At 52.6% G+C, this 57,671-nt stretch carries 48 protein-coding genes (2 of these 48 cut by a window edge); 21 read left to right on the top strand and 27 right to left on the bottom strand.

Annotated features, from left to right (window positions below; genetic code table 11):
* Window positions 1-512, bottom strand: the 5' end (the start) of a protein-coding gene (locus tag ACS5NO_RS23495) for a FecR family protein (RefSeq protein ID WP_114407001.1). It extends 571 nt beyond the left edge of the window; only the first 512 of its 1,083 coding nucleotides appear in the window; its start codon is at window positions 510-512; its stop codon lies beyond the left edge, outside the window.
* A 91-nt stretch (window positions 513-603) separates the two neighbouring features.
* Window positions 604-1,212, bottom strand: coding sequence for an RNA polymerase sigma factor (locus ACS5NO_RS23500; protein ID WP_439417394.1), 609 nt, complete (start codon window positions 1,210-1,212; stop codon window positions 604-606).
* A 239-nt stretch (window positions 1,213-1,451) separates the two neighbouring features.
* On the opposite strand from ACS5NO_RS23500, the gene ACS5NO_RS23505 reads away from it, so the two are divergent.
* Window positions 1,452-2,180: a dioxygenase family protein gene (locus ACS5NO_RS23505; RefSeq protein ID WP_439417395.1), complete on the top strand. Its 729-nt coding sequence runs from the start codon at window positions 1,452-1,454 to the stop codon at window positions 2,178-2,180.
* 28 nt (window positions 2,181-2,208) lie between these two features.
* A complete protein-coding gene (locus tag ACS5NO_RS23510) occupies window positions 2,209-2,904 on the top strand; it encodes a pirin family protein (protein WP_439417396.1) in 696 nt (231 codons plus the stop codon).
* Between the two features lie 156 nt (window positions 2,905-3,060).
* On the opposite strand, the gene ACS5NO_RS23515 is transcribed toward ACS5NO_RS23510, so the two are convergent.
* From ACS5NO_RS23515 to ACS5NO_RS23525, 3 genes are all read right to left on the bottom strand, one after another.
* Complete coding sequence (locus tag ACS5NO_RS23515) at window positions 3,061-3,408, bottom strand: thioredoxin family protein (RefSeq protein ID WP_439417397.1); 348 nt, start codon at window positions 3,406-3,408, stop codon at window positions 3,061-3,063.
* A gap of 66 nt (window positions 3,409-3,474) precedes the next feature.
* Entirely contained in the window at window positions 3,475-4,026 is a 552-nt protein-coding gene (locus tag ACS5NO_RS23520; RefSeq protein WP_439417398.1) for an RNA polymerase sigma factor, read from the bottom strand.
* 87 nt (window positions 4,027-4,113) lie between these two features.
* On the bottom strand, window positions 4,114-4,938 hold the full coding sequence (locus ACS5NO_RS23525; RefSeq protein WP_439417399.1) for a serine O-acetyltransferase: 825 nt from the start codon (window positions 4,936-4,938) through the stop codon (window positions 4,114-4,116).
* A 294-nt stretch (window positions 4,939-5,232) separates the two neighbouring features.
* Here ACS5NO_RS23525 and ACS5NO_RS23530 point away from each other — a divergent pair, with 294 nt between their 5' ends.
* The 4 genes from ACS5NO_RS23530 to ACS5NO_RS23545 all read left to right on the top strand — a co-directional run bounded on the left by ACS5NO_RS23530 (window position 5,233) and on the right by ACS5NO_RS23545 (window position 9,127).
* Window positions 5,233-6,444, top strand: coding sequence for a PQQ-dependent sugar dehydrogenase (locus tag ACS5NO_RS23530; protein ID WP_439417400.1), 1,212 nt, complete (start codon window positions 5,233-5,235; stop codon window positions 6,442-6,444).
* Between the two features lie 104 nt (window positions 6,445-6,548).
* Window positions 6,549-7,034, top strand: coding sequence for a methylated-DNA--[protein]-cysteine S-methyltransferase (locus ACS5NO_RS23535; protein WP_439417401.1), 486 nt, complete (start codon window positions 6,549-6,551; stop codon window positions 7,032-7,034).
* Between the two features lie 103 nt (window positions 7,035-7,137).
* Window positions 7,138-8,016, top strand: coding sequence for an alpha/beta fold hydrolase (locus tag ACS5NO_RS23540; protein ID WP_439417402.1), 879 nt, complete (start codon window positions 7,138-7,140; stop codon window positions 8,014-8,016).
* A gap of 148 nt (window positions 8,017-8,164) precedes the next feature.
* Window positions 8,165-9,127 carry a threonine ammonia-lyase gene (locus tag ACS5NO_RS23545; RefSeq protein WP_439417403.1) on the top strand — a complete coding sequence of 321 codons (963 nt, stop codon included), beginning with the start codon at window positions 8,165-8,167 and terminating at the stop codon, window positions 9,125-9,127.
* A 21-nt stretch (window positions 9,128-9,148) separates the two neighbouring features.
* Here ACS5NO_RS23545 and ACS5NO_RS23550 read toward each other — a convergent pair whose 3' ends face one another.
* From ACS5NO_RS23550 to ACS5NO_RS23575, 6 genes are all read right to left on the bottom strand, one after another.
* Complete coding sequence (locus ACS5NO_RS23550) at window positions 9,149-9,538, bottom strand: response regulator (RefSeq protein WP_439417404.1); 390 nt, start codon at window positions 9,536-9,538, stop codon at window positions 9,149-9,151.
* 704 nt (window positions 9,539-10,242) lie between these two features.
* The gene (locus ACS5NO_RS23555; RefSeq protein ID WP_439417405.1) at window positions 10,243-13,401 is read right to left on the bottom strand and encodes an efflux RND transporter permease subunit; all 3,159 of its coding nucleotides are present in this window, start codon (window positions 13,399-13,401) and stop codon (window positions 10,243-10,245) included.
* 127 nt (window positions 13,402-13,528) lie between these two features.
* Window positions 13,529-14,578, bottom strand: a complete 1,050-nt coding sequence (locus ACS5NO_RS23560) for an efflux RND transporter periplasmic adaptor subunit (protein ID WP_439417720.1) — start codon at window positions 14,576-14,578, stop codon at window positions 13,529-13,531.
* A 40-nt stretch (window positions 14,579-14,618) separates the two neighbouring features.
* Window positions 14,619-15,872 carry a TolC family protein gene (locus ACS5NO_RS23565; RefSeq protein ID WP_439417406.1) on the bottom strand — a complete coding sequence of 418 codons (1,254 nt, stop codon included), beginning with the start codon at window positions 15,870-15,872 and terminating at the stop codon, window positions 14,619-14,621.
* 108 nt (window positions 15,873-15,980) lie between these two features.
* Complete coding sequence (locus ACS5NO_RS23570) at window positions 15,981-17,348, bottom strand: sensor histidine kinase (protein WP_439417407.1); 1,368 nt, start codon at window positions 17,346-17,348, stop codon at window positions 15,981-15,983.
* Window positions 17,349-17,352: 4 nt separating this feature from the next.
* Window positions 17,353-18,039 (bottom strand): response regulator transcription factor, encoded by a 687-nt coding sequence (locus ACS5NO_RS23575; protein ID WP_114407017.1) that lies wholly within the window; start codon window positions 18,037-18,039, stop codon window positions 17,353-17,355.
* Window positions 18,040-18,303: 264 nt separating this feature from the next.
* Between ACS5NO_RS23575 and ACS5NO_RS23580 the strand changes: the two genes are divergently transcribed.
* Window positions 18,304-19,341: a sugar phosphate isomerase/epimerase family protein gene (locus ACS5NO_RS23580; RefSeq protein ID WP_439417408.1), complete on the top strand. Its 1,038-nt coding sequence runs from the start codon at window positions 18,304-18,306 to the stop codon at window positions 19,339-19,341.
* 147 nt (window positions 19,342-19,488) lie between these two features.
* On the opposite strand, the gene ACS5NO_RS23585 is transcribed toward ACS5NO_RS23580, so the two are convergent.
* Window positions 19,489-20,445 (bottom strand): sugar phosphate isomerase/epimerase family protein, encoded by a 957-nt coding sequence (locus ACS5NO_RS23585; protein WP_439417409.1) that lies wholly within the window; start codon window positions 20,443-20,445, stop codon window positions 19,489-19,491.
* An 82-nt stretch (window positions 20,446-20,527) separates the two neighbouring features.
* Window positions 20,528-20,704 (bottom strand): hypothetical protein, encoded by a 177-nt coding sequence (locus tag ACS5NO_RS23590; RefSeq protein ID WP_439417410.1) that lies wholly within the window; start codon window positions 20,702-20,704, stop codon window positions 20,528-20,530.
* A gap of 268 nt (window positions 20,705-20,972) precedes the next feature.
* Here ACS5NO_RS23590 and ACS5NO_RS23595 point away from each other — a divergent pair, with 268 nt between their 5' ends.
* From ACS5NO_RS23595 to ACS5NO_RS23625, 7 genes are all read left to right on the top strand, one after another.
* Entirely contained in the window at window positions 20,973-21,962 is a 990-nt protein-coding gene (locus ACS5NO_RS23595; protein ID WP_439417411.1) for an alpha/beta hydrolase, read from the top strand.
* Window positions 21,963-22,056: 94 nt separating this feature from the next.
* Window positions 22,057-23,385 (top strand): PQQ-dependent sugar dehydrogenase, encoded by a 1,329-nt coding sequence (locus tag ACS5NO_RS23600; protein ID WP_439417412.1) that lies wholly within the window; start codon window positions 22,057-22,059, stop codon window positions 23,383-23,385.
* 172 nt (window positions 23,386-23,557) lie between these two features.
* Window positions 23,558-24,307, top strand: coding sequence for an SDR family NAD(P)-dependent oxidoreductase (locus tag ACS5NO_RS23605; protein ID WP_439417413.1), 750 nt, complete (start codon window positions 23,558-23,560; stop codon window positions 24,305-24,307).
* A 12-nt stretch (window positions 24,308-24,319) separates the two neighbouring features.
* A complete protein-coding gene (locus ACS5NO_RS23610) occupies window positions 24,320-25,255 on the top strand; it encodes an aldo/keto reductase (RefSeq protein WP_439417414.1) in 936 nt (311 codons plus the stop codon).
* Between the two features lie 165 nt (window positions 25,256-25,420).
* Entirely contained in the window at window positions 25,421-25,765 is a 345-nt protein-coding gene (locus tag ACS5NO_RS23615; protein WP_439417415.1) for a PadR family transcriptional regulator, read from the top strand.
* An 85-nt stretch (window positions 25,766-25,850) separates the two neighbouring features.
* A complete protein-coding gene (locus ACS5NO_RS23620; protein WP_439417416.1) occupies window positions 25,851-28,478 on the top strand; it encodes an ABC transporter permease in 2,628 nt (875 codons plus the stop codon).
* 227 nt (window positions 28,479-28,705) lie between these two features.
* Window positions 28,706-29,896, top strand: a complete 1,191-nt coding sequence (locus ACS5NO_RS23625) for a S8 family peptidase (protein WP_439417417.1) — start codon at window positions 28,706-28,708, stop codon at window positions 29,894-29,896.
* 50 nt (window positions 29,897-29,946) lie between these two features.
* Here ACS5NO_RS23625 and ACS5NO_RS23630 read toward each other — a convergent pair whose 3' ends face one another.
* Both ACS5NO_RS23630 and ACS5NO_RS23635 read right to left on the bottom strand, forming a co-directional pair.
* Window positions 29,947-33,105: an efflux RND transporter permease subunit gene (locus tag ACS5NO_RS23630; RefSeq protein ID WP_439417418.1), complete on the bottom strand. Its 3,159-nt coding sequence runs from the start codon at window positions 33,103-33,105 to the stop codon at window positions 29,947-29,949.
* A gap of 12 nt (window positions 33,106-33,117) precedes the next feature.
* Window positions 33,118-34,275 carry an efflux RND transporter periplasmic adaptor subunit gene (locus ACS5NO_RS23635; protein WP_138990787.1) on the bottom strand — a complete coding sequence of 386 codons (1,158 nt, stop codon included), beginning with the start codon at window positions 34,273-34,275 and terminating at the stop codon, window positions 33,118-33,120.
* Window positions 34,276-34,453: 178 nt separating this feature from the next.
* Here ACS5NO_RS23635 and ACS5NO_RS23640 point away from each other — a divergent pair, with 178 nt between their 5' ends.
* Window positions 34,454-34,789: a DUF1801 domain-containing protein gene (locus ACS5NO_RS23640; protein ID WP_439417419.1), complete on the top strand. Its 336-nt coding sequence runs from the start codon at window positions 34,454-34,456 to the stop codon at window positions 34,787-34,789.
* A 132-nt stretch (window positions 34,790-34,921) separates the two neighbouring features.
* Here the strand turns inward: ACS5NO_RS23640 and ACS5NO_RS23645 are convergent, their stop codons facing one another.
* From ACS5NO_RS23645 to lpxK, 5 genes are all read right to left on the bottom strand, one after another.
* Window positions 34,922-37,882 (bottom strand): PD-(D/E)XK nuclease family protein, encoded by a 2,961-nt coding sequence (locus tag ACS5NO_RS23645; RefSeq protein ID WP_439417420.1) that lies wholly within the window; start codon window positions 37,880-37,882, stop codon window positions 34,922-34,924.
* 94 nt (window positions 37,883-37,976) lie between these two features.
* The gene (locus ACS5NO_RS23650; RefSeq protein ID WP_439417721.1) at window positions 37,977-38,564 is read right to left on the bottom strand and encodes a MiaE family protein; all 588 of its coding nucleotides are present in this window, start codon (window positions 38,562-38,564) and stop codon (window positions 37,977-37,979) included.
* The gene (locus tag ACS5NO_RS23655; protein ID WP_439417421.1) at window positions 38,564-39,511 is read right to left on the bottom strand and encodes a DUF1835 domain-containing protein; all 948 of its coding nucleotides are present in this window, start codon (window positions 39,509-39,511) and stop codon (window positions 38,564-38,566) included. The genes ACS5NO_RS23650 and ACS5NO_RS23655 overlap by 1 nt, the downstream gene beginning before the upstream one ends.
* Before the next feature lie 9 nt (window positions 39,512-39,520).
* Window positions 39,521-41,542 (bottom strand): putative porin, encoded by a 2,022-nt coding sequence (locus ACS5NO_RS23660; protein ID WP_439417422.1) that lies wholly within the window; start codon window positions 41,540-41,542, stop codon window positions 39,521-39,523.
* 90 nt (window positions 41,543-41,632) lie between these two features.
* Window positions 41,633-42,688, bottom strand: coding sequence for a tetraacyldisaccharide 4'-kinase (gene lpxK / locus ACS5NO_RS23665; protein WP_439417423.1), 1,056 nt, complete (start codon window positions 42,686-42,688; stop codon window positions 41,633-41,635).
* 91 nt (window positions 42,689-42,779) lie between these two features.
* Between lpxK and menC the strand changes: the two genes are divergently transcribed.
* Window positions 42,780-43,889, top strand: coding sequence for an o-succinylbenzoate synthase (menC, locus tag ACS5NO_RS23670; RefSeq protein WP_439417424.1), 1,110 nt, complete (start codon window positions 42,780-42,782; stop codon window positions 43,887-43,889).
* Window positions 43,890-43,912: 23 nt separating this feature from the next.
* Here menC and hemF read toward each other — a convergent pair whose 3' ends face one another.
* Both hemF and ACS5NO_RS23680 read right to left on the bottom strand, forming a co-directional pair.
* On the bottom strand, window positions 43,913-44,812 hold the full coding sequence (gene hemF / locus ACS5NO_RS23675) for an oxygen-dependent coproporphyrinogen oxidase (protein WP_439417425.1): 900 nt from the start codon (window positions 44,810-44,812) through the stop codon (window positions 43,913-43,915).
* 136 nt (window positions 44,813-44,948) lie between these two features.
* Window positions 44,949-45,575, bottom strand: a complete 627-nt coding sequence (locus tag ACS5NO_RS23680; RefSeq protein ID WP_439417426.1) for an AlbA family DNA-binding domain-containing protein — start codon at window positions 45,573-45,575, stop codon at window positions 44,949-44,951.
* Between the two features lie 301 nt (window positions 45,576-45,876).
* On the opposite strand from ACS5NO_RS23680, the gene ACS5NO_RS23685 reads away from it, so the two are divergent.
* Complete coding sequence (locus tag ACS5NO_RS23685; RefSeq protein WP_439417427.1) at window positions 45,877-46,284, top strand: hypothetical protein; 408 nt, start codon at window positions 45,877-45,879, stop codon at window positions 46,282-46,284.
* A gap of 390 nt (window positions 46,285-46,674) precedes the next feature.
* Complete coding sequence (locus ACS5NO_RS23690; protein ID WP_439417428.1) at window positions 46,675-47,181, top strand: hypothetical protein; 507 nt, start codon at window positions 46,675-46,677, stop codon at window positions 47,179-47,181.
* A gap of 15 nt (window positions 47,182-47,196) precedes the next feature.
* Here the strand turns inward: ACS5NO_RS23690 and ACS5NO_RS23695 are convergent, their stop codons facing one another.
* A complete protein-coding gene (locus ACS5NO_RS23695) occupies window positions 47,197-47,418 on the bottom strand; it encodes a hypothetical protein (protein ID WP_439417429.1) in 222 nt (73 codons plus the stop codon).
* A gap of 119 nt (window positions 47,419-47,537) precedes the next feature.
* Between ACS5NO_RS23695 and ACS5NO_RS23700 the strand changes: the two genes are divergently transcribed.
* Window positions 47,538-48,320 (top strand): MBL fold metallo-hydrolase, encoded by a 783-nt coding sequence (locus ACS5NO_RS23700; RefSeq protein ID WP_439417430.1) that lies wholly within the window; start codon window positions 47,538-47,540, stop codon window positions 48,318-48,320.
* Between the two features lie 51 nt (window positions 48,321-48,371).
* Window positions 48,372-48,947: a DUF2911 domain-containing protein gene (locus tag ACS5NO_RS23705; RefSeq protein WP_439417431.1), complete on the top strand. Its 576-nt coding sequence runs from the start codon at window positions 48,372-48,374 to the stop codon at window positions 48,945-48,947.
* A 29-nt stretch (window positions 48,948-48,976) separates the two neighbouring features.
* On the opposite strand, the gene ACS5NO_RS23710 is transcribed toward ACS5NO_RS23705, so the two are convergent.
* From ACS5NO_RS23710 to ACS5NO_RS23725, 4 genes are all read right to left on the bottom strand, one after another.
* Window positions 48,977-50,638, bottom strand: coding sequence for an ELWxxDGT repeat protein (locus tag ACS5NO_RS23710; RefSeq protein WP_439417432.1), 1,662 nt, complete (start codon window positions 50,636-50,638; stop codon window positions 48,977-48,979).
* A gap of 91 nt (window positions 50,639-50,729) precedes the next feature.
* Entirely contained in the window at window positions 50,730-51,059 is a 330-nt protein-coding gene (locus ACS5NO_RS23715) for a DMT family transporter (protein ID WP_439417433.1), read from the bottom strand.
* A gap of 315 nt (window positions 51,060-51,374) precedes the next feature.
* Window positions 51,375-53,405 carry an ATP-binding protein gene (locus tag ACS5NO_RS23720; RefSeq protein ID WP_439417434.1) on the bottom strand — a complete coding sequence of 677 codons (2,031 nt, stop codon included), beginning with the start codon at window positions 53,403-53,405 and terminating at the stop codon, window positions 51,375-51,377.
* Window positions 53,406-53,513: 108 nt separating this feature from the next.
* Window positions 53,514-56,480, bottom strand: a complete 2,967-nt coding sequence (locus tag ACS5NO_RS23725; protein WP_439417435.1) for a putative Ig domain-containing protein — start codon at window positions 56,478-56,480, stop codon at window positions 53,514-53,516.
* 175 nt (window positions 56,481-56,655) lie between these two features.
* Between ACS5NO_RS23725 and ACS5NO_RS23730 the strand changes: the two genes are divergently transcribed.
* Window positions 56,656-57,671: the 5' portion of a hybrid sensor histidine kinase/response regulator transcription factor gene (locus ACS5NO_RS23730; RefSeq protein WP_439417436.1), read on the top strand. The gene runs 2,125 nt beyond the window's last position; 1,016 of the gene's 3,141 nt are visible here — the first part of the coding sequence; it begins with the start codon at window positions 56,656-56,658; its stop codon lies off the right edge, out of view.

Here is a 57,671-nt window from a genome sequence, read left to right on the forward strand (position 1 = left end):
AACCGTTTGTCATAGTGCAGGCTGGCAGCGGGCGAAAGCGTCACGCGGCTTCCATCGGGCAAGGGTACCACCAACGGCTGCAAAGTCGGGTTCGTTACGGTGATCTGGTCATGGGCTTGCGTTGACACCAGGCCCGGTAACACGCTGAATTGCGTGCGGTTTTGATAAAGAATTGCGGCCCAACCCAATCCCGCCAGCACAAAAACGGCAGCGGCCATCCGGCTCCAGTTCCAAAGCGGAATGGTCCGAACCGACGGTTCCTGCTTTTGCCGGATTTTGGCCCAGGTCTCCCGAATGACCTCATCCCGTTCGGCGTTGGAAACTGGTTGATGCGGCATTTCCAACGTCCGCAGCAACGCCCTGGCCTGGTCGATGGTTGCTTGCTGTTCCGGATGAAGACGTACCCATTCGTTCCAGAAAGCGTCGGTTTGGTGCGTCGGGGCCAGAACCCATTCGCGAAACCAGTCGTCTTTCAGGAATTCCTCAACCGTAAAGTAAGCGTAGTTGAACATCGGCGCGTGGGGCTTTTACTCAGAGATGCAGCCGCGCGAAAGGACATACCCCATTTTTTTGGCAATTGAAGAAAATAATTGGAAAGCGGTTTTAAGCGACCAGAAAACCGACCAGAACGAGGGTCAGATCGACGGGAATTACCCGGCGAAGGGCGAGCAAAGCCTTCTGCAACAGGTTGGAAACGGACTGGTGTGAGATGCCCATCACCTCGGCAATCTCCTCCCGATCCAGATTCTGGTAATATTTCAGGTAGATGATTTCGCGCTGTCGGCGGGGTAGTTCGTTCAGGTACCGGGCCACCTGCTGCGACTGCCGGACGATGCTTTCGCGCTCAATCAGGATCAATTCCGGCGAAGGTTCGAAATAAAAATCACCATCGTTTAGCTGATCCGTAAGGGATAGGAAATACGGTTTGGACAAACTCCGCACCAACCGCCGACGCAGAGACGTGAGCAGATACGCCTTGACCGACGTGGGTTGCGACAACCGGTGCCGGTGGGTCCAGAGGTCGATAAACAACTCCTGAATGTTGTCTTTTACCAGTTCCTTGTCCTTGCTGTATTTGCTGCCGTAATTGACCAATGCGCCATAAAACCGCTCCATTAGCTTCTGGAAGGCGGTTTCGTCGTCGGTCACAAAAGCATCCCACTCCCGCCGGTCGGCGGCCAGGGCTGGCAGGTAAACCGGTTTCACATTCATAGCGGCTGGTTAAGGATGCATAGTTAGGCAATTTGGTCTGCAAAAAACAGGGATCGGCGGAATGGTAAAACAAACTTAACAACGGTCTTCTACTCATCCCCACAGACCGATCGGTTGACGCATTCACCGACAAATTTACCCGGTTTACCTATAATCGCCATCCCAACGCAACGAAACGGGGCCTTTCAACGATATAGATAGAAACCAAGCACAACTTTACCATCTATAGCAACTGACGCATGGACCGCAAAGAATTTTTGAAAAGGACTTTTTCCGCATTGGGTATGGCCGCAATTATGCCCATGGTTGGCGCCTGCTCAACCGACGACGCCGTGGAACCGACGACAACCACCGGAACAGGCACCACGACCGGCACTACCACCGGAACCTGCACCGAAACCTCCAACGAAACGGAAGGCCCTTTCCCCACCAAGACGCCCACCAGTCTGGTGACCAACAACATCACCTCTGACCGGCAGGGAACCAAGCTGACCATCAAAATTACCGTTCAGAACAAAAACAACAGTTGCGCCGGGTTGACGGGGGCTTTGGTAGACATCTGGCACTGCGACGCAGCCGGAAACTATTCTGAATACGGCGGTACGCAGATGCAGTCGACCAACTACCAGAGCGTCCATTTTCTGCGGGGACGCCAGACATCCGACGCCAATGGGCTGGTGACCTTTACCAGCATCTACCCCGGCTGGTACAGCGGTCGCGCTCCCCACATTCACGTCCACGTGTACGATTCCACTGGCAAATCGTTGAAAATATCCCAAATTGCTTTTCCAGAAGACATCAGCAAGGTGGTGTATGCACAGGGGGTTTACGCCAGCCACGGCCAGGCCGACACCACCAATGCCCGCGACAACGTTTTCAGCGATGGTACTTCCACGAACATGTCAGTCGTAACCGGAAGCCCATCAGCGGGTTATGAACTAACGTGGGCCATTGTCGTACTGGCGTAGTTTCTCATCAACCGAACGATCAAACGGTATGCTTACCGAAACGGAAGCCCAAATTTACCTCTCCGATCAGCGCGGCTGCACGCAGTCCGCTGATCACCGGAGTTTTCATACCTTCAATTTCGGGCTGTATCAGCACGAAAGCCGACGGCCTTTTGGCGCCCTGACGGTTTTTAACGACGATACGTTACGGGCCGGTACAAGCCATACGCTGGCTGTCGAAAAACCGACCGAAGTGGTAATCATTCCGGTGGTTGGCGGGATCGAACTGGAGGATGGTCTCGGAGAAAGCGTTTTTCTGGGAGCGGGTGAGGTCTTTCACTTCACGGTATCACCGGGGCAGGAATACGGGATTAGTAATCCGTTTGAAACTGAAGCTGTTAATTACCTGCTGCTTGGTCTGAATGCCAGTCCAACCGGTTCCGAAAGCTCCGAACGTTTTCCGCTCACAACCTTTGATCTCCAATATCGCAATCAGCTTGCACCCTTATTTTACTCGCTGGACAGCAACAAGCTGGGTTTTATCGGAAAATACGGGGGTCGTCAGGAAGGCGGTTATACCCTGCGCAATGCCCAAAAACGGGCGTTTGTATTCGCCATCGAAGGGGCTTTTGAAGTTCAGGACCGGTTGCTCCATCCCCGCGACGGGCTGGCGTTGTGGAACCTGGATGCTGTGGAGTTTGAAGCGCTTTCCAACGATGCTATTATTCTGGTGCTGGAAGTGTAATATACCATTAATTACCTGATTGCCAATAGCTTATTTCTAATGTAAAATTTCAAATGATAAATATTAAATGTAAAAGTGCTGAATTGACAGGTCCTTTTACATTTGACATTCATCATTTGAAATTTTACATTCCAGTTATTCCACATTAAAGTTACTTCACAAAACCGTTTCCTGCATCTGCTCCAAAAGCATTGTGGTCAGCACCGGCTTCGATGTGAAACCGATCTGGCGGTTCACCAATTCGCCATCTTTAAAAACCAGGATGGTCGGCATGTTTCTGACTTTGTAGCGGGCAGTCACCACCGGATGCATTTCCACATCCACCGTCGCCACCGTGGCCGAACCAGCAAAGTCGGCGGCTAATTCATGAATGAGGGGTTCCAGTCTTCGGCACGGCGGACACCATTCGGCGCTAAAATCCACCAGCAGCACCCCCGGTTTAGCCAGCAATTCGTCCCAGTTCTGATCGGTTGCATACACCGTCTTGGTGTGTTCAGTAGTCATGATTTTGATTGTTGATTTACCTATTGATTCCGGCAAATCCCCAAAATCACCCGCGTGCTGAAAAATTTATCCGTTTTCCGACGCCCGTCTCAACTGCTGAATGCATTTGTATTTCTGGTTGACGGCGGTATGGCGGTTTTTCCAGCCCATCGTGACCATGAGGTGATCCATCGGTTCGTGGGAGAAGTAAATCGACTGGATAACCCGCTGACAATGACCGGTAATGCGCGCCATCCAGGCATTGAGTCGTTCGTGCTGAACCTCTTCGGGTGAAGGCTCGGGCGAAGCAAAATCGTAGGAATCCTGAAGAGACAGTAACTGATCGTCGCTGATGGTGACCAGCTTATCATCCCGCAGTTTTTTCAGCCAGCTATTTTTCGCAATGGCAAATAAAAACGTTTTCAGCGTGGACGTAAGCCGAAAATCGGGGGCGGTTATTTTTTGGAAGAGCACCAGAACGGATTCCTGGAAAAGATCTTCGGCATCTCCTTCATTCCCGTGGTTGCGCTGAACGAACCGGGCAATGGCGGGGTAGTATTTTTTATAAATCCATTCGTATGCCGACGTTTCTCCGGCACGAAGCGATTCAATCAGGCTGTCATCACAAATGCAGTTCATGGCAAATTTCCTATAGCCATTCATACCAACGCGACCCCGAAAATCACCCGCGGCTTCCGTTTTTTGTGTAAAATTTATGGTTTTTTGTTACGACTCCGACGCCAGCGACCGGACTTCGATCTGGCTGGTGTGATACACCAGCGAATACGGCTCAACGCTTTGGGTTAGCCAGACATTACCGCCAATGGTAGAATCATGGCCCACCACCGTCCGGCCGCCCAGGATCGTCGCGTTGGCATAAATGATCACATTGTCTTCAATGGTCGGATGCCGTTTCCGCGACGCCATCGACTTGGCCACGTTGGTAGCTCCCAGCGTAACACCCTGGTAAATTTTCACATTGCTGCCGATAATGGCCGTTTCACCAATGACAACACCGGTACCGTGGTCGACAAAAAAGGAAGAGCCAATTATGGCATTGGGGTGAATGTCGATGCCGGTATGGCCGTGGGCGTATTCGGTCATCATCCGGGGCAGAAGCGGCACTTGCAGTTCAGTCAAAACGTGGGCAATCCGATACACCGCAATGGCGTAAAAACCGGGATACACTGCGATCACTTCTTCTACCCCCGCAGCCGCCGGATCGAACGCCGAGATTGCCTGCGCATCGAGCAACAACTCATCATAGGTACTTGGTAACTGGTCAAAAAATTGTTCGCAGGTCCGGTCTTTGTCGGCCGACAAATGTTCATCCAGCGGCTTTAACAGACAGGTAAGCTGGCGATTCAACTCCCGGTAGGTGTCGGCAGTACTGACCACAAAAGGCCGACAGTCCTGGGTAATGGGAAAAAGGAAACGAATCAGATTGTCGATAAACCGGCCCACATCGGGTTTGGAAGGCAGGCGGTATCGAAAACTGGCGTTTTGGGTCGCCATCCGTTCAAAGAAATGTTGCTGTTCGGCAGGAGTCATGGAGTGGTCGTTCAATAAAGTCTACGGATAGAATCAATTCGATAGAGTACTAAACCTTTTAAGCAAAAAAAAGCCTTCTTTCGAAGGGCAATATGCCTTATAACTAACTGTGTATCAACCGCCCCATTTTGAGGAAAGACAACAACAGGCGTTACTTGAGTGTAAAACGAACATTAGCAACAAATAGTCAGCTAATCCGTTGAAAAAGAAACAAAAACACTGCCAAAAAGTTCGTCTCACCGCTTTGGATACAATCTTGCTATGACTAAACTAAAGAACTTCATCGATACTTCCATGTCATACCTTAAAAAAACGGTGGTAACGCTGGCAAGCTCACTCACGGTCACGGTGGTTTTCGCCTTCCTGGTGTCGCTGGCCTGTCAGCCACGCGAGGCCGATGCGGAGACCACCGATACGCCGGGAACAATCGCCCCCGAAGCCTTGCAACTGGAAAATGCCTTTCCTGGTCTGACCTTTAAACAGCCTGTGGAATTTACGCACGCAGGCGACGGCACGAATCGGGTTTTTGTGATCGAACAGGAAGGCCGGATTCGGGTGTTCGAAAACAACACAGCGTCAAAAACCGCCGATACGTATTTAGACATCGTTAGCAAAGTAGCTTCAGGTGGTGAAATGGGCCTTTTGGGGCTTGCTTTTCACCCGGATTTCGAGCAAAACGGTTATTTTTTCGTCAATTACACCAAAAATAATCCCCGTGAAACCGTCATTTCCCGATTCAAAGCTACGGCTGGTTCAAACCGGGTCGATCCGGCAACCGAAACCATTCTGCTGAAGTATGAACAACCGTATGCCAACCACAACGGCGGTAAAGTGGCTTTTGGGCCAGACGGTTTTCTGTACATTGCCGCAGGCGATGGCGGCAGCGGTGGCGACCCGCAGAACAACGGGCAGAACCTGAAAACGATGCTGGGTAAAATCCTGCGGATCGACGTCAACAAGACCGACAAAGGCAATTACGGTATTCCGGCGGATAACCCGTTTGTGGGCAATGCCAACGCGCTTCCCGAAATCTACGCTTACGGCCTGCGCAACCCCTGGCGCTTTAGTTTTGATGCCGAAACCGGTCAGCTTTGGGCGGGCGACGTCGGGCAAAACAAACTGGAAGAAATCGACATCATCAAGAAAGGGGGTAATTACGGCTGGCGTTTGAAAGAAGGCCAGGACTGTTACAATCCGGCTAATGATTGCAACCAGGGGCAATTGATCGAACCCATTCACCAGTACGTCCGCAGCGAAGGCGTTTCGGTGACAGGGGGAGCCGTTTACCGGGGCAGCAGCCTTCCTGACCTGAAAGGAAAATACATTTACGCGGACTTTGCCACCGGCAAGGTATGGGCGCTGAGTTTTCAGGGCGATCAAAAAACCGGCAATCAACTGCTCACCAGCGAGGGTGGCCCGGTTTCGGCTTTCGGGGAAGACGCCAAACAGGAACTATATATCCTTGACCACAGCAGTGGAACTATCAAGCGGTTTGTTACCAAATAGGCAACAGCTTTTTTCAAGCGATTTTCGATACATAATGGACAGATTCCGCGTGGGGTCTGTCTTTTTTTGTCGTATTTTCTGTAGATTGGTACCACGAACACCCCATGAGCACCATGTATACGACAACGATCCACACGCCGGTTGGACTGGCTGTCATCAGCGGCAACGAAGACGGTATTGCCAGTGTTCGGTGCAGTAACGACCCCATCGCAGATTCGGCCTTTGTTCCGGCCGTCCTCTACAAATGTGCGCGTCAACTGGAGGAATATTTTCTGAACCGCCGACGGTCATTCGATCTCCCGCTTCGGCCGCAAGGCACGCCCTTTCAACGGTCGGTCTGGCAAATGCTGGCGGAGGTGCCGTATGGAAAAACCATGTCATATATGGAATTAACCCGGCGTCTGGGCGACGAAAAAGCCATTCGGGCCGTGGCCGCAGCCAACGGAAAAAACCCGATCTGGATCATCATTCCCTGCCACCGCATCATCGGCTCCAATGGCGACCTGACGGGGTATGCGGGCGGTCTGGGGCGAAAAAAATGGCTTCTGGAACACGAGCAGGTTGCCAATGGTCAATTGAGTTTGTTTTAAGGTTGATATACTGGTTTTGGTATACGGTTTTCGGTATTTGATGCGTTGAATTTCTACAGGCATCAGCCCTTGAAAATCTTTTTTTTCACCCTAGCGTCTTTGTGTGAAATTACTCAACGCCCTGTTTCTTGTTTTGCTGATTACCAGCCTTTCCGGTTGCTTCTTCCGGAAATGGCGGATGAGCGACCGCGAAATTCAGAAGCATTTTGCCAACCGGCCCGTCAAACCGACTTTTGTTACCATCGAAAACGACAGCCTGAAACTGTTCGTCGCCAGCGTTGGTTCAGACACCCTGCCCCCTCTCCTGCTGATTCACGGCGCGCCGGGTTCGTGGTATGGTTATTTGCGGATGATCGATGACAGCGCCTTGTACAAGCGGTTTCACATTCTCTCTGTCGACCGTCCGGGTTACGGAAAATCGCGGAAAGGGCGAAAAGCCGTTACGTCCATTGCCAAACAGGCGCAGTGGATCGCTCACGCCCTTAATTTGAATCATTCCGGAAAACCGGCGGTTGTGCTCGGTCGTTCTTACGGTGCGCCGGTGGCTGCCCGTCTGGCCATCATGTATCCGAGCCGGGTAAAACATCTCTTCCTGATTTCGTCGCCCCTCGACCCCGAAAAAGAAAAGTTTTTCTGGTTTTCGAAATGGGGGAAAATGGCTCCCGTCAAGTTGTTTATGGACCGGCACATCAATCTGGCTACCGCCGAAAAATATACGCATGTGGCCGAGCTACGTCAACTCGAACCCCTCTGGTCCAAACTGAATATACCGGTAACGTTGATGCAGGGCGGAAAAGACTGGCTGGTCGATCCGTCGAATCTGGATTATGCCAAAAAAATGCTGGTCGGAAAACCGGCAGAATACATTTTCCTGCCCGAATCCGGTCATTTAATTACCAATTCCCATTCTGAAATGGTGAAAAATTTGATTCTCCGCAGTGCCGGGTATGCTGCCCCACCCGCCGATGAATCGGTCAATTGAGTTCTAGATAGGAGAGAAAAGACAAGAGAACAAAGACAAGAGAGGAAAGAAAACGCGATTGGGCAACGAAATCACAATATCTTTACCCGCTGGTCTTTATTCTCTTGTCTATTCTCTCTTGTCTAATTATAATCCGTAACGTCCCCCCATGATTACCCTCGAAACCATCCAAGCGGCTCACGACCGCATCCGGTCACACATTCATCGCACGCCGACTCTCACCAACCGGACCATCAATGAAATCAGTGGCGCTTCCATTTATTTCAAACCGGAAAATTTTCAGAAAATCGGCGCGTTCAAGGCGCGCGGGGGGGTGAATGCCATTTTGCAACTGTCGGAACAGGAACGATATTACGGTCGCACACTCGGCCCCGTCACCACGCATTCGTCAGGCAACCACGCACAAGCCGTGGCCTTTGCCGCGCGGCAGGTTGGCACAAAGGCTTACATTGTGATGCCCCGAACGGCTCCGCAAGTCAAGAAAGAGGCCGTGCGGGACTACGGTGCGGAAATTATCGAATGTGAGCCGACCCTGGAAGCCCGTGAAGCCGGTGTACTGGAAGTGATGGAACGCACCGGGGCAGTTTTGATCCATCCGTTCGACGACGACCGGGTGATTGCCGGACAGGCTACCGCTACCAAAGAATTGATTGAAGATGCCGATTATGAATCGTTTTTCGATGTCATCATGGCGCCGGTCGGAGGTGGTGGACTATTGAGCGGAACGGCCCTGGCTACGCACTACCTCAGTCCGCAAACGAAGGTGATTGCCGGAGAACCGGAAGGAGCCGCCGATGCCGTGTTGTCATTCCAAAGTGGTCGGGTTGAAAAAGCGCCTTATATCAAAACCATTGCCGACGGCTTGATGACCAGCCTCAGCGAACGCACACTGGGCTATATTCGGCAACACGTTTCGGATATTCTGACGGTTTCGGATGCGGAGATTATTGCGGCCATGCGGCTGGTTTGGGAACGGATGAAGATCATCATTGAACCCTCCTGCGCGGTTCCGCTGGCGGCATTGCTGAAACACAAAGACCAGTTTGCCGGGCAAAAAGTAGGCATCATTCTAACCGGTGGAAACGTTGATCTGGGCAAATTGCCATTTTAGTGCCTGACTATCCGGCGATAATCAGACCGGACACAACTGATTCGTTAGCCGAACCAGTTCGCGGTAACTGCTGGGCTTAACGAGCACGGTTCCATTTGCGGCCTCATGGATCCGCAGGTTGTCATTGGTTTCGAAGGAAGACCCCAGGATTACGGTGGGAATGGTCCGTAACTGACTGCTCAGTTTCAAGCGTTGCAGGGTTGCAAAACCGTCCAGTACGGGCATATTCAGATCCAGAATGATCAGATCCGGCCGGTCGGCATAGTCTCTCAGGTGATCCAGCAATTCCTGCCCGTTGGAAAATGTGTAGAGGAGACAAGCGGGATGGTGTTTCTGGAAGGCCTGCCACAGCATAAACCGGTCGTCGTCGTCATCATCGACAATAAAAACAAGACGGTGTTTTAACAGCATAATGAACCTAGTATTTTAGAATTGAACGTTTCCCGAACTCATTCCCAACAAGATAGCCGATCCAATCACTGGATCGGCTACTCCCTTTCTACCTAAAACGCTAAAGAAAACACACAAAATTTGACAAGAGAGGTGAGACTAGAGAAGAAAGACATTTAGAGTATCGTAGATTTCGTTTCTTTCCTCTCTTGTCTCACCTCTTTCGTCTACGTAAGCACTCGCCTTTTTCGCAGAACCTGCTGGCGACACCACTGCAATAATTGTATACGCTCCGGCGGGGAGAGCCATCGCAAAAGTTTCCGTAATTCTTTTCGGAAAAGCCGCCGGTCGAAATCAACTTTGTTCAGTACACACTGACTATATTCAAACCAGGACATATCAAGTAAGGGTTAAGTATTTCTACAAAGATGAGATACGTATCTTAAAACCCGCTTAGAGCCCGATTAAAAAAAAATTAGAATTTTCTTACAAAAGAAATAGCCGGTCTTCAGAAAAGAACCGGCTATCGGAATCACCTGAAATTAGCAATGTTACTCGCCAAAAACCTTCTATTGCAAGGAGATCAAAGAGGTGAGATCAGAGAATAAAGACTGATTAAACAGCGCATAATTTCAGGTCTTTACTCTCTTGTCTCACCTCTTTGATCTCAACACAAAATTGACGCGGCCACATTAGAAAACGCTTAGAGGAGTCTTAGAAAAATGTTAATTCGGACCTTCCAAAAGCTCCGGTTTCCGTCGCCAGGTTTTGGGGGCGGTTTCAGCCCGGCGATAGAAAAACCGGTACAGAATCGGGAAAATCAGCAGCGTCAGCACCGTAGCCGTCATCAAACCGCCAATGACGACCACCGCGAGCGGTTTCTGGGTTTCGGAGCCAATCCCGGTTGACACAGCCGCCGGCAGCAACCCAATGGCCGCCATCAAGGCCGTCATGACCACCGGGCGAATCCGGCTGCGGATGCCCTGCCGGATGGCTTCGTCGAGCGGAAGCCGGTCGGCCCGGTTCTGGTTGAAAACCGACACAAGAATCACGCCATTCTGCACGCAGATGCCAAACAGCGCAATGAAGCCCACTCCCGCCGAAATGCCGAAGTTGATGCCCGTTGCGTGTAGGGCCAGAATGCCGCCCATCAACGCAAAGGGCACATTCAGCAACACCAGCCCGGCATCTTTGGGATTGCCAAACGTAATGAAGAGAATGATAAAAATGGCCGCCAGACTCAACGGAACTACCTCCCCAAGCCGCTGGGTGGCCCGCACCTGATTTTCAAATTCACCCGTCCAGTTGATGGAATAGCCCTTCGGCAGTTTCTTCAGTTTTTGATTGACTTTTTGTTGCGCTTCGGCAATGGTGCTTCCCAGATCGCGCTCCCGGACGGAGAATTTGACGCCAATAAACCGCTTGTTCAGATCGCGGTAAATAAACGCCGGGCCGGTGGTTTTGTGCAGGGTTGCAATTTCGCTGAGCGGTATTTTGCTGCCGTGCATCGTCGGCACCATCAGCCGCATGATGTCGTCTTCGGTTTTCCGATACTGCTCGGCGTAGCGCAACCGAATGTCGAACCGGCGTTCTCCCTCGTACAGAATTGAAGCGGTTTTTCCGCCAATCGCCATCTCGATCACTGCCTGCGCATCAGCCGTCGAAACCCCATAGAGAGCCATTTTGTGGTCGTGGAACAGAACGCTGATTTCGGGCTGGCCGATGTTCCGCAGAATACCGACATCCTTGATACCCGGCACGTCCTGAATGGCTTCGATCACCTCATCGGCCAGACCGTTGAGCGTCGTCAGATCTTCGCCAAAAATCTTGACGGCATTCGACGCATTCATCCCAGCCACAGCTTCGGCCACGTTGTCGATGATCGGCTGGGAATAGTTGTAGTTAATTCCCTGAAACTGTTTAAGTTTCGTATCCATCTCTTCGATCAGGTCATCTGTGGAAAGCTTGCGCCCGGTCCGGCGGTCCGGCCAGTCGTCTTTCGGTTTCAGATTCACCTGCATCTGCACGTAATAAAAACCGGACGGATCGGTGCCGTCGTTGGAGCGGCCGGTTTGCGACAATACCCCGTTGACTTCCGGGAATTCCATCAGTTTTTTTCGCAGAACGCGCACCATTTTGGTCGTTTCGCTCAGCGACGAACTCATCGGCAATTTGGCTTCCACCCACAACGCGCCCTCGTTGAGCTGCGGCAAAAATTCCGTTCCAAGCAAAGTCGCAGAGAAAAACGTCAGCCCCAGGCAAACCGTAGCCAGCAGAAAACTCAGTCGTTTGCGGGCATAACACCATTCAAAACCGGCGGTAACGGTATTCGTAAAAAACCGGACGATGAAATTATTCTTTTCCCGAACGTTTTTCCGCAGCAGCATGGAACACAAAACCGGCACCAGCGTCAGCGTAAACAACAAGGCCCCCAGCAGGGCAAAACCGAGCGTCCAGGCCAGCGGAGAGAACATTTTGCCCTCCACTTTCTGGAACGAAAAAATGGGCAACAGCGCCGTAATGATGATTAGTTTGGAAAAGAAAACCGCTTTGCCCAACTCGCCCCCGGTTTTTTTGATCAGCCCGAGTTTGCTCATCCGGTTGAAGGTCGTCATGCCTTTTTTGTGCGCCAGATGGTCGAGCGTTACAAAGATCCCTTCGACCATCACCACGGCCCCGTCGATGATGATTCCGAAATCGACCGCGCCCATCGACAGCAAATTGGCCGACATGCCCCGCAAACGGAGACACATAAACGCAAACAGCAGGGCCAGCGGGATGATGATGGACACGATGACGGTGGTGCGCCAGTCGGCCATGAACACGAAGACGATGACCGTCACCAGAATGATGCCTTCGACCAGATTGTGCATCACCGTGCGGGTACAGAACGCAATGAGGTTGTCGCGGTCGTAGAAGGTCACCATCTTGGTGTCCGACGGCAAAATCCGGGTGTTCAGCTCCTCGATTTTATCCTTCACCCGCGTCAGAATCTCGCTGGGATTTTCGCCTTTCCGCATCACCACGATGCCTTCCACCACGTCGTCGTTGTCGTTCAGTCCGACCTGCCCGACGCGGGGCAAGCTCGATTCGGCCACTTCGGCCACGTTTTTCACCAGAACCGGGTTGCCGTTCAGTTCTTCAATGATGATGTTTTCAATATCAGGAATCGACGTCAACAGGCCGACGCCCCGAACCACATAGGCTTGCCCGTTGCGTTCGATGACATCGCCCCCAACGTTGATGTTACTGCGCGTGATGGCCTGGTACACCTCCAGGGGCGTCAGGTCGTATTTGGTCAGTTGCGTGGGATTGACCCGGATTTCGTAGATTTTCTCCTGCCCGCCAAATGCCACGACATCGGCCACACCGGGTACACTGCGCAATTGACGATCGATCACCCAATTGTGCAACGTCAGCAGTTCACGGCTATCGCGGGTTTTGCTTTCCAGCGTAAACCGGAAAATTTCACCCGTCGGGCCATACGGCGGCTGCACATCCGGCTCGACGGTTTCGGGTAGCGTCACGGTGCGAAGCTGATTGTTGACCTGTTGCCGGGCAAAAAAGTCTTCGACCTCATCTTCAAAAATGATTTTGATGACCGACAATCCGAACATCGTGATGGACCGGACGTTGGTTTTTTTCTGCACCGAGTTCATCGCCACCTCGATCGGCACGGTAACAAACCGCTCCACCTCTTCGGCACTCCGCCCATTCCATTCTGTCACGACGATAATCTGGGTGTTGGTGACGTCGGGAAACGCTTCGAGCGGGGTATTCAGATAGCTCACCACACCGGCGATGATGAGTCCGGCAGTCATGAAAAAGACAAAAAACCGGTTTTTGAGCGAAAAGCCGACGATATTCCGAATGAACCTGTTCATATTCTCAATGAGTGATTGAGCGAATGAGTGATTGAGTGACTAAATGAATAGGGGAAATACGCTATCGGCAGGCAGAGTATTGAGATTTTATTCGCTCACCGAGCGGTCGGCCCCGTCACTCATTCACTCAATCGTTAAGCGCGTCGTAAACCAGTAGCTGATTCTTCGAGATGACCTTTTCTCCTGTTTTGAGACCGGAGCTGATGTAGGCAATGTCGCCCAGAAATTTGTGGACGTTAACCTCCCGGGTTTCGATGTCGGAGCGGCTACGGAACACCATGACGTAGTATTTCGAATTGTCGAAAATAACCGCGGTGGAAGGCACCGTTGCCATGTTTGCGCCGTCGTCGAACCGCAGGGCCACCGTCGCGTGCATCTCCGGTTTGAGTTTCATGGTTTCGTTTTTAAGCCGGATGCGGATCGTCATGGCCTTGGTTCCGGGGTCGAGCACGCTGAAAATCTTATCAACTTTTCCATGAAATTGCAGATCGGGATAACTCAGCGTTTGCACGTTGGCCGACATCCCGGCTTTCACCCGGCCAATGTCGCTTTCGTTGACGTTGGCCAGCACCCAGACGTCGCTGATCTGGCCCACCGTGAACAGGTTGTCGGCGTTGTCGGAGCGCAGTTGCATGTCCCGGTTGACGTTTTTCTCGATCACAAAACCGTCGATCGGTGCCCGAACCACGTAGGTTGGCGTTTTGCCCAAGCCGTAAATCCGGAAGATTTCCTTCACCCGGCTGAGTTCGGCCTGGGCGGTTTCTACATCTTTCTTCGCCGAAACTACTTCACGCTGCGAATTCAGTTTGCTCTCGAAAAGATCTTCCGCCACGCTCAGATTTTTCTGCGCCAGCAACAGATCGGATTGGGCCTGAATCATTTGCCGCTCAAAGTCAGCTACCTCGCCCGACCGGATCACGGCCAGTTGCTGCCCTTTTTTTACGAAGTCCCCCAGTTCAACATCCACTTCTTCCACCACGCCCCCCACGAGCGGAAACACCTTGATCACCTTGTTTTCGTCGGCGGCCACTTTGCCCACCAACGTCAGCTCACTCCGGACCGGCTGGTTCAGAACCGTATCCAGGTGGATGCGATTCATCATCGTATCCGACATCATAAAGGCCTTTGCTTCGCTCTCTTCCACCTTCTGATGGCAGGCCGTCGCCAACCACAGCATTCCCAGCAATAGACCGCTAACGAGTTTTTTCATCCTGTTTTTAGTTAAAAAGCTCCTCCCCCACGACATAATTCAGTTCTTCATACGCACTGATGCGGTCGGCTTTGAGCCGATTCAGTTCTTTAGTGCTTTCGTTGTAGGTCTCTATGAGGTCGATAAACTCCAGCAGGGAGATGTTGCGTTTCTGAAAATTGGCAAACAGACCCTGGTTCAACAGCTCGAATTGTTCCGAAAACCGCGACTCGACCGATTGCACCGTCCGCTCGACTTCCTGGACTTTTTGCAAAGCCGCCAGCACTTCGTTGTTCACCTGCACGGCTTTCTGGTTTTGAATCTGTTTCTGGTAATCGATCTGGCTGCGGGCGGCTTTGATGGCGCCCTGATTGCGGTTCAGAAACGGTAAATCCATCGCCACCGAAACGCCGAGGTAATGCGGAACGTAGCTTCCCGCCTGATCATACGTTCCGCCAACCCGCAAATCCGGCACCGCCAGTGCCTTTTGCAAGGTGTAATTCAGTTCTGACTGCCGGGTCAGCGACTGGTTGGCCAGCACATCCGGCCGGTTCCGCAGCGCCTGGTTTCGCAGCGAGTCGACCGGCTGGCTGGGGAAGCGGTATTGTCGTAGCTGGGCTTCGTTGACCAGCGGAAGAATGGGCTGATCGACTGAAAGTAACGTCCGTAAAAACTGCTGGTTTTCGGTCTGACGAAGCCGGATTTCCAGCCGGTCGTTGTTGAGTTGAAACAGCAGGGCCTTCAGCCGGAGCAGCTCGCGCAACGACACATTATTTTTGTCGAATTGCTGTTCAAAAGCCGCCACGGTTCCCTGTAAGGTGGTGATCTGACGGTCGTAACGGGCGAGGGTTTCCTGCTGAAAATAGAAATCGAAAAAGCGGCTTCGGAGTTCAAACCGGAGCGAGCGCAGCAAATCGGCAAACGCGTAGTTGTTTAGCCGGGCCGATTCCTGCACCAATAAAATGCGTTTGTTCCGTTTCCCGGCGGTGTATAGCAGTTGCTGCACCGAAATGATTTTCTGCCCCTGCCGACCCACGTCCAGCACCCGGCTCCGCTCCGTATTGTAGGCGCTTATTTCAAGAAAAGCCGTCGGGTTGTCGTATAGACTGGCCTGAATAATTTCTGCCTGCCCGGCCTCAATCCGAAACCGGCCTGCCAGCAGCAACAGGTTATTTTTCAGAAACAGACTATCGGCCTGTCGGCGGCTCAGTCGCAAGGTATCCTGTGCCAGGCCGGTTAGGGAAAACAGGCAGCACACACTAAAAGCAGCTAAAATTCGCATTCCATTCGGTTCTCACAATGGCGATGCAAGGTTTGCTGAGAGAAGTTAGAAGCCTCTTAGAAGCGAATTAGAAAAAAGTTAAAGAGCCGTTAAAAAAAAATTAGAAACTCAAAGATGAGTGATCTGGATGGTAAACTGACTGCCTTCATTCAGGCGGCTTTCTACGGCAATGGTACCCTGATGCAACTCCAGGATACGCTGACAAATGGAGAGACCAATCCCAAACCCCTCATAACCAGCGGCATTGGCCGACCGATAAAACGGTTCAAAGATCAACTCGGTTTCTTCAGGCGATAACCCGATTCCCTCGTCGCGTACCCGGACCCAGCACGAACGGGCATCGGTACCGAGCCGGACATGGGCGGTATGATCCGCGGAATATTTGCAGGCGTTGTCCATCAGGTTCAGCAAAACCCGTTTCAGCAATTCTTCATTCCCCGACACGGTCGTTTCGGTTTCCGATTCAGGCAGGTTATCGTAATCGAATTCAACACGGTAATGGGGCCTGGCACTCAGCAGTTCATCCCGGGCCAGCAGCACGACTTCCTCCATCTGCACCGGAGCCAGCGGCATCTGGCTGATGTTTTCGAGCGTTCGGGCCAGAAACAACAGGCTGTTGGTCAGGCCAATAAGGCGGTCGGCATCCGAGAGAAGATTGGTCAGAATGGTTTCATATTCATCGGCCGTTAGCCTCCGAAGCAGGCCCAGTTGGATTTCGGATTTAAGGGCCGCCAGGGGTGTCCGGAGTTCGTGAGATGCGTGGGAAACGAAGCTGCGCTGTTGTTCGAATGCCTGCTCAAGTCGCCCCAGCACGGCGTTGAAATTGACCGCCAACTGATCGATTTCGTCTTGGCGGTCACCCTCATCGAGCCGTTGCCGGAGGTTCCGGGCGGTAATGGTCGAAACCTGGGTGTTGATCTCGTCGATGGGTCGCAGCGATTGCCCGGCGAAGAAAATGCCCAGACCGATGGTCAGACTAATACCCCCCAACAAACCCCAGATCAAGGTGATGCGGAGATTTTTCTGTTTATTCTGCCCGACGCGGTCATTGGCCGACGCCAGCACCACCAGTTTTCGCCCGCCTTCTTCGTATAAAATCCCGGCCAACTGGTTGTCGTCACTCCAGGTTTCCACCTCTTTCAACTGCCTGACCTCATCGAGCAGCCCCCGTTGGTAATGAATAATGTGGTCGTCGACACTGGAATAGATCAGGCGGTTTTGTTCATCGAACACCAGCACTTTTTCGTCATACAGGGCCGTGAGCGTATTCCGGTCGATGATTTTGAGCAGATTGTGATCCACTTCGTTGACCTGAATCAAAAATCGGGCGGTGGTAAGCGCCTTACTTTTTAGCCGGTCATAGAAATCATCACGGCTGTAGGTGGCGGTGGTTACGTATATGATGACCGAAAAGGCCAGCAGAATGGTGGCAACGATGAGCGAAAACTGAAGCGCGATCCGGTTTCTGATCTTCATCTGCTTACTCCACTTTTAAAACGTAGCCCATACCGGCGCGGGTATGAATCAGTTTGGGTTCAAAATCCCGATCCATTTTTTTTCGTAAGTAATTGATATACACCTCTACGACATTCGTTCCGGGATCAAAATTGAGACTCCAGACTTTTTCCGCCAGGTCCATTTTGGATACGACCCGGCCCCGGTTGCGGACCAGGTATTCGAGCAGGGCAAACTCCCGGGCGGTCAAGTCGATGGGTGTGCTGCCGCGTTTAACCTGCTTGGTGGATAGATTGATTTCCAGATTCGCGATGCGCAGCACCTCATCAGCGACGCTTTTATCGATCAGATCCGCCCGCCGGAAACAGGTTGCAATCCGGGCGTTCAACTCCCTGAAATCGAAGGGTTTCACCAGGTAGTCATCGGCTCCGCGTTCCAGTCCTTCCACCTTGTCTTCAATTTCGCCCAGAGCCGTGAGCATGATGATCGGCAGATGCGGTTTTTCGGCCCGGACATTCCGGCAGATTTCATAGCCATTCAGACCCGGCAGGTTGATGTCCAGAATGATCAGATCGAACGGTTGCCGCAACGCCAGATCACGCCCGTTGTAGCCTTCGTAAGCCACCTCGGTCTGGTACCCCTCTTCCATCAAACCCCGGCTGATGTTCTGGGCAATCCGGCGGTCATCTTCAACGATCAGAATGGTTTTCATGCGGTTTTGAAATCAGGATACGTACCAAACTAACACCACAAACTGCCCGGACGGTTCTTGAAATCCAAATTCTAAGGGTATTCTAATGCCGTCGTCCTCCCATTCTGAAACGCTTGCCGGTCGGCTCACACGGTTTATTGGTCGACATTTCAGGTCCATTCGTCTAATAGGCTTGTACATTCACCTGAAAAAGTATTACTTTGACTATTTCATACTATACTCTCTTTCGTCAGTCTATTCATCCCAATCTACCGAATTAATACGATGAAAAACCAATCCACTCGCCGTCAGTTTCTGGGTGCCACAGCCGCTCTGGTCTCCAGTGCCCTGGTTGCCCCCCCCAAACTGTTTGGCGCACCGGCCTTTATCCGCAATTTGAACAAACCCAACTCGCTGATCAATGGCGTACAGGTTGGGGTCATTACGTATTCGTACCGGGATATGCCCGACCAAAGTGCCGAAGCCACCCTGCAATACGTTCTGGATAGCGGTATCAGTGCCATCGAGTTGATGGGTGGGCCGGCCGAGTCGTTTGCAGGTGCTCCCAAAAATACGGTCGATATGCGGTCGATTTTTCCGTTGATGCGGAAACGGCGCGAAAACCAGACCCTCACCGAAGACGAACAGAAAACGCTGGCGGATGCAGATGCCAAAATGAAAGCCTACCGGGCGGAAGTGGCCCAATGGCGGCTCTCGGCACCGATGAGTAAGTTTGAGCAGGTTCGCAAGATGTACAACGCAGCCGGTGTCACCATCTACGGATTCAAGCCCGACGCGTTTGGCATGCAGAACACCGACGCAGACATCGACTACGGAATGCGGGCGGCTAAAGCACTGGGTGCCAACCAAGTCACCCTCGAACACCCGGCCAACGATGCCCATACCCTGAGATTGGGAAAAATGGCGGAGAAACACGGTTTGCGGGTTGGTTACCACGGTCATGAACAGCAAACCCCCACGTTCTGGGATACCGCGCTCGCTCAATCGCCGGGCAATGCCATGAACTTCGATCTGGGTCATTACCTGGCCGCCGGTCAGCCCGACCCGCTGGGCTTAATCCGGGAGAAACACACGCGGATTTCCAGTATGCACATCAAAGACCGCCAATTACCAGCGAACGGCAAAGGAAATTTGCCCTGGGGCCAGGGTGATACGCCCTTGTTGCCGGTTTTGAAACTGATGCGCGAGCAGAAATATACATTCCCGGCTACGGTCGAACTGGAGTATAAAATTCCGGAAGGCTCCAATGCCGTCGCCGAAGTGAAAAAATGTATGGATTTTTGCCGGAATGCGCTGAGTTAAAGAGTTAAAAAAATCAATGTTAAATATTAAATGATGACGGGGCCGCCCACGCGGTGTTAAATGTAAAAGTGATTGCAACTCCGGCACTTTTATATTCAACACCGCGTGGGCGGCCCCGTCATCATTTATTATTCATCATTCCCTTTTTCACCCCAGCCCTGCCGATTTCAGCATTCCCCGCAGTGTCTGTAAATCCGTCTCCATGGCCTGGTAGATTTTCTCGCGGGGAATTGTAATGTTGCGTTTGCCCTGATCGGCACCGCCCAGCGGATACTCCAGGTGCAGCGAAATCGGAACGCGGACGTTTAGTTGTTTCAGCAGTGAAAAATAAGCCGGGAAATCGACCATGCCCTGCCCCAGCGGCACACTTTCCGCCTTCCATTTCCCCGCCTTTTTCTCCCAGATCACGTCCTTGATGGCGATAAACCGGATGTGTGGGGCAATCATTCGCAAGCCCGTCGACCAGGACGTCCCACCCTCCACCGTTGCGTGACGAATGTCGTACTGACTCCCCAAGTTGGGGCTATTGATTTCTTTGAGAACCGTGGCCAAGTCCCAGGTGGCCGAGCCGAAGTTGGTTCCGGCGTGATTTTGATACGCCCCTGCCAGATTCAGTTGCTGGTTCAGTTTCGCCAATTCACCGAGTTGCTTTTGGTAACTGGTGAGCACCGCCTGAATCGGCTGATCGGCGGGATAGGCCAGCCAGCCCGTGCGGTAATACCGGATGCCCTGCTTGCTGGCGGTTTCCAGCACTGTTCGGGCCGTTTCATCGGCTTTGGTGATGGCGGTGGTAATGGTCGATACGCCCAGGTTCCGCTTTTTCAGGATGTCGACCGCTTTCGGCAAATCGGTTTGAACCCGGGCCGGTTCGACGTGGCCATCGGGCCGAACCGTCAGATCGACGCCGTCGAATCCGAGGTCGGACGCAACCGTTGCCAGTTCGGTATAATTTAGAAAATGAAGGAGTTTCGAGAAAATATGAATACTAAAGGGAGCGGCATCGGCCGGTGCCTGCGAAACCGCCCTGGTTTCAGCCGCCGAACCAGCCAGACTGGTCGCCAGCAACCCTTTTAACATAGCACGACGTTGAAGCAGAAGCGGCATAGCGTTAGGGAATAAGTATGCCGATAAGGATTTTTAGGTGCTGATCTACTCAGTGACCATAACGCAGAAAGATACCAATCCCCTACTCCGCCTGCTTCGCTTTCAACAGCAACACGAACAGAACCGCCACTGCCGGAACCGTTAAACCGCCCGCGATCAGGGCCTGGCGGTTGGTGCTGAATCCATCCGCAATGCCCGAATACAGGTTGATCATAATTGCTATAAAGAGCAGGGCGGTTAAAATAGGTAAGGCTTTCATGGCTTTCTGTTTAATTTAGTGTTTGCGTGTTGACAGATTTGGTTACTATATGACGGTGCGATGAACCACTTGTCACACCGGAAAGAATAAAAAAACTTCGACCATCAGACCCATCTGTCTGGTTATTGCACTACGCCTTTTCGGTCCGAACAGGTTTGTAAAACCGGTAGGCTGTCCGTGGTAAACTGTTTGTAAAAATCGGTATGTTTGCCCGTCCAAACGATGAACGGTTTTACGCCTTCCTCCTGCTTCTTTAATCTGGTAACTCATGCTCATTTTACGCCGAATCGGGCTGGTTTTGCTCGTCCTGTTTATCCTGCTGAATATCGTTTCAGCTTTCCATGCCTCCCGTTTTACCTATTTTTACAACAATCCCGACAAAACACCGGCGCGGAAAGCCGAGGACTATTCGACCAGCGAACTTATCCAGGCGGCTTTTTTTGGCCTGAAACTGAAGAAATCGGTCGTCAGCGATACCCCGAAAATCCCCTACGAAACCATCCGGCTCACCAACGAATATGGTCAGAGACTGGAAGGCTGGTATATCCCGGCGGAACAGGCCAAAGGCACCGTGATTTTGTGCCACGGCCACGCGTCGAACAAATCGAAAATCCTCTGTGAAGCGGACTATTTTCACGCACTGGGCTACAACACCCTGTCGTTCGACTTCCGGGCGCACGGCAATTCTGATGGTAACATCTGCACCATCGGTTTTCGTGAAACCAACGATCTGAAAGCGGCTTATGATTTCGTGGCGAAGGGAAAGGAGAAAAACATCATTCTCTGGGGCGTGTCGATGGGAGCCGCCACAATCCTGAAAGCCATCCCCGAACACGGATTAAAACCGGCGCGGGTCATTCTGGAATGTCCGTTTGCCTCACTCTACGACGCCATTCAGGGTCGCCTTCGCTCGATGCACATTCCAGCCCATCCGGTGTCGGAATTGCTGGCGTTATGGGGTGGTCTGCAGCGTAGCATGTGGGTGTTTGGCTACCGGCCGTCGGAGTCGGCCAAACAGCTTACGATGCCGGTTTTGCTGAATTGGGGCGCGAAAGACCCCCGGGTTCTGCGGCACGAAACCGATGCTATTTTTGAGAATTTAGGCACTTCTCGAAAGCAGCTGGTGGTTTTTGAAAAGTCGGCCCACCAGTCGTTTTGCACCGTCGAAAACGCGAAATGGCAGGCCAGCATCAACCGTTTTTTGCAGACCAACCCAAAAACCGCCCTTCAACCGGCGACCGAACTCCAAGCCCGGTGAGGTAGTTTATGCCAGAATGAAGCACGATAAATAACCCAAACAAAGCCGTTGATCAGTCGGTTGATACAGGATTACTTGCTAATTCTTCTCAACGATGAACAACCGAATTATTCTTTTTGCACACACCTTACTCCTGACCGGCCTGCTGCTGTCGTGTGGCCAAAGCAAAAAAACGGAGAGCGACGAAACCACTGCTACGGCAACGGAAGAAACCGAAACTGCCCAGGCACCTGATCTGCCGGAACCTTCCGAATCATCCAAGCATTTCAGCAACGTGATCGGCTGGAAAGACGGCCAGATGCCCAAGGCTCCTGACGGTTTTGTGGTCACCGAATACGCCCGCGACCTGAAAAACCCGCGCCGGACTTACGTGTTGCCCAACGGCGACGTTCTGGTAGTCGAATCCCAAACCGAAAAGAAAGGCGTGGTGAAGAAGGTGGTGGCCGCCGTCAGCGGACAGGCCAAAGCCGGTGCCGTTGGTGAAAGTGCCAACCGCATTACGCTCCTTCGCGACGCCAACAAAGACGGCAAACCGGAAATTCGCGAAACCTTTCTGGAGGGCCTGAATCAACCGTTTGGGGTTGTGCTGATCGGCAACACGCTGTATGTCGCCAATACCGACGGCGTTCTCAAATTTCCATATCAGCCGGGCCAGACCAAAATAACCGCCAAAGGAACGCCGATTCTGCCGCTGCCCGCCGGGGGCTACAACAACCACTGGACACGCAACCTGCTTGCCAATGCCGACGGTTCCAAAATTTATGTTTCGGTGGGGTCAGGCAGCAATGTGGGCGAAAACGGCATGGAGCATGAACTGAAACGGGCGGCCATTCTGGAAATCAATCCCGATGGATCGGGTGAGCGGATTTACGCCAGCGGACTGCGGAACCCCGTCGGCATGGACTGGGCACCCGGTACAAACACGCTGTGGACGGCCGTGAACGAACGCGATGAACTGGGTGATGAACTCGTGCCCGACTACATTACCAGCGTTAAAGAAGGCGCTTTCTACGGCTGGCCTTATTCCTATTTTGGACAGAACGAAGACCCGCGCCGGAAAGACGAACGGCCCGATCTGGTCAAAAAAACCATTGTTCCTGACGTGGCTGTAGGCTCGCACACGGCGTCGCTGGGGCTGGCGTTTTATGATAAAGACGCATTTCCGGAGAAATACCGCAACGGTGCGTTTGTGGGTCAACACGGTTCCTGGAACCGATCGGCTTTTTCCGGTTATAAAGTCATTTTCGTACCATTTGAGAACGGAAGGCCGAGTGGGAAACCGGAGGATTTTCTGACCGGTTTTATTGCCAACGACAAGGATGTGTTTGGCCGCCCGGTTGGCTTATCGGTTTTGCCCGACGGTTCACTGCTCGTGGCCGACGATGCCGGCAACCGGATCTGGCGGGTTAGTGCCACTCGCTGAGCTGAAGTCATTTCACGGTTTTGTTCTTGATTGGTACAAATGCGATCATTGTTGGGATAATTCCAATAGCATTCTTCGATTGATAGCACTACGTTTGCGAACCGACTGTCCCGGCGTTTGTTTACGGGGCAGTCGGTATCGATCGGTTTTACGAATCTCCTAACATCGTACCATGAAATTTAAAGACAAAGTAGTGGTCATTACCGGCGCCACCACTGGCATTGGCAAAGCGACCCGTGAACACCTTACGCGTGAAGGTGGAATTGTTTATAACCTCGACATCCAAAAACCGGCAGACGACGACACGCTGGGTGAATTTATCCCCTGTGATGTCCGAAACAAACAGGAAATCAAAGACGGTTTGGCGGCTGTTGTGGCCAAAGAAAACCGCATAGATCTGCTCTTCGCCAACGCCGGCATCCACCTTTTCGCCACGATGGAACAAACGTCCGACGAAGAGCTGGATAACCTGATCGAGATCAACATCAAAGGCACGTTTCATACCGTCCGGGAAGTCCTTCCTTACATGAAAGCGCAGCGGAAGGGAAGCATCGTTCTGATGGGTTCCGATCAGACCTTTACCGGCAAAGCCAGCAGTTCGGTGTATGGCCTGACCAAGGGTGCAATCGGGCAACTCACCAAAAGCACGGCCATCGATTATGCCCCGTTCAACATCCGGGTTAACTGCATTTGTCCCGGCACCATCGATACGCCCTTGCTCCATAAAGCGGTTACCCACTTTTCCACCGTCAATTCCGTCGGCGAAGCGGGCGTTTACGAATCACTGAACACCATCCAGCCGCTGGGCCGAATTGGTAAACCGGAAGAGATTGCTGCGGTGGTCGCTTTTTTATTATCAGACGACAATTCCTTCATGACGGGCAGTCTGGTGAGTGCGGATGGCGGGTATGTTTGTCAATAGTGAATAAAACTGATGGATCAAAATCAACGAAACACCCGACGAGATGCCCTCCGACTACTCGGGACTACGGCCGCAACGCTGGCAACGGGCGGTTTATCCGGGTTTTTAGCCCCTGCTCCTCCTTCCATGCTCAGCCGACTGATTCCTTCCAGCAACGAAAAACTGCCCGTCGTGGGCATTGGCACCTGGCAGACGTTCGATGTTTCCGGAACGACGGAACAGGAACCGTTGCTGCAGGCTTTGAAAGCCGTTCACCAAGCCGGTGGCAAGCTAATCGATTCGTCGCCGATGTACGGACGTTCGGAAGAAGTGGTGGGCAAACTCACGGCGGAATCCGGGATTCAAAACCAGTTTTTTTACGCTACCAAAGTCTGGACGCGGGGTCGGGAAGCGGGCATTCGGCAGATGGACGAGTCGATGCAGAAAATGAAACGGTCGTCGATGGATCTGATGCAGATTCACAACCTGGTCGACTGGAAAACGCACCTGGAGACGCTCAAAGCCTGGAAAGCGTCCGGCAAAATCCGCTACATCGGTATAACGCATTACACCGATTCGATGCACGATGAACTGGCGGAAATCATCACCAAAGTCCCCATCGACTTTGTGCAGTTCAACTACTCGATTCTGTCCCGCAATGCCGAAAAAAAGCTGTTGCCCGTCGCCCGGGACAAGGGCGTAGCAACAATCATCAACCAGCCGTTTGCCGAAGGGCGGTTATTTTCGCTCGTAAAAGGGAAGGAACTACCAGCTTGGGCGACCGAAAACGAGATCAGCAGTTGGGCGCAGTTTTTTCTGAAATTTATTGTTTCAAACCCCGCCGTTACCTGCGTCATTCCCGGCACCAGCAACCCCCGGCACGCTGCCGACAACATGCTGGCCGGACACGGACGCCAGCCGGATACGGCCCTGCGCGAAAAAATGGCCGCGTTTCTCCAACGGTTGTAACGTCAAACCACATCCATTGCCTGTCCGCACCTGGACAAATTCTGTCCGAAATCGTACAGAGCCTCTTCCTCAACACCATCCAAATCACTTCCAAAGGCACATTTTCTTTCTGGCATTCTATTTGTTTTGCAAAATTACAACTAATCGTACGAACGGAGTAAGACCATGCGAAGATCCTTTCTGGGCGAGTTTGAAGAAATTGTCCTGCTGGTGGTGGCAGCCTGTCCGGCCGAAGCCTACGGCGTTACAATCTGGGAGGATGTCCAGCAACAAACCGGGCGAACGATCACGATGAGTGCCGTCCATGCCACCTTATACCGCCTTGAAGAGAAAGGGTTCCTTTCCTCGCTGATGGGGGGTGCTACCGCCGAACGGGGTGGACGACGCAAGCGGTTTTTCGCGCTGACCAATGCCGGAGTTCGGGCCTTAAACGACATTCAGGAAGTCCGCAGTCGGCTCTGGCAAGCCATTCCACCGGGGAAATTTCAATTGATTGGCTTTAAAAATTAAGAATGAAGAGTTAAGAGTTAAGAGTTGGCTGACGCTCTCACCCTTAACTCTTAACTCTTCATTCTTAACTCATAACTAACAACTTATGAAACACCTGACTCCGCCCCGTTGGGCCGACTGGCTGCTGGAACGCTTCGTGGCACCTCATCTGCTGGAGGATGTGCAGGGCGATCTGCATGAAGTGTTTTACAAGCAGACGGAGGATGCCGGTTTGGCAAACGCCCGACGGGCGTTCGTCTGGGCGGTTTTGAATTACCTGAACCCGTTCTTTTTGAAGCGAAAACCCGAAGCATACTCCAAACCAACAAATACCACGATGATCCGTAACTATTTCAAAATTGCTTTTCGAAACTTGGTTCGCAACAAAACCTACACCGCGATCAATGTCTCCGGGCTGGCCCTCGGCATGACCTGCGGCATTCTGATTTTCATGCTGGTGAAATACCACCTGAGTTTCGATACGTTCCACGCCAATTCCGACCGGATTTACCGCTTCGTAACCGAGCAACACCGCGAAACGATCAGCTACCGCGCCAACGTTCCCAGCCCCCTCGGCAAAGTTTTCCGCAACGACTATACTTTTGGTGAGAAAGTAGCCCGCATTGCCACCGCCGAGGATGTGGTGCTGACGGTTAAAGAAGGTTCGGAAATTCGTAAGTTTAAGGAGAGCGAGGGCGTGGCCTTCACGGAACCCGACTTCTTCGACATTTTCAATTATCCGCTGCTGAAAGGGGATCGGAGTACGGTCTTGCGTGACCCCAATACCGCCATTGTGACGGAGAAAATGGCCCGAAAGCTCTTTGGCGAGGTCGATCCGATGAACAAACTGTTTCGGCTGGATAACAAGGTTGATTTCAGGGTCACGGGCGTTTTGAAAGATTTACCCATCACCACCGACCGAAAAACTGAAATCTACGTATCGTACAACACGCTGAAACAGTATAACGACTGGCTGGCCAGCGACGATGCCTGGGGCGGTATCAACAGTGCCATGCAATGTTTTGTCCGACTCCGGCCCGGTGTTTCGCCCGATGAGGTGGAGAAGGTTCTGCCCGCTTACGTGAAGAAATACCGTCCAACCAATAAAAACGTCCACCATTACAAGCTGCAACCGCTAGCCGATATTCACTTTAATGCCCGGTATGGTGGGGTCATCACCAAAACCAATTTGTGGGTTTTAGGCTGTATTGGCCTGTTTCTGATCATTACAGCCTGCGTAAATTTCATCAATTTGGCCACGGCGCAGGCGCTAAAGCGCTCCAAAGAAGTGGGCGTCCGGAAAGTGCTGGGGAGTTTTCGCGGGCAACTTTTCTGGCAGTTTATTGCCGAAACCGGTTTGATCACGACTGTAGCCGTTGGATTGGCCTGCCTTGCGTCCGCGTTACTCCTGCCTTTCATCAACGACTGGTTCACGGTACAAATCGCCGTCAACGCCATTTCCGACTGGACGTTTATGCTGTTTCTACCCCTCCTGACACTGGCCGTTACGTTCTTTGCCGGATCATACCCCGGACTGATTCTGGCCGGTTTTCAGCCGGTTATGGCGCTCAAAGGAAAGCTTTCACAACAAAACATCGGCGGTTTCAATACTCGGCGTACGCTGATCGTGGGGCAATTTGCGATTTCGCAAGTGCTGATCATTGGCATGATTGTGATCACCAACCAGATGCGGTTTTCGACGCAATCCGATTTGGGGTTCAACAAAGACGCCGTGGTGATGCTGCCGGTGGCGACGGAATCGAACGTGCTGACGATGAAAACCCTGAAAAGCCAGTTTTCCCAAATTCCGGGCGTTCAAACCGTATCGGTTTGTCAGTCGGCTCCGGCTTCGAACTACAACGTCTGGAACACCTCGCCCAAATACGACAACCGGGCTGAGGATGAAGCCTTTAGTGTGAGCGTTAAAGCCGCCGATGAGCAGTATATCCCGATGTTTGGCCTGAAAATCGTGGCGGGTCGCAACCTGTTTCCGTCCGACACGGCGAAGGAATTTATTGTCAATGAAATGTTTGCCCGCAAGCTGGGTCTGAAAGCATCCGACGAAGTGATTGGGAAAGCCCTGAGTTTAAACGACGGCAACACCAAAGGGACGATTGTGGGGGTGATCGCTGATTTTCATGACCGGTCTTTCCACGAAGACATCAACGCCATTTGCATCACGACAGCTCCGGATTTGTACGCGAGTTACGCCCTGAAAATCAATAGCGCCACCGTGCAACCTACGCTGGCTGCTCTGGAAAAAACGTGGAGCGACCGGCACCCGGATCAGGTTTACGACTATCAGTTTCTGGATGAACACATTGCCAATTTTTACGCAACCGAAGGCCTGATGCTCAAGCTGATTCAGGCTTTTGCTGCCATCGCCATCTTCATCGGCTGTCTGGGTCTCTACGGTTTGGTGTCGTTTATGGCTGCTCAAAAGACCAAGGAGATCGGGATTCGGAAAGTGTTGGGCAGCAGCATGGGCCAGATTCTCTGGATTTTTGCCAAAGAGTTTTCGCGTCTCATTCTGATCGCCTTCGTTGTGGCCGCTCCGGTGGCCTATTACGCGATGACTGCCTGGCTGAAAAACTTCATTTTCCGCGTCGATCTGGGCATCGGGATCTTTATCTCTGCAATCGTTGGCACCTTTTTGATTGCGTTTATGACCGTCGGTTTTCAGTCCATCAAAGCCGCCTTAATGAACCCGGTGAAAGCCCTTCGTTCAGAGTGAATGTCTGAATAAGCTGCCTGAAACCAGCGGATTTACCTGTTTCACGTTAAAAACGAACCAGACCCCGGCAAAAACTTGCGATAGCAGTCCCGCCGGGGCTTTCCGGTTTATTCCCGGGTTTTCTATCAAACGTCCCGGTGAATAAATCAGGTAGTACTACGCTGTTGGCGAACCCGTTCTGTTTCTACATTTGGTTCAGTCTTCCCTTCTAACTATATCCTTACCCCATGAAACAGAAACACATCATTCTTCGGACCACCCAAACCGCCACCCGCGATCCCTTTCTGGGCGCACTCTCGTTGCCCCGTTCCGCCGAAGCGGTTGCCGCCGGCCTTTCCATCGAAGTCGAAAACATTGACCGAAGGCAGGTGTCGGCTCTCACCCGCCGGTCCGACATTCTGGCGATGGCTCCGGCCATTCCCATGAAACTGATCGAGCCCGTTAGCAAAAAAAATATAGCCACGCCAGCGGCCCAGACTACGGCCTGGGGCGTCAAAGCCGTGGGTGCCGACACCTCGCCTTTCACGGGCGAAGGGGTCATTGTGGCCGTGCTGGATACGGGCATCGATGCCGCCCACCCGGCTTTTGCGGGCGTCCAGATCATTGAGCAGGATTTTACGGGTGAAGGCAACGGCGACCAGAACGGACACGGCACCCATTGCGCAGGAACGATTTTTGGCCGCATCAGCGACAACCTTCGGATCGGTGTGGCCCCCGGTGTTCAGAAAGCCCTCATCGGCAAGGTTCTGGGCGAAAACGGCGGGGGTTCAAGCGAACAAATCGTGAGCGCCATTCAGTGGGCGGGGCAGAATGGGGCCAATGTCATTTCGATGTCACTGGGGATGGATTTTCCCGGTTTTGTCAAGCAACTGCTCGACGAGGGGTATCCCGCTGAACTGGCCACTTCCTACGCGCTGGAAGGCTACCGTGCCAATGTCCAGCTCTTCGAGCGGCTTGCCGCTTTGATCAAAATACAGGGTTCGTTTTCGCAGGCCACGGTCATCATTGCGGCCGCCGGCAATGAAAGCCAGCGGAATGTAAATCCGGATTTTGAGATTTCAGTGAGCCCGCCCGCCGTGTCGGACGGCATCATTTCCGTCGCAGCGCTGGGTGAAAGCACGCAGGGATTCACAGTGGCAACGTTCTCAAATACCGGGGCTAACGTTTCCGGACCGGGGGTTAAAATTCTGTCGGCCAAACCCGGTGGTGGTTTTGTTCAGATGAGCGGTACCAGCATGGCGACGCCCCACGTGGCGGGTGTGGCCGCTTTGTGGGCGGAGAAAATCATGAAAACCGGTTTTCTGACGCCCCTGACGCTTACGGCCCGGCTGATCGGTTCGGGCACGGAAGCAGGCTTGAAACCCGGCTTCGATCCCACCGACGTGGGGGCGGGTCTGGTGCGTGCGCCACAGGTTTGATGAATTTTACTCCAAACGAAAAAACCGGCTCATCGCCGGTTTTTTCATTGTTAAACTTCTTCCTCGTGTAGTTCCTCGCTTTTGCGTTTGACCGGCTTTTCAGGCTCAGGCGACGGTTGAAGCGGCTGCGGGTGATCTTCGTACGCCGAATTATCCACGATTTTATACCGCGATAGGAACGAGTACATGGCCGGAATGACAAATAGGGTCAATACCAAAGAGAAAATAATCCCCCCCACAATAACGACGCCCAGCGGAATACGGCTTTTGGCTGCCGCGCCCAGTCCCAAGGCAATCGGCAAGGCGCCACAGGCCGTTACCAGACTGGTCATCAGAATAGGACGAAGCCGGAGGGCAGAGGCTTCGATGGCCGCTTCAAACCGGTCCATGCCCTCTTTGCGTTTTTCATTCGCAAACTCAACGATCAGAATACCGTTTTTCGTCACCAGCCCAATGAGCATAATGATACCGATCTGCGAAAAGATATTCATCGTCTGATTAAACACATACAATGAAAGAACGGCCCCGGCAATGGCGAGCGGCACGGTCAGCATGATGATGAATGGATCGGTGAAACTCTCGAACTGAGCCGCCAGAATGAGGTAAATCAACACCAATGCCAGCAGGAAGGCAAACAGGGTGTTCGATGAGCTTTCGGCATAATCGCGGGAAGAGCCCGACAATTCGGTCTGGAACGTTTCGTCGAGCGTTCGGGCCGCGATGGCGTTCATGGCATCCACCCCATCGCCGATGGTTTTACCAGGTGCTAACCCAGCCGATACGGTGGCGGATTTAAACCGATTGTGATGATACACCTGAGCCGGGCTGGATACCTCGGCAAATTTCACCAGATTGTCCAACTGAATCAGGTTACCCGCATTATTCCGAACATAAAACGAGGCCAGGTCAACCGGTTCGTCACGGTCATCCCGCGCCACTTGGCCAATCACCTGATACTGTTTTCCGTTCATCAGAAAATACGCCAACCGACGGTTACTCAGTGCCAACTGAAGGGTCTGGGCCACATCCTGTACGGTTACTCCCAAACTAGTGGCTTTCTCCCGGTCAATTGTAATGTTCAATTCTGGTTTATTGAATTTCAAATCGACGTCAAAACCCTGAAAAGTCGGATCTTTCTGGACTTCGTCCATAAACTTCGGCAGGTTTTGCTGAAGTTTATCAAAATTGAGGTTCTGGATCACAAACTGTACCGGCAACCCTCCCCCACGTCGGCCAACCTGAATGGTCTGCTCCTGGGTCGCATTCATCCGGGCTTCACTGGAGCTTCTCAGGTACTTGCCCAGATAGTCCGTGATTTCCTGTTGTGACCGTTTGCGTTCACTGGGCTCAACCAGATTGAGCGATATAAACCCGGAGTTGACCGCCCCTGCCGCCGAGTTACCCGGCGCAATGACGCTGAAGGTATAGTTCAATTCAGGAATCGAATCCATCACAAACTGGTTTACCCGTTCGGTAATCCGGGTCATGGCTTCGTAGCTTGTTCCTTCCGGCGCGGTAATGGGCACCCGGATGCGGCTGCGGTCTTCCATGGGCGCCAACTCAGACTTCAGCGAAGAACCAATCCAGAAAATGATGCTTAAACAAATGCCGATGATGCCTACGGCCAGCCAGCGACGTCCCATAAAGGTCGTCAGGGATGACCGGTAACTCCGGTCCAGCCATTGGTAAAACGGCTCGGTTTTCTGATAAAACCACGATCCTTTCCCCTGGTCTTTGCTCACCAGCAACACACTCAAAACCGGCGTCAGGGTCAGGGAAACAAAGGCAGAAATCAACACCGAACTCGCTACGACGACCCCAAATTCGCGGAACAGACGCCCGGTAAACCCTTCCAGAAAGATAACCGGTAAGAAAACGATGGATAAGGTAGCCGAAGTCGAAATAACCGCAAAGAAAATTTCTTCCGAACCTTCTTTTGCAGCCCGTTTCAACTCCATACCCTCTTCAATTTTCTTGAAGATATTTTCCGTGACCACAATCCCGTCATCCACCACCAGCCCCGTCGCCAGCACGATCCCAAGCAGCGTCAAAACGTTGATACTGAAGCCCGAGATATACATAATGAAGAATGTCGCAATCAGCGAAACGGGAATATCGATCAACGGACGAATGGAGATCAGCCAATCCCGGAAGAACAGATAAATAACGATGACCACCAGAATGAAGGAGAGGATGATGGTTTCGGCCACTTCTTCAATGGACTGGCGAATAAATTTCGTTTTGTCATCACCATTCAAAAGCTGAATATCGGACGGCAGATCGCGCTTGATATCCTCCAAACGTTTGTAAAATTCATCCGCAACGGCCACATAGTTTGCGCCCGGTTGCGGAATCAGGGCCAGAATGGCTCCGGAAGCGTTGTTCTGTTTGGCGGCCGATTCTTCATTTTCCGGCCCCAGAACCGCATACCCGACATCTTTAAACCGAATAATTTGGTTGGCCGTCTGCCGAATGATCAGGTTGTTAAAATCCTCTTCCGTGGTTAACCGCCCTACCGCTTTCACCGTTAATTCGGTGTTATTGCCGTAGATTTTACCGCCGGGTAGTTCAACATTCTGACGGTTTAAGGCTTCCTGAATATCCTGCGCGGTCAGTCGGTAAGCCGAAAGTTTGTGCGGATCGATCCAGAGACGCATGGCTGATCTTTTCAGTCCGTATACCATCACCTGGCTAACCCCCGGAATGGTTTGCAGACGTTCCTGCAACACATTTTCAACATAATCCGACAACTGCATCGGATTTCGGGTTGTGCTTTGAACAGGCAGGAAGATAATCGGTTCCGAGTTGGCGTCGGCCTTGCTCACGACCGGAGGGGCATCGATGTCCTGCGGAAGTTGCCGCTGCGACTGGGCTACTTTATCCCGCACGTCGTTGGCGGCCCGCTCCAGGTCGGCCCCCAGTTCAAACTCGACGGTGATGTTACTGCTTCCGAGTGCGCTGGTCGATGAAATGGTCCGAATGCCTTCGATGCTGTTGAGCGATTTTTCAATCGGCTCGGTAATCTGGGATTCGATAATTTCCGGGTTCGCTCCCACGTAGCTGGTTCGAACCGAGATAATCGGCGGATCGATAGCCGGGTATTCACGAACGCCCAGAAATGTAAAGCCAATGACACCGAAAAGGATGATGACAATCGACATAACCATGGCGAAAACCGGTCGCCGAAGGCTTAATGAAGGTAGACTCATTGGTTTAGTTCGTTAATTCATACTCGCACTATTACCCGCTGCTGAACCTTGCTCCGGTTGCTTTTGACCCGTTAACCGGTCCACTTTAGCCACTTTTACCGGTGCTTCAGGTCGCAGGAAAATCAGGCCGGTCGTTGCCACCGTATCCCCCTTCTGCAAGCCCTGCGTTATTTCTACAACGCTGGCGTTCCGTAATCCGATCTTCACATCTTTAAAAACCGCTTTTCCGTTTTCGATCACCACCACCTGGCTGCCGCGCGTTTGCGGAATCACCGACTGGCTTGGAACGACGAGTGCCTGGGCATTATTGATCACCAGACTTACTTTGGCGAACGTTCCGGGACGCAAGCTGGACGAATTGTTGGCTACCCGCGCCCGGATGCGCAGGTTCCGGGTGGCTTCCTCAACGCCGGGTTCGATGGCATACACCGATCCGTTAAACGTTTTGTCCAGGCCGTCGACCTGAAACGAGATCACACTACCCACTTTTACGGATGGGCTGTATTTCTCGGGTACCGAAAAATCCAGCTTCATTGAATTGGTCTGTTGCAACCTGGCAATCAGCGTATTCGGACTTACCACCGCCCCTAAACTCACATTCCGTAAACCAATGGTTCCGGAAAAAGGTGCCCGGATTTCGGTCCGGCGAAGCGCGGCTTTCGTCACTTCGATGTCGGCCAGCGTTCCTTTCAGATTCGTTACGATAATGTCGTATTCCTGCTGGCTGATACCGCCCCGTTCCAGCAATTGCTTGTTTCGCTCTTCAATGCGACGGTTATTTTCTTCCAGCGATTTGAGCTTCAGCATTTGTGCCTGTAAATCACCATCGTATAGTTTCACCAACAACGTACCCTGTTTAACGGCCCGTCCCTCCTGAATGTTCAATTCGACAATTCTTCCGGAAATTTCGGGATAGATATCTACCTGTTCTGAAGCCAGCAGGGAACCCGTAGCCACCACTTCGTCTTTCAGATTCTGGGAAGTAACCACATAAACATTGACCGCCGTCGGACCACCACCGCCCGCCCGGCCACCGCCGGCCTGCCCGGAGGGAGCTCCTCCCCGACCGCCACCGGCTGCTTCGCCCGGTTGCTTTTTAGAAGACTTATTGTAATAAATGATGCCACCAACTACCAGCACCACCAAAATAATAGCAATCCACCTTTTCACAGAGATAGTATGTTGAAGCGGACGCGGCATTGCGCCCATTGAGAAAGTTGCATCAAACCGTATGCCTACTGTCGGAATCTGATTTTTCAGCTAACTTAGCACCGAAATTACTCCATTACAACAAGCCATGACAGTTGAAGATTACATTAATCGACAAACACCCGAAATTCATCGCCTATTGGACCAAATACGTCGATTAATCCTGGAAGCGTCCCCCAAAGTTCAGGAAAAAATGAGTTGGGGCGTGCCCTTTTATTTCCACAAAGGCCATTTGTGTTACCTCAATCCGCTCCGAACACCCGAGGTCGCCGTCGATCTTTGTTTCCTGAGAGGCTACGAATTAGCCAATGAACAGGGTGCGCTCGAAGGCCGGGGACGCCGAACGGTCAAGTCACTAATTGTGCAGGCTGACTCCATAAACGAAGACCTGATCCGGGAATTGTTGCAGGAAGCGATTTTGCTCAATGAAACCTCGAAGGAAAAACCAGCTATTTTTCATAAAAAAAGAGGGTGATATTATCAGAACTTTCCCGCTTTTAAGGAATACCAAATATCAAATGATGAATGTTAAATGTAAAAGGAGTTGCCAATCTGTGAGTTTGACATTTGACATTCATCATTTGATATTTGGTATTCTAATTTAATCTTACCTGCCACACAGTTTTCGATACGCACACCATTCGCAAATCTTTTTGTCGCTGGTTTTCTGGAAAGGCTGGCCGGTGTCGAACAAATCCGTGATGATTTTGCGGAGGTGAACTTCCGTTTCAACCACGAATTCTTCGGGCGTACCCAGATGCAGTTTGTTCTCCAAAAAACCGCCTTCCATGTTGCGGAACGAGTAAAAACCGGCCACGACCCGGGTGTTCGTACCATCGATCCACTCATTGCCAAACTGCAATCCCTTGTTTTGCAGCATCTTTTTGTACACCAGATACTGGTATAACCACAACTGCCGCGCCTTGTCTTTCTGGGCGTCGGTCAGCAGGAGTTCCATGGTTTTGACATCGGCGTCCCGGGCTTCGATTTTCCCGGTTTTGTAATCGGCCACCCGAATCAGCACCGTACCGTCGGGTTGTCGAAGTCGCTCGACCCGGTCAATTTTCCCGGCAATCCGGATGCGCAATGGCCCGATGGCGGTTTCGACCTCCAGCTCGGTATCCCACTCTTCTTCCGTTTGCAAAACCTCCAGGTTATTCCCGTAGCGTTCCACCTGCAGGGCATTGAACCGCACCATCAGGTCTTCTGCCACCTTGTAGAGCAGACGGTTCATGCCCGATTCGGTCACGCGGTTCACAAACGCTTCTTCGTATTTCAGCTTCAATTTTTCGACAACCCGTTCGGTCGTCACCTCCGCTCCCGCCATGCGGTATTCCTGATCGAGGGCTTCCAGCGTGTTGTGAATCCACTGCCCGAACTCGGCGGCATCCATCTCATCACTGACCTCGTCGTCTTCCTGCATGCTGATCACCCGGCTGAAATAATACTTGAGCGAACAGCTCATGAAATTATTCAGCGAAGTCGGGTACATTCCGCCGAACACCCGGTTTTTAGCGGAACTGAATTTCCCCATCAGATCCTCCCGCAGTTTCGCCAGAATCGCGTCACTTTTCGGAATTTCGAGCGTATCGTAGGGTAACAAAGCCGATTTTTGATCGGCCGCCTTGCCAAACCGCACGCTGGGGTAGCTGATGGTCACATTGCCGCCGGAAGCCGGAACCAGTTCGTGTTCGATCTGGCGGATAAACCGGCTTTTCTCGCCCTTGCTGGTTCCGTAAGCATCGGCGGAAGTAACATAGAGCAGCGAGACTTTTCTGGCCCGCTGCAACAGCCGGTAGAAGTGGTACGACATCACCGATTCCTGATCCTGGTAGGTCGGCAAACCGACTTCCACGCAGGCATCGAACGGTATCAGGGAATTCAGTTTCCGCGACTGGGGCAGGATTCCCTCGTTCACCGACAAAATAATCAGGTGCTCAAAATCCAGCGCCCGGGTTTCGAGCATTCCCATTACCTGCAAAGCACTGCCACCCTCGCTTTCAAACGGGATGCTGGTTTGCCGGATCAGTTCATACAGAAACTGCTTCAGACTCTTGATCGTCACCAGTTCATTCCGTTGTTCGCGTTCGAGCGTCGTTTCCAACTGGCGAAGCAGATTCTGGAACAAGTAGAGATACTCGGTTTCGATGGCGTCCTGCTGCTCGGTGTACACCTCCCGCAGCACCTCGATCAACGCATAAAACTGGTGAATGACCACCAGCGGTTTATCGTCCGGCCAACGGCGGAACAACACCTGAAACAGCGGGCTGTTTTCGCCCATCGCCAGCAACTGCTTTTCGTCCAGATACACCAGATTGTCCGTCATAATGGTGTTGATGGCTTTCTGAACAATCCGGTTTGGCGAACCCGCCGACGATTTCAAACCCGTCAATTCATACTGCCGGATAAACGGGTGATTGAGAACTTTGACAACGTGCCGGTGGTTGAATTTGGGAATGTAGACCGTGCCGCTGCCGTCTTTCTTCTGAAAAGCCGCCACGGTTCGCTGCATTTCGAACAGGGCATCGACCAGCGTAAACAGGTGCGAATTCTGCAACGAAAGCCCCATCGTCACGTTCAGATCCGTCACTGAGCCACCCATCGAATACAAAACCGGTAACAACAAGGTTTCGTCGCCCAGAATCAAGGCCGTCGTTCCGGCATCGGTTTCAGAATCGGCATGTTGCCGGTAAATCTGGCTGGCGACTTTGGCCTGCATGCTGGCATTCGGAACGCCGATGACCTGAATGTGTTTGGGCGTTTCGGTGAGGCCATTTCCTTCCCAAGTCCAGGGGCCACTCCAGCCGTCCCGTTTGTAGTTCCGCAGCATTTTCCCGGCTTCCTGCCGCTTCGACTGCATGTAATACGCGTCGGTATCCCACAGCATTTCGGCTTTCTGCGCCTTCAGGAGCGTTTTCACAATCTGCTCTTCCGACCGGCTCAAGGCATTGAATCCCACAAAATACAGTTTTTCATACGCCGGATTGTCGCGCACCAGGTCTTCCACCTGATTAGCCAGTAACCGGTATGCCATCCCCCGATAGGCCCAGCCTTTCGACAAAAGTCGCTCGTGCAGAGCCTCGTAGGCGGTTTGCAGGTTTTCGAACAGCTTGAAATACCGCTGCGTTCCAACGGTTTCGAGTTTGGCTCCCGCCCGGCCGTCGGGCAGGTCGAGTCGCCAGCGTTCGAGGGCTTTGGCCGCCGTCATGTAACTGAACAGCTCGGAGGGGGAAATCATGTACTGATCGATGCGGTCGAAATCGGTGAGCAGAATGCTCGCCCAGTTCAGAAACCGCCCAAATTCCAGCGTGTCGTCAATTTCTTTAAAGACTTCAAACAGTTCGAACAACAGACTGACCGGATCGATTTGCAGAACACCCGCGCTCTGCATGATGAAGTCGTCGACGGCCATCACGTGCGGTGACAAAAACGGCGTATCGGATTGCTGGCTAAGGTGTTGCTGAAAGGTGGAAACCGCCCGGCGTGTCGGCACAATCACCCACACGTCGTCCATCCGCGTTTGATGGTTCTGGAAGATGTGGCGGGCCACTTGACTTAAGAATGACATGTACTTTTTCCGGATAAAACCGACGGTTGTTTATCCTGGCTGTTCAATAGGTGATACTCAAAAATACGCTAAAAAAGACGGCTTTCCAACCTGGTCAGTGAAACCGGTCGGCGCGGACTTCCAGCGTTTTCATAATCCCGGCTTCGGTTTCCAGCAGTTCTTTCCAGCGTTTTCGGACCTTTTCTTTCGGATTGTATTCTTCGGCTAATTCAATAAAATTCCGGTAATGCCCGGCTTCCGAAATCATCAACTCGCGGTAGAATTTTTGCAGGTATTCGTCGGTCAGATTTTCCGACAACAGCTTGAAACGTTCGGCGCTGCGGGCTTCGATCAGGGCATTCAACAACAGTTTTTCCATCAACTGCTCGTTGCGGTCACCCGGTTTGCGGAGAACTTGTAGTAACTGGTTGACATACTCATCCTTACGCGGTTTTCCCAAGGGAATATTCCGTTTGCGAAGTTCTTTCAGGACCCGCTGAAAATGCCCCCATTCTTCGGCCACCACGGGCGTCAGCACCTCCACCAGCTTTTCACGTTCGGGAAACTGAACGATCAGCGAGATGCAGGACGATGCGGCTTTCTGTTCGCAAAAGGCGTGATCGATCAGGATATCGCCGAGGTTCATTCTGGCAATATCGACCCAGCGCGGATCGGTGGGAAGTTCCAGGCCTAGAGTCGTTATCACAGCTCAATCAGTTTTTCCTGTTCCCGGTCCCACCGATACGGGGAATCAGACGTCTGGTAATAGCCGCCCAGCCAGCGCTCCGCCGGGTTGAGCACCCGGCGTCCGGCAATGATGTCGGCACCGGTTTCGGTCAGACTGACACCCGCTTCGGTATATTCCCACAGTTTTCCGTTCAGTTGGCGAATGGTTTCTCCCACGCTCAGGTCGGTAATTCCGTAGTCGCGGTCCTGTTGCAAAAACCGCCCGATCAGGCTGGCTTCCGGCATCGGCCCTTCCATCAGCGTGGCGGTCAGCATATGTTCAATCAGATTCAGGTTGTTTTCGGTGAACGGAAAACGCTGCAAATGCAGAATCAAAGCGTTTCGCAAAAACCGCAATCGGCCAAAATCGGCACCCAGAAGTTGCTGAATGGCCAGCGGCTCCGGGCTGGCGTAGGCATTCCAAACCGCTCCGGCCACCTCCAGATCTTGACGCGTCAACGCTTCGGCCTGTAAAAACAAGGTCGCCAACTGGGCTCCCTTCAACTGCCCAATGCCTTTGAAAAACGGCTCTCCCGGAAAGGAATCGACCGAAATCTGTTTGATTTTGGTGGCTCCCAGTGGTCGCTGCGCCAGTTGCGCAAGCAGAAAAACCAGGTTGATCTGACAGAACAAATCGTGCTCGAACCAGAGATAAATTTCATCGTAGTCGGTCGGAACCGCCAGCTTTTCAAACGCCTGCACCACCCGCTGATCGTAATCGGAAGGCTCGTCATCCGTCACGTTGTGCCATACCCGGCGAATGCGCCAAAGTTCGTGAACCGATTGAACATCCGCCTTCACCGGCCCCTCCGACATCGCTTCCCGCCAGACCATCAGATCCGTTTGATCGGCATTTCCCAGGATGTTCGATTCGGCAAAGGCTCCGGCGGTTGCGTCGCCGTTCAGGATGTGTAATACTCTCATAGTCAGGACTTAGTCGAATAGTAACCAATGAACCCCAAAGGAAAAAGACCGGTTGATGGTCCGAAAATACGGTGCGCTGTAATAAATCTGGTCGAACAGGCCCTGGTTGGCGTGGGCCAGTTTCAGAAAAAGCCGCACCCGGTTGATCCGCAAGTTGGCATACGGTTCGGCCATGATATAATCGCCCAGTTTGGTTTCGTTCTGCAAGTGATACTGCTGGGTGAGTGGCATATACTGGTCGGCAAAATACGCGGACTTGTAATGAAACTGAACTCCAGCCAGCACATACAATTTCTTGAATAACAAAAAGTTGTATTCAAACCGGGCATTCGCCAGCAAAGTCGGTATCCGCAGCACGTCATCGTTCGACACCAGCGTGTAGTAGCCCTGCCCTGCCATCGTAAATTTGCCCGCCCGGAACTGCCAGCCCAAACTGGTTTGTAAAATACTGAACGCATCCGAGAGCTGTTGCGGAACTGCTGCCGTGTCGAAATAAATATAATTTGTCAGCAGATAATAATCCATTCCAGGGCTTAAAACCAGTTTTCCCAGCTTCAGATTCAATTGTCCATAGGCATGTTGCGTGCCCCGCAAATTGAACTGGGTTGCTAATCTTCCTTCATGGTCCCACTGGTAAATATTGCTTGTATACCGGTTTTGGATCAGCGTTGGTGAGGCAAAGACACTTTCGTAACCGGCTGTCAGCAAGCGGCTTTCCAGACGCCCCTGAAGCCGGAAGTCGCGGCCTAACAAATACTCCACTTCAGCCGTCACCCGCGTCAGGCTGTCCGGAAAATAGTAGCCCAGCCAACCGCCCACAAACGTTTCGAGCCGACTGCTTTTATAGCTCGAATCCGGCACCAGCCGCCCGATGTTGAAGCGGTTCTCCAGGCTGTAATAACGGTTTCGGAGCCAGGCGCGGTAGTTGAAAGCCGATCCGCGCGCCGAAAACTGGCCTTTGATGCCAATCTGATTCTCGATCAGCCGAAACAGCGTGGTTTGCCGGGTTTCCAGATTGTCGAAATAATAGCGGGGGTAAAAAGGTTTTCGGGTCAGATTCGACGAGTCGGGTGGCAACAAATTGTCGGTTATGTCCGTGTCGGTAAACCGGTAACTTTGGGCGCGAAAATCAACGATGTTGTAAAGCTGAAAAGCCGTATCCAGAACGTACTGGTGATACAGATGGAGGTCGTTGCGGATTTCGCGGGAGTTGGCTGTCGACAAAACCGGTCTTAGCTCCAGGTCAGGATTGGCAATATTGGACGAACTGGAATCCGGTTCAATTACGCCACCCTGATCGAGCGAACGGTGGTTGAGGTTGTTGTAATGCGCCAGCAAGGTATATTTGCCGTTTTTGGACCGGTAATTGGAATGCACAACAAAATTCCAGTTTTCGGCCAGGCGCTGGGTACCGGACGAAACGGCGGTGGTTCCCCCAAACTGCACATCCGACGTCATCCGCTGGAGATTGAAACCGAGGTTCCAGCGTTCGCTGATGTTTTGTGTAAAGTCGAAATTGACGATGTTCTGCCCACGTCCGCCCAGCACGAGATACATGTTTGTGTAGGGCGATCGCGTGTCGAAATACCGGACGTTCTGGGTCTGATACCCGTATAATCCGTAGGCGCTCAGACCGGTTTGGGAGCCAATGGCGGGTGTCTGGTAAAAAACCGGTCGCAGGGCCGTTCCCAGATTTCCCAAATCCGTATAGAGGTTGTTATACCGATTGACATAGTTGGTCTGTTGAATGCCTTCCAGCGTGGTATCGATGGGAATCAAGGCTTTCCGGTTGTTCAGAATGTCGCTTTCCAGGAAAAAGCGGGTTGTCTTGGGTCCATAAATGAGTTTGGTGGAGTCGTCGAGAATGGCCCCTCCCGCGCTGGCCCCCGCCCCTCCCGTTGTGGTCGGCTGGCCTCCGGTCCGGTTGCCGCCCTGCGGGAAGTTCGGAAGGCGGGTGGGCAACTGCGCCCAGGCCGGTGAGGTAAACCAAAACAGCAGGATACTTACACGCAGTAAAACAAATCGGGTCATATGGTCTGAACTGGGATTCCGTCAATTTATTGATTCGCGGTGATTACTTTTTGCGGTAATTAGCTTTTTTTAACAACTTATCGCGGCTGGTTAAACCCGTTGCGGCTGGCTTTTTTGAATCAATTCTCGGAATAACGCTTCGTCTTCCAGGAATTGTACGTCAATCGGCAGATACGCAAACCGCGAAGCATCGGCCCCGGTTTCGGCCAGCAACGGCGCCAGTTTGACAAAGTCCTTCTCTGTCGTCAGAACCGTTGCATCAACCGGCAATTCGTCCAGAATGCGTTTCAGGTCAGCCGCCGTATACCGGTAATGATCGGCAAACTGCCAATGACGCACCAGTGAAAAATGGCTTTTGACATACCTCTCCAATGATTCGGGCCGGGCAATGCCGGATACCAAAACTACGCTTTTCAGGCCCGTTCGGATTGATGGGTTCACAAAATTAATCGGATCACCGTACCGGAAGCCCGTAAAAAAAACCGGCACATCGGCCCGGCCATACGCCCGGATTCGATCCTGAATCGCCTGCTGGTCGGTCCTGTTCAACCCGTCGGGACATTTGGTTACCAGAACCGCATCCGCCCGCCGGGCACCGTGTCGCCGTTCGCGCAGGCGTCCGCCCGGAAACGGCTGGTCGTCGTAAAACGGCCGGTTGTAATCCGTCAGCAACAGGTTCAAATGTGCCTCAACAGGTCGATGCTGAAAGGCATCATCCAGTACAATCACCTGTAAATCAGGATTTATTTTCAATAATTTCGGAATTGCTTCGGCGCGTTTTTCACCTACACTAATCAGAACCGGAGGTTGCTCGGCCCGTTGGTTGTGTCCGTGTTTCCGATACAGCAACAGGGGTTCGTCGCCGATGGTATCGGCGGTGTCAGCATCTGTTGCCAGACGAAAGCCTTTAGTTCGGCGGCCATAGCCCCGGCTCAGTGTGGCCAGCGGCCCGAACGATTTCAACAAACGAACCAAATAGTCGACGTGTGGCGTTTTGCCAGTTCCTCCCACTGTTATGTTTCCTACACTAATGGTATAGATGGACGGCCTTAACACTGAGATAATACGCCTGTCATACAGCGCATTACGGATGTCAGTAATAGCGCCGTAAAGCCAGTTAAGGGGATTCAGCAATCGGTTAAACACTAAGTTTTACGTAATAATTTATTAACAAGCCTATTCAGTAACACCCAAAATTACTACTTTTAATGATGAATGCCGTTCCTTATCTGTCACTATGAGTCTCAAGGCCGACTTCCTGAAATACACATTGCATTTTACGTTCGAGGCCGGAACGTCACGAGGCACGCTAACGCAAAAAGACAGCTATTTTGTCCGCATTCGCGACGATGAAGAACCGTCTGTGGTCGGTTGGGGCGAGTGCGCTCCACTCCGTGGACTGAGCATTGACGACCGCCCTGATTTTGTCGATCAATTGCGTCATACCTGCGAGCTTTTCAACCAGTTGGACCTTCAGCTTTTTCACTGGAATGTCCCGATTGTGTTGCAACTCATCAGCGACCGGCTTCCGTCGATCCAGTTTGGCTTTGAAACCGCCATGCACGATTACCTCAACGGCGGACAGCGGACAGTTTTCGACTCCGAATTTGCCAAAGGCGCCAGAACCCTGCCCATTAACGGCCTGGTGTGGATGGGAAAACCGGAATTCATGCGCCGGCAGATTGAAGAAAAACTTGAAGCGGGCTACACGACCATCAAATTAAAGATCGGTGCCATCGATTTTCGGCAGGAATGTGACCTGCTCGAGTCCATTCGCTCCCGCTTTAGTGCCGACCAGATTACGCTGCGGGTGGATGCCAACGGCGCTTTTAGTCCCGACGATGTGGTGGACAAACTCAACCAGTTGGCCGTGTACGATATTCATTCCATTGAGCAACCCATCCGGCCAGGGCAACCGGATCTGATGGCCGAACTCTGCCGCCAGTCGCCCATCCCGATTGCGCTCGATGAGGAATTGATCGGCCACATGGAATACGTGGAAAAAATGCGGTTGCTGAAAAAGATCCAGCCGCACTATATTATCCTGAAACCCACGCTCCTGGGCGGTTTTATTCACTGCACCCAATGGATTGAAATTGCCAACCGGCTCGGCATTGGCTGGTGGATCACCTCCGCCCTCGAATCGAACATCGGGCTGAATGCCATTGCGCAATACACCGCCCAGTTCAAAAATCCCATTCCACAGGGTCTCGGAACCGGGCAGCTCTACCACAACAACATCGAGAGTCCGCTGGCGATTGAAAACGGTTTTTTGAAAACCGATCTCACCAAAGGCTGGAATCTGGAGATTCTAGAAACCGGTCGGGGGGTGCGCATCGAAAGGTAATGCCGGTTTCTGCCGCGCCTTTTCTACACCCAGTCAATTCCTTTTTTTAGCAAACCCAGCGTTTCGGCTTCCCGGCTTCCGGGTTCAGGCCGGTAGTCGTATAACCAGTTGGCCTGCGGGGGCATGCTCATCAGGATCGACTCCGTGCGGCCGTTGGTTTCCAGCCCGAATTTCGTGCCCCGATCCCAAACCAGATTGAACTCCACATACCGCCCCCGGCGCAGCATCTGCCATTTTTTCTCGTTTTCGCCAAACGGCAACGCCCGGTTTTTCTGCATAAAATGGGTGTAGATCGGCGCAAAGGAATTGCCGACCTCCTGCACAAAGTCAAACAAAGCCGCCTTGTGATCGTCGTCGGCCGGGCGCAGGTAATCGAAGAAAACACCGCCAATGCCGCGGGTTTCGGCCCGGTGGCGGATGAAAAAATACTCGTCAGCCCAGCTTTTGTACTGGGCATAATAGTCGGGACCGTGCCGGTCGCAGGCGGTTTTCAGGTACTGATGAAACCAGCGGGCATCGTCGGCGTCGACGTAATGGGGTGTCAGGTCGATGCCGCCCCCAAACCAGCACGCGCCCGTACTGAGTTCAAAATACCGCACATTCATGTGAATAATCGGCACCATTGGACTGTGTGGATGGATGACGATGGAAACGCCGGTGGCGTAAAAATCAGCCGGTTCGGTCGTTTTCATCTGTTTCAGCACCGCGTCGGATGCCGGGCCGTGGACGGCAGAGAACAGAACTCCTCCTTTTTCAATTACATCGCCGTTCTGGATGATCCGGGTACGGCCACCGCCCCCTTCGGCGCGTTTCCAGAGGTCTTCGTGAAACCGGCCGGAGCCGTCGGCGGTTTCCAGTGCCTGGCAAATCCGGTCCTGTAAGCCCGTAAAAAAATCAGTGATGCTTTGTTTATCGACAGCCATTCGGGAATGATGCGGTTTTTTCGCCCGCAAAGATACACGGACCCGCGGATTTTAGTCCGGGCGATTTTCATTCCGCCTATGGTCTTACGACATTGAAGAGGTATCTAAAAGCTCTCGGGCTAGACAACCGGATCAATTATTCACTGATTTTCAGCGAAAACCGCACGGGACGGGGTTTATCGACCATCAACAGCAAGCCTTGTCCGGTTAACTGGTGGAGCAGTTTGCTGGCCCGGTATTCGGAAATATTGACCAGTTGCGCGTATTGCTTGGCCGTAATGAAGTCGGTTTTCCGGAGTACCTGGATCAGATTGCGGACGTTGGACGATTGCAGCAACGGGCCGTCGGGCGTCACGAGATTGGTCAGAATCAGCTTATTGGTCGGCACGGATTTGTCTTTCGCCCGGACATAAATGGTTTTTTTTCCTTTTTCATCGATGGCATAATGCGGTTTTTCATCACTTTCCGCCACTTCGATCAGAATCACCTGCCGGCCCAGTTCGTTGATAACTTCGTAACTGACCGAAATGGCAGGGTCGATCAGCAGATCGGTGGCTTTCTCGATTTTCTGCATTTCGTATAATTCCGACTCGATACCTGACACCCGCCCATCGTCCGACACGCCGATGAGCAGCAGCCCCCCCGATGTATTGGAGAAAGCAGTCAGCGTTCGGGCAATGCGGTAGGCCGTATGAATGGTCGATTTAAATTCGAGCCGGGTGCCTTCCCCCCGGGCAATCAATTCGGTCAGATTATAGCGCATACTGTCTTAAACCACGTTATTGAAGTGTTTTGTTCACAAAAAAAATAATTTGGAATAATGAAAAAAGGGGCGTCACCGGTCGTGTTTATCAGTCCTTTAGGCCCCTAGTTACTTAAAATTGCCATTCCGACCTTGCTTTGCATAGTCCTTTTTAAAATTTATCCGTATATCTTTGATTGAGTTCATCTCATATTGCGATAGATAATCCTGACAAAGCCCGGTTGCAGTTGCAGCCGGGCTTTGTAGTTTTGGGGCAAAAATAAGCCGGTCCAATAAACCGTATCCTCCGAAACCAGATTCTATGAAACCGCTGCTTTGTCTGTTATTTCTTACCGCTTTCGCCTGCCAATCGAAAAAAAGCCCGGATCTCGACCACGCGGATGCCTACCGCGACTTGTTGATCGATCGGGTGGTCTGGAACAAAAGCGATGTAGCACATTCGCCGGGAAGCCCCACAAATGTGCACGGATTTACGCTGACCAACACTTCGGAATTATACGCCTACCATCAGATTGAAGTCCGGTTTGACTATTTTGACAGCACGTACCACAAAATCGGCTCGTCAAACAGAGTTCTTCCGCAAGCCATCGGACCACGGGCCGCGCTACCGGTTCGCGACATTCAGGACGGGCCGGTGATACCAGCCGCCCGATCGGCGACCGTCACGGTGGTCAAAGCGGAGTCAGACCGGGCGGTTTCACCAGAATAAATCCGTTGCGTACCTGCCGAAATGCGGATTTAATATGTCTTATGTACATATTGTTACTACTTGACTATCTGCCTATTACAAAAAAAAGCAAAAAAAACTTTCCAAAAAAAGGTGATAAAAGCACTTTATTCCCCTCTTATAGATGAAGCAGTACACCTGTACTGCTTGTAATTAATAGAGATTGGTAAGTGGAACATCCCGGCCTTTTTGGCCGGGATTTGTTTTTGAAGCCCCTTTCTGCTGTCGATGAACGCCGACAATCTCTCCAAATCGACATCAATCAGATGGACCATCGGTATTTAAATTCTCCATTTATTTGTGACTTATCCCGCAAACCGATAGCTTTATTTAGTATTTAAACGGACCCATTACGTAGCCAAAAGCAGAAGAATGGTACTGATCATACATGGGATTCGGGCGGGGATTGAATGGAAGAATTTAATTTGCTTCCCCAATGATTACGAAGCGGCTTTTGACCTTTTATCTAATTTTGTAGCGGGTGGCCTCACGCTCCTGGAAGCCTCGGTGAGTGATGGTGGTCCCTTGTCGAAACTTCCGGTAGATGGATTCGACGGGCAAATAATCAGTCCACACCTGCAAAATCTTCAGAAGGAGTGGGAAATAGTGCTGGCTGATTGGCCTCCATTCACCAAAAAACCAGCTAACACCCCCTTACAGGAGTGGGACCGACGGCTCATTCACTATTACGAAAAGCAGATTGAACGCGTTTGCCGGAATCTGGTTTGCAACCGGAATGCTCAGAATAAAGCCCTGCAAGGAAAATACGCCGGCGCCGGGCTAAACCACTACGAACACATGCATGAAAAATACCTGCAATTATTGACCAGGTTCGAGGCTTCGCATCAAAAAGCCGTTAGCCATCTCGCAGCATTCTGACGCGATTCTGTCCGCTCACGCAATAAGATGGCAGTAGAAACCCGAAACGCGCACCTCCTGCCCATTGTCCAGCGCCCTCAGGTAGCAGGTGTGAATGCCGGTTTCATTGTCATAAAGCGGATAAGCCGTTACAATGAATTTCCGTTTTGGTGAAAACAACTGCGATACCGGCAGGTTGACAACAGCCCCCAGACGGGGCAATTTGGCGTGGTTGAAGTTGGTTTTGGCGGTTAACATGGCTTTTCGACATTCGTTTGGTTCCAGCTCCGGCGCTTTCGCTCCGGCTCATTTATTTATCACCAAACGGTGGCTTTCGTTATCAATCCGCGCGTATTTTTTGATAACTTTACAAGTCTATGCCATTGTTTATCTCCTCCCTCAATTCGGGCAGCAACGGAAACTGTTATTATGTGGGCAACGAGCAGGAAGCCGTTCTGATCGATGTCGGTCTTTCCTGCCGCCAGATCGAAACCCGGTTTCAGCGGCTGGGGTTGTCACTCCGGACAGTAAAAGCCATTTTCATTTCCCACGAACATTCGGATCACATCAGCGGTCTTTCCCAACTGGCGCGGAAGTATAAACTACCGGTATACATTACCCCCAAAACCCTGAACAACAGCCGCCTGTCATTAGAGGGTGTTCCCGTCAACCCGTTATACGGCAACGAACCGGTGCAGATTGGAGACCTCCGCATCACGGCTTTTCCAAAACACCACGATGCCGCCGATCCCCACAGCTTTACGGTCGATTTTCAGGACACGAAGGTTGGGATCTTTACGGACATCGGCACGCCCTGCGAACACCTCATTCACCACTTCAGCCAGTGTCACGCAGCTTTTCTGGAAGCCAACTACGACGAAGACATGCTGGACCGGGGGCGGTATCCGTATTTCCTGAAACAGCGAATCCGGGGTGGCAAAGGCCATTTGTCCAACCAGCAGGCCCTGGCCCTGTTCAGACAGCACAAACCGGCTTTCATGAGCCACGTCCTGCTATCGCACCTCTCGAAAGACAACAACTGCCCGGATCTGGCCCGCGATCTGTTTCTGCCCCACCTCGACCGTACGGAGCTTGTTGTGGCCTCCCGCTTTGGCGAAACTCCAATTTTTCGGATTGATGGGGCCCTGGCGTTGGTTTGACGAAGGATTGCTCGTAGTTTTAGCCTTCTCCTTTTTACTTCCCAACTAATAATGAAAAAAACCGTTTTATTATTCGGATTCCTTTTCCTGGCAATGGCCGGGGCGAATGCCCAAACGTTCCGCGGCCTCGACAAATCGCCGATGGACATGGCCTACTACCCGGACGACTATGCCCACGACCGCAAGTTCGCCCCGGCCAAGATCAGCACCGACAAAGCGATGGTGCGGATTACCTACAGCCGTCCGGCGAAAAATGGTCGTGAAATTTTCGGAACCAAGCTGGCACCGTATGGGAAGGTATGGCGGGTGGGTGCCAACGAAGCCCCGGAAATCAAATTTTACCAGGATGTGACGTTTGGTGACAAAAAAGTGAAAGCGGGGAATTACGCGCTGCTGGCCATTCCGACCGAAAAAGAATGGACCCTCATCCTCAGCTCCGATGTGGACCAGTGGGGTGCCTATAGCTACAATGAAGCCCTGGATGTGGCCCGGGTGACCGTACCCGTTCAAAAGCTGGACACGGTGCTTGAGAATTTCTCGATTCAGTTGACCAAAAAAGACGCTAAAACCGCTACCCTGTCTATGGGTTGGGACACCACGCTGGTGACGGTGCCGGTTTCGTTTTAAGCCGGATGATGTGTTTTTGAGAAGTACGTTCAGTCCGTCTTACTGATCCGTACGGTTTGCGAACGATGTCCGCTGGTGGCCCGAAGCAGGAGAATTCCGGCAGGCATTGTTCGCACGTCAAACCGATGCTGTTCGGCAGACTGTGCGGTTTCTATGTTTTTCGACTCGATTGTTTGTCCCAGCAGATTGGTCAGTTGCAGGGAAAGCGGCAGCCCGTCGACACCCCGGATTTCAACTGTAACCACATCCGGCGTCGGGTTTTTCAAAACCGTTACGGCCAGGTCAACGGTTGGTTCGATGCCAACTCCCTCCCGACCAACCGGACAGGCGTAGCAGGGCGCAATTTTACACAATTCATAGTTATTGGGATTGGTGGACATGTTGGTTTCGTTGTTCGCATAAAACAGGACGATATTGCCAAATCCGGTAAATCCCTGGGGATCCCGGTAGGCACTGGATGAACTGGATACTGGCTGGGTGCCCAAACTGGTTCCATCCGACTTCCAGGGACCAGTGTTATTGAAATAAAGCGAACTGCCAATGGCACGAAGATGATTGGGAGGAAGCGACTTGACTTTCAGCGTACCGGCATAGGTTCCGTTCGATTTCCAGAAGGCATAACCCGTTCCGTCGTCGGCCCCAAAGTAGAGTTGGTTTTGAAAAGCCGTCAGATTATACGGTTGTGAATCACCGGACGTGTTGATGTTCCGCACCAAAACCGTTCCGGCGGCAGTGCCGTCCGACTTCCAGAGTTCCTGCCCGGAAGCCGGGCTATTCCCACTGAAAAAGAGCGTATTATTTACCGCCGTCAGTTCGCTGAGTGACCCCGAGCCATAGGACGAACTATTCCAGGTGTCTTTTACCAACAGCGTGCCTGTCGTCGTGCCGTCCGATTTCCAGAGTTTAGTCCCGCTGGTGCCATCGTAGGCGGTAAAAAATAGCAGCCCGTTGCAAAGAGTCAGTTCGGCCGGAGAACTGCTTCCGTTGGGGTTAATGTCCTTGACCAACAGTGTACCGGCAGTGGTACCATCCGAAACCCACAGTTCGGAATTGTTTGATCCATTGGTGGCGGTGAAATACAATTTACCGTTGAACAACACCGGATAAAACAGATCGCCCGCGTTTCCGTTCGGGTTGATGTCTTTGACCAATCGGGTACCGGCGGCCGTGCCGTCTGTTTTCCATAATTCTTTTCCAACCGACCCGTTATCGGCAAAAAAGAAAAGCGTGTTGCCATTGGCAACCATGCTCATCGGAGAAGCACCGCCCGACGGGTTGATTTCCCGAACCATCTGCGTTCCACTGGCGGTTCCGTCAGTTTTCCACAACTCCCGTCCGTGGACGCCGTTGTCGGCCGAAAAATAAAGTGTGCCATTCATGACCGCAAATTGCGAAGGCGTGGACGACCCCTGCGTATTGATATTTTTGAGCATGGTCGTACCCGAATCCGTTCCATTGGTAACCCAGAGTTCGTTGCCATGGACACCATCGTTGGCCGAAAAATACGCTTTGCCCCCAAATTCGACGATCGTGACGCCGGTGACGCCGGTTCCGTACGGGTTGATATCTTTAACGCGCGTCACGTAATAAGACGGAGTGGGTGTCGGCATATATTGTGCCACCACCGGAGCAATGATAGCGGTGTTGATGAACAGCACCGGAGCGAAAAAAAAACGGTAAAGTTGATTCATCGTGTTGAGGTTGACAGGGTGTGCGATCCTGATCAAACTTACTGACAACCAACGGGCTTATCAATACTTTTTGAGTTTGCGGCTATGCCGGTCAATGGCCGGTTACGTTAGAAAACAGGTTCATCACCAACACGCCCGCAATGATGAGAATCATACCGATAATGGCGGGTGTATCGGGAACCTGTTTGAACAGAAAAATGCCCGCCAGAGCAGTCAGGACAATCCCGACGCCCGACCAGACGGCATACGCCACCCCGATCGGCAACGAACGCAGGGCCAGACTCAACCAGTAAAACGAGATCAGATAACCGGCGATGGTAATCAGACTTGGCACCAGTTTCGTAAACTGCTGGGACGCATTGAGGGCGCTGGTTGCCACCACTTCGGCAACAATGGCCGCGAATAAAAAGAGGTATTTCATGGGGTTATTGCGGGGCGGTTTTCAGTAAATTGAATGATTCGGAACCCCTTCCGGGCGTATTTGTGGGCAAAAATGGAATGTTGGTCATTTTGTAGGAAAACGAAATTTAACGCTTAGCCGAGAAGATATGGCTGATCTTTATCGATCAATTAAGCGATCAAAACTACATCAGAAAGGCTCCGGCACTCCGTTTTCTTTGCCATTTTCTTGCCATTCCTGCAGAAAGTCACAAAAGCGAAGGCCCTATCGGTAAGGACGGAGTTTGTAGGAATGGTTCTAAAAGGTATATCTTGAAGGTTTTTGCATCCTTAATCTCTACACAGCGGCCATTGGCAATCGGATCAGCATCTGCGTCCCTTCCCCGGTCCGGGTTTCTACCTCCAGGGTTCCCCCATGCCCTTTCGTAATGATTTCATAGGAAAGAAAGAGCCCTAAGCCCGTTCCCTGTCCGGTGGGCTTGGTGGTAAAGAAAGGCTGAAAGATTTTGTCTTTCACGGATTCCGGAATACCAACGCCGTTGTCGTGTACCCGGATCTGGACTTGACCGTTGTTCTGGTGTGTGCTGACCGTAACCGTCGGCAGATAACCATCCCGGCAGGAATTCTTCTTTTCCTGAACGGCGTAGAAAGCGTTGTTATAGACGTTGAGCAGCACCCGGCCAATCTCCTGCGGCATGGCTTCGATCAGTCCCAAATCCGGATCAAAGCTGGTTCGTAGGTCAACGGTAAAGTCTTTGTTCTGGGCCCTCAGGCCATGATAGGCCAGTTTCAGGTATTCGTCGGCCAAGGCGTTCAGGTTCGTTGCCTGACGCTCCCCGGAGCTGGGGCGGGAATGTTCGAGCATGCCTTTCACAATGCGGTCCGCCCGCCTGCCGTGGTGTTGAATTTTTTGAAGATTCATCGTCAAATCGCCGGCGATCGCCAGCACATCATCCAGCCGCCCGGCGGAAGCTTCGCCTTTAAGTTCATCGATGAGTTCTCCACTAACCTCGGAAAAGTTGGTGACGAAGTTCAGGGGGTTCTGGATCTCGTGGGCAATCCCCGCCGTTAGTTCACCCAATGAGGCCATTTTCTCTTTCTGAATCAGTTGCTGCTGGGTGAGCCGGAGTTCCTGTAAGGCTTGTTCGGCTTTGGTACGTTGCTGATCAAGTTCGATCTTCTGCCGGTTCAACAGATCGTTGGTGCGCTGCTGACGCCGGTTCGTCCGCCACAACAGCAGAGCCACCGCGGCCACCATCGCAATCGTTGCCAACAAGCCATAGGTCCGAATCTGGTTTTCGTAGGCTTCTTCGGCAGCCCGTGTTTCCTGATTGCGTTGTTGCTCTTCGAAGGAAAGCGTCAGCATCTGTTTAACTTTTTCCTGGCTAAACAGACTGTCCCTGGCTGCCACCGCCACCTTGTAATACCGCAGGGCCTGCGTATTGTCCCGTCCTTCGTAAAGCTGCACCAGCAACTCACTGGCGGGCAAAATGCCGGGCAGATACTGGATCTGCTGGCTGATGGCCAGCGCCTGTCGGGCACTCACCAGACTGGCCCCAGACTGGTCGACTTGCTGGTAAAGCCGGGCCAGGCGCAGATGAATTTCCGCTTTCTGGAAAAGATCATCCGCTTTTTCGGAAATAGCCAGTGCCCGTTGGTAATACTTCAGGGCAGTTGCGGTATTCCTGCGTTGCCGATGCCCATCGCCCAGTAAAAATAAAACGTGGGCTTCCTGATCAAAGTGGCCCAATTGTCTGGCTAATGGCAATACGTGTGTGAGGTAGTAATCGGCCGAATCGGGCTGATTCTTATTCAGGTAGATTTCTCCCAAATTTGTATTGATCACAATGTAGTGATTAATCGTATCGGGGATTGTCCCCGCCGGCACAGCCAACTTATAGGTGGTATATGCTTCGCGCAAGGTGCGGATAGCGCCATCGTAGTCTTTCTGCCCCTGATAGGGAATGGCCAGGTTGTTCAGGGATCGTGACAAGCCGGACCAATCCTGAATCGAGCGACTGATGGCGGCTGCTTGTTGTAAAAAGCGAATCGATTTGGGGTAATGCCCAAAAAATCCCAGCGAAGACCCCATCATATTGAGCCCTTGGGCCTGACCAGACAGGTAGTTTAGCTGTCTGGCCAGTTGATAAGCCTGCTGGGCCAGTCGGTAAGCGGTATCCGGTCTGGAGTTGGCATAGGTACGGGCCAGAGCAACCAGGGCATTAACCTGGCTGGTATCATCTGGCTGTTGAGTAACCCGACGTTTCAGGCTATCAACTCGTGATTGAGCCAGGGCGGGCAGGACGGAACTAAAAAGTTGCATCAGAAAACCGCTCAGAAAACTCAACTGTAGGATGATAGACTTCATTGAATCAGGAATGATGGTCAAAAGAATCCTTTGGTCACCTACCTCAATTCATCATCCCGGCCCAATTTCTGTCGTTGGGCCGGGACGATGAATAAGCTCGATCAATCATTACGGTTTCAGTACTTTGAGCGTCACCCGCTGCGATCCACTGCTGACCTGCAAAAGAAACAGCCCCGCAGGATACTGTCCGATCGATATACCCTGCTGCTCAACGGCTTTAGCGGTTTCAATCTGGCGTTCCGTCACCAGCCGACCATTCAGATCCGTTAGCTGCAAGCGCAACGGCTGCCCCTGAGCGCCCCGCACCTCAACGACCACCTGATCCGAAACCGGATTGCCCAAAACCGTTACCCGAAGCTCCGAACCGGTTTCGGCCGATAAGCGGGCCGGGGCACATTGGTAGGCTTTGGCTCCGCCTTTCAGTTCATACGTGCTGCCCAACACCCGCGCCTTGATTAACGTACCACTGGTTACAGAGCCCGGCGGGGTGAAGTTATAGGCATGCGCTCCATTACCCTTCCCGGCGTCTTTCAGATCCTGGCGGTAGATGTTTGCCACCGCACTGCCCAGCACTTCGCCCGTGCCATCCCGGTAGAACTCCACCGTCAGCGGGGTGTTGGGTTTGTTGCGATCCCACACCCAGCCCCGAATGCCCCCACAATCCAGCTTGTCCAGATAGCCTTCAAAGCTGCCCGTTACCGTCGTGGTCGATTGGGGATTGACCGTCAGGGGAAAACTGACCGAGTTCGTTAGTGCCCCGTCACTGGCCGAATACGCCAGCACGAACGTGCCCGCTTCCGTGGGCGTACCAGAAATCACCCGGCTGCTGGCATTGATCGATAACCCGGCCGGTAAACCGCTTAATCCGTACGTCAGCGGCTGATTTTCAGGATCGGTGAACGGAACGAGCGTTCCCGAGAAAGGCACACCCACCTGAGCCGCCAGTGGCGTCACCAGGATCGTGGGCGAGGGTGGCACCGGGCCTTTGTTACTGGGGGTACTGCTGCCCTGACAGATTAAGGCTTTGGGCGAATCTTTCAGAATAAAACTGCTGCCCGAAACGCGGGCGGTGAGGTTGTGCGCCAATCCGTCTTTGACACTTTCAGGAATGGTAAACCGGAAACCGTGTTTGCCGTTGCCCTTGCCCGCATCGAGCAAATCCTGCCGAAAATCCCCCGCCAGCAGAGTGCCAATGACTTTAGCACCATCCAAAATATCGACCGAAATGGCGGTGTTGATCTTGTTACGATCCCAGGCCCAACCGCGGAATGTGCTGCAATCGGCCCCGTTGACAAACCCGTCGAAGCTGCCACTGACCAGCGGGGGATTGATGGCGACCGTCAGGCTGCCGGGCGAACTGACGCAGCTGCCGACCTGACAGGTGGCCGAGTAGGCCAGATTGCCGGTGGTCGAAGTGGGAACCGCAATGGTGGTGCCGCTGCCACTCGCCCCGCCGGGTCCCTGCCAGCTCACCGTTCCGCCTTCGCAGCCGGTCACCGTCAGAGTAACATAGGGCGTGTTTTGCAGAATGGGCTGGGTCACCCCGGATGACACGCTGAGCAGTGGCGTGGGCGGGGCGTCGTAAATGGTCACACTGGCGGTAGCGGTACCCGAACAAGCGTTGGTCGTGCCGGTCACGGAGTAGGTTCCCGACGTGCTGGCGGTGACACTGCTGGCACCGCTGGTAAAACCACCCGGTCCCTGCCACTGGTAGGTAGTGGCACCCGAAGCAGTCAGCGTAAACGGGGTTCCAGCGCAGACGGCGGTGGCCGAGGGGCTGATGCTAACCGTGGGTAAATCATTAACTGTCAGGGCAAAGGCTGTCGAGGTCAGGCTGCTACACCCGGTAACGACCACGTAGTAACTGCCCCCGTCATCCGTATCAACACTGGAAAGGTTCAACGTGGCCTGCTGCTGGCTGGCGCCCAGCGATAGGTCATCCTTGTACCACTGGTAGCCGGAGACGGTTCCGCTGACACTGACGGTGGCCGTCACAGTAGCCCCGGCGCAGACAGTCTGGCTGCTGGGCGGCTGGCTGGTAAAGCCATTGGCACTGCCGGGTGAAAAGCGAAGGACCCGATCCTGAGCACCAACACATGCATAAAGTGCCCCATTCCCATCCAGAAACAAACCAGTGGGGTCAGTTACCTGTTCACCACTCGCAATGGTGATGCCTGCGGTCAGCGAGGTGGAGCCCGGCGGGAAAAGCTGTATCCGGTTGGTATAATTATCAGATACAATCAGATTACCCGACCCATCGACGACCACATGAAAGGGAACATAAAGTTGATTGGGCCCACTCCCTCTTCCGTTTCCCCCGGCGACAATGGTGCCTAAAGTAGCGGAGGTAGAGTTCGGGGGAAACTTGACAACCCGACTGTTATAATAGTCAGTCACGTAGATGTTCCCGTTTTTATCCACCGCGATGCCATCGGAACTATTGATTTGATTTAGATCGGAGCCATAACCATTTCCTCCAGCCACTGTTGTACCTGAGGTAGCAGAGGTGGAGTTAGGGGGAAACCTGACAATCCGATTGGCATTAATTCCTTCTACACCTCCACTGTATACGTATAAGTAGCCTTCCTGATCCAACGTAACAGCCGTTGGATCGTAGAGTTCAGTTGGTCCGTTCCCCGCTCCATTTCCGCCCGCCACCACGGTGCCCGACGTCAGCGAGGTGGAGTTGGGGGGGAACATCAGCACCCGATGATTTCCTCTTTCAGCGACCAGCAGGTTGCCTTGCTGATCCAGCGCCAAGCCGCGGGGGCTATTTAATTGGTTAAGCTCGGAACCTTGCCCATTGCCACCGGCAAAGACTACGCCTTCGGTGCTGTTGGCCGGAAACTTCATGATCCGGTGGAGACCCCGGTCACTGACGTAGAGATTGCCTGCCGCATCGCCCACGACGTGGGAAGGACTTTCGAGCTGGCCGTCACCGCCGACGACGGTGACGCCGTTGGGACAAAACTGGGCCAGCAGCTTCAGGGGCAACAGCCCCAGCAGGAGAGCAAAATAAAACAGGGGCCGCGCCATCGTCTGAAGGGTGGGCTTACAGGGTAGAACAGTTTTCATAAACCGCATTGAGCTATTGGGTTGTGAATGAATTTGAAAAAGGGAAAATCCCCGCGTAAAAGTCGGCTTCGGGCCCTATTCAAGTCTACCATATATGTTCCATTTTTAGCACATATGTTCCATTTGGTATCTAATCGACGGTTTTGTACCTTCGGCAAGGCAATGTGCGCGTTCGATGTGGTCCAGAATCCGGGTTAGAGTATACGGTTTATTTTTGGGTAGTCTGGTGGGTTTATCCCTGCGGGCGCAACAGGTGATGCCTGCCCGGATTGCCCAATATACCCCGCCGGCGACGATCAATTTCAATACGACGGGGGCCACGCAGGACAGGCGGGGACATCTGTGGTTTTCCACCAACGACGGAATCGTGCGCTTCGATGGGCAGCAGTTTCGAGCCTATCACGACCCGGTTCTGAAGCAGGGCGATGATTATTTTCACGTCGTTCCGTCCCCCGATGGCCGCATCTGGTGTAAACTCGGCCGGGGCGAGGTGCTGTCCTACATCGACCCGGATCAGGATAAAATCATCCGGATTCCCGACTCCTCCCGCGTGATCCGGGAGTTTCTAACCATCCGAAAAAGTAATTACCTGTTTGCAGCCGCCGACTCAACCCTGTGGATCGGACAGCGGGGGCGCGGACTGCTGCACTTCAACCCCCGCACCTACGCGGTCGATGAAGTATTCAGCCGGGAAGGCGAGGGCGTTCGCTGGATAACCGAAGACCGCCGGGGCACCATCTGGTTCACGACCAGTAGGGCGGTTTACGCCTACCACCCGCGCACCCGGCATCTGAAGCGGTACCAGCAGGGGCTGGGTTCTCCCGTTCCGTCCCCCGGCGGTCTGATGCCCATTGGCATCCATGCCCGTCGGGACGGCAAGATCCTGGTGGGCCTGCCCAGCGAAATTGACGTGATCGACCCGGCAACCGACCAGATCGAGCGGCTTCCGCTGACGCCGTCCCGGTTTCATCCCGACCAGACGGTTCGTGATTTCTTCGACGACGCGGCCGGGAATACGTATTTCCGGAACCATACTGCCAGCTTTCGGTACACGCCACAGGGTGAGTTGCAGCAACTCGAATTCAGTGGCATCAGCCACCGGGTTTTCTTCCTGTATCCCGGACAGCACAACCGGCTTTGGGTGACGGCCGGGCAAACGCTGCTGGCGTATGATCTAAACCGGATTCGTCC

The sequence above is a fragment of the Larkinella fluvii genome (genome assembly GCF_051857545.1).
Lineage (GTDB): Bacteria > Bacteroidota > Bacteroidia > Cytophagales > Spirosomataceae > Larkinella.

Bases quoted from the DNA above. Each gene is read 5' to 3' on its own strand.
- ACS5NO_RS23565 (WP_439417406.1), bottom strand. From the start codon at position 15,872: ATGCGAATTTTAGCTGCTTTTAGTGTGTGCTGCCTGTTTTCCCTAACC.
- ACS5NO_RS23560 (WP_439417720.1), bottom strand. From the start codon at position 14,578: ATGCTGTGGTTGGCGACGGCCTGCCATCAGAAGGTGGAAGAGAGCGAA.
- ACS5NO_RS23500 (WP_439417394.1), bottom strand. From the start codon at position 1,212: ATGAATGTGAAACCGGTTTACCTGCCAGCCCTGGCCGCCGACCGGCGG.
- ACS5NO_RS23680 (WP_439417426.1), bottom strand. From the start codon at position 45,575: ATGCGCTATAATCTGACCGAATTGATTGCCCGGGGGGAAGGCACCCGG.
- ACS5NO_RS23685 (WP_439417427.1), top strand. From the start codon at position 45,877: ATGAAACCGCTGCTTTGTCTGTTATTTCTTACCGCTTTCGCCTGCCAA.
- ACS5NO_RS23575 (WP_114407017.1), bottom strand. From the start codon at position 18,039: ATGAAAACCATTCTGATCGTTGAAGATGACCGCCGGATTGCCCAGAAC.
- ACS5NO_RS23695 (WP_439417429.1), bottom strand. From the start codon at position 47,418: ATGTTAACCGCCAAAACCAACTTCAACCACGCCAAATTGCCCCGTCTG.
- ACS5NO_RS23530 (WP_439417400.1), top strand. From the start codon at position 5,233: ATGTCATACCTTAAAAAAACGGTGGTAACGCTGGCAAGCTCACTCACG.
- ACS5NO_RS23710 (WP_439417432.1), bottom strand. From the start codon at position 50,638: ATGAATCAACTTTACCGTTTTTTTTTCGCTCCGGTGCTGTTCATCAAC.
- ACS5NO_RS23525 (WP_439417399.1), bottom strand. From the start codon at position 4,938: ATGACTCCTGCCGAACAGCAACATTTCTTTGAACGGATGGCGACCCAA.
- ACS5NO_RS23610 (WP_439417414.1), top strand. From the start codon at position 24,320: ATGGATCAAAATCAACGAAACACCCGACGAGATGCCCTCCGACTACTC.
- menC (WP_439417424.1), top strand. From the start codon at position 42,780: ATGAGTCTCAAGGCCGACTTCCTGAAATACACATTGCATTTTACGTTC.
- ACS5NO_RS23605 (WP_439417413.1), top strand. From the start codon at position 23,558: ATGAAATTTAAAGACAAAGTAGTGGTCATTACCGGCGCCACCACTGGC.
- ACS5NO_RS23625 (WP_439417417.1), top strand. From the start codon at position 28,706: ATGAAACAGAAACACATCATTCTTCGGACCACCCAAACCGCCACCCGC.
- ACS5NO_RS23645 (WP_439417420.1), bottom strand. From the start codon at position 37,882: ATGTCATTCTTAAGTCAAGTGGCCCGCCACATCTTCCAGAACCATCAA.
- ACS5NO_RS23510 (WP_439417396.1), top strand. From the start codon at position 2,209: ATGCTTACCGAAACGGAAGCCCAAATTTACCTCTCCGATCAGCGCGGC.
- ACS5NO_RS23595 (WP_439417411.1), top strand. From the start codon at position 20,973: ATGCTCATTTTACGCCGAATCGGGCTGGTTTTGCTCGTCCTGTTTATC.
- ACS5NO_RS23655 (WP_439417421.1), bottom strand. From the start codon at position 39,511: ATGAGAGTATTACACATCCTGAACGGCGACGCAACCGCCGGAGCCTTT.
- ACS5NO_RS23555 (WP_439417405.1), bottom strand. From the start codon at position 13,401: ATGAACAGGTTCATTCGGAATATCGTCGGCTTTTCGCTCAAAAACCGG.
- ACS5NO_RS23660 (WP_439417422.1), bottom strand. From the start codon at position 41,542: ATGACCCGATTTGTTTTACTGCGTGTAAGTATCCTGCTGTTTTGGTTT.
- hemF (WP_439417425.1), bottom strand. From the start codon at position 44,812: ATGGCTGTCGATAAACAAAGCATCACTGATTTTTTTACGGGCTTACAG.
- ACS5NO_RS23720 (WP_439417434.1), bottom strand. From the start codon at position 53,405: ATGAAGTCTATCATCCTACAGTTGAGTTTTCTGAGCGGTTTTCTGATG.
- ACS5NO_RS23600 (WP_439417412.1), top strand. From the start codon at position 22,057: ATGAACAACCGAATTATTCTTTTTGCACACACCTTACTCCTGACCGGC.
- ACS5NO_RS23515 (WP_439417397.1), bottom strand. From the start codon at position 3,408: ATGACTACTGAACACACCAAGACGGTGTATGCAACCGATCAGAACTGG.
- ACS5NO_RS23545 (WP_439417403.1), top strand. From the start codon at position 8,165: ATGATTACCCTCGAAACCATCCAAGCGGCTCACGACCGCATCCGGTCA.
- ACS5NO_RS23520 (WP_439417398.1), bottom strand. From the start codon at position 4,026: ATGAACTGCATTTGTGATGACAGCCTGATTGAATCGCTTCGTGCCGGA.
- ACS5NO_RS23715 (WP_439417433.1), bottom strand. From the start codon at position 51,059: ATGAAATACCTCTTTTTATTCGCGGCCATTGTTGCCGAAGTGGTGGCA.
- ACS5NO_RS23630 (WP_439417418.1), bottom strand. From the start codon at position 33,105: ATGAGTCTACCTTCATTAAGCCTTCGGCGACCGGTTTTCGCCATGGTT.
- ACS5NO_RS23535 (WP_439417401.1), top strand. From the start codon at position 6,549: ATGAGCACCATGTATACGACAACGATCCACACGCCGGTTGGACTGGCT.
- ACS5NO_RS23725 (WP_439417435.1), bottom strand. From the start codon at position 56,480: ATGAAAACTGTTCTACCCTGTAAGCCCACCCTTCAGACGATGGCGCGG.
- ACS5NO_RS23550 (WP_439417404.1), bottom strand. From the start codon at position 9,538: ATGCTGTTAAAACACCGTCTTGTTTTTATTGTCGATGATGACGACGAC.
- ACS5NO_RS23570 (WP_439417407.1), bottom strand. From the start codon at position 17,348: ATGAAGATCAGAAACCGGATCGCGCTTCAGTTTTCGCTCATCGTTGCC.
- ACS5NO_RS23590 (WP_439417410.1), bottom strand. From the start codon at position 20,704: ATGAAAGCCTTACCTATTTTAACCGCCCTGCTCTTTATAGCAATTATG.
- ACS5NO_RS23585 (WP_439417409.1), bottom strand. From the start codon at position 20,445: ATGCCGCTTCTGCTTCAACGTCGTGCTATGTTAAAAGGGTTGCTGGCG.
- ACS5NO_RS23620 (WP_439417416.1), top strand. From the start codon at position 25,851: ATGAAACACCTGACTCCGCCCCGTTGGGCCGACTGGCTGCTGGAACGC.
- ACS5NO_RS23690 (WP_439417428.1), top strand. From the start codon at position 46,675: ATGGTACTGATCATACATGGGATTCGGGCGGGGATTGAATGGAAGAAT.
- ACS5NO_RS23615 (WP_439417415.1), top strand. From the start codon at position 25,421: ATGCGAAGATCCTTTCTGGGCGAGTTTGAAGAAATTGTCCTGCTGGTG.
- ACS5NO_RS23700 (WP_439417430.1), top strand. From the start codon at position 47,538: ATGCCATTGTTTATCTCCTCCCTCAATTCGGGCAGCAACGGAAACTGT.
- ACS5NO_RS23505 (WP_439417395.1), top strand. From the start codon at position 1,452: ATGGACCGCAAAGAATTTTTGAAAAGGACTTTTTCCGCATTGGGTATG.
- ACS5NO_RS23705 (WP_439417431.1), top strand. From the start codon at position 48,372: ATGAAAAAAACCGTTTTATTATTCGGATTCCTTTTCCTGGCAATGGCC.
- ACS5NO_RS23580 (WP_439417408.1), top strand. From the start codon at position 18,304: ATGAAAAACCAATCCACTCGCCGTCAGTTTCTGGGTGCCACAGCCGCT.